This window comes from Aeromonas sp. Y318-3 (assembly GCF_027706185.1).
GTDB lineage: Bacteria > Pseudomonadota > Gammaproteobacteria > Enterobacterales > Aeromonadaceae > Aeromonas > Aeromonas veronii.
Genome location: NZ_JAPDCN010000016.1, coordinates 1 through 56392, shown reverse-complemented (window position 1 = coordinate 56392; position 56392 = coordinate 1). Strand labels below are relative to the sequence as shown.

55 protein-coding genes (1 of these 55 cut by a window edge) are annotated in these 56392 nt (G+C 59.2%); 34 read left to right on the top strand and 21 right to left on the bottom strand.

The window, feature by feature from the left end:
• From relA to eno, 4 genes are all read left to right on the top strand, one after another.
• A protein-coding gene (gene relA, locus OKB77_RS19085) for a GTP diphosphokinase (RefSeq protein WP_005335588.1) crosses the window boundary here: on the top strand, positions 1-1992 show its 3' portion. It extends 222 nt beyond the left edge of the window; only the last 1992 of its 2214 coding nucleotides appear in the window; the start codon falls outside the window, past its left edge; it ends in the stop codon at positions 1990-1992.
• 178 nt (positions 1993-2170) lie between these two features.
• Positions 2171-2968, top strand: coding sequence for a nucleoside triphosphate pyrophosphohydrolase (mazG, locus tag OKB77_RS19080; RefSeq protein WP_270818152.1), 798 nt, complete (start codon positions 2171-2173; stop codon positions 2966-2968).
• 141 nt (positions 2969-3109) lie between these two features.
• Positions 3110-4747: a glutamine hydrolyzing CTP synthase gene (pyrG, locus tag OKB77_RS19075; RefSeq protein ID WP_005335584.1), complete on the top strand. Its 1638-nt coding sequence runs from the start codon at positions 3110-3112 to the stop codon at positions 4745-4747.
• Positions 4748-4836: 89 nt separating this feature from the next.
• Positions 4837-6138: a phosphopyruvate hydratase gene (eno, locus tag OKB77_RS19070; RefSeq protein WP_005335583.1), complete on the top strand. Its 1302-nt coding sequence runs from the start codon at positions 4837-4839 to the stop codon at positions 6136-6138.
• 124 nt (positions 6139-6262) lie between these two features.
• Here the strand turns inward: eno and OKB77_RS19065 are convergent, their stop codons facing one another.
• The 4 genes from OKB77_RS19065 to OKB77_RS19050 form a co-directional block, all read right to left on the bottom strand.
• Positions 6263-6748 carry a GNAT family N-acetyltransferase gene (locus OKB77_RS19065; RefSeq protein ID WP_270818151.1) on the bottom strand — a complete coding sequence of 162 codons (486 nt, stop codon included), beginning with the start codon at positions 6746-6748 and terminating at the stop codon, positions 6263-6265.
• Positions 6749-7021: 273 nt separating this feature from the next.
• Positions 7022-7516 (bottom strand): hypothetical protein, encoded by a 495-nt coding sequence (locus tag OKB77_RS19060; RefSeq protein ID WP_159144319.1) that lies wholly within the window; start codon positions 7514-7516, stop codon positions 7022-7024.
• Between the two features lie 165 nt (positions 7517-7681).
• The gene (locus tag OKB77_RS19055) at positions 7682-8143 is read right to left on the bottom strand and encodes a hypothetical protein (RefSeq protein WP_270818150.1); all 462 of its coding nucleotides are present in this window, start codon (positions 8141-8143) and stop codon (positions 7682-7684) included.
• 220 nt (positions 8144-8363) lie between these two features.
• Positions 8364-9221, bottom strand: a complete 858-nt coding sequence (locus OKB77_RS19050; protein ID WP_270818149.1) for a DUF2806 domain-containing protein — start codon at positions 9219-9221, stop codon at positions 8364-8366.
• 593 nt (positions 9222-9814) lie between these two features.
• On the opposite strand from OKB77_RS19050, the gene OKB77_RS19045 reads away from it, so the two are divergent.
• The gene (locus OKB77_RS19045; protein ID WP_270818148.1) at positions 9815-10990 is read left to right on the top strand and encodes a retropepsin-like aspartic protease; all 1176 of its coding nucleotides are present in this window, start codon (positions 9815-9817) and stop codon (positions 10988-10990) included.
• A gap of 40 nt (positions 10991-11030) precedes the next feature.
• On the opposite strand, the gene OKB77_RS19040 is transcribed toward OKB77_RS19045, so the two are convergent.
• Entirely contained in the window at positions 11031-11627 is a 597-nt protein-coding gene (locus OKB77_RS19040; RefSeq protein WP_263085537.1) for an MliC family protein, read from the bottom strand.
• 188 nt (positions 11628-11815) lie between these two features.
• Entirely contained in the window at positions 11816-12181 is a 366-nt protein-coding gene (locus OKB77_RS19035; protein ID WP_270818147.1) for a DUF2061 domain-containing protein, read from the bottom strand.
• 191 nt (positions 12182-12372) lie between these two features.
• Between OKB77_RS19035 and OKB77_RS19030 the strand changes: the two genes are divergently transcribed.
• Positions 12373-12579, top strand: a complete 207-nt coding sequence (locus OKB77_RS19030) for a hypothetical protein (protein WP_042656489.1) — start codon at positions 12373-12375, stop codon at positions 12577-12579.
• Positions 12580-12682: 103 nt separating this feature from the next.
• Here OKB77_RS19030 and OKB77_RS19025 read toward each other — a convergent pair whose 3' ends face one another.
• From OKB77_RS19025 to OKB77_RS19015, 3 genes are read right to left on the bottom strand one after another with little or no spacing between them, the layout of a single operon-like run.
• Entirely contained in the window at positions 12683-13537 is an 855-nt protein-coding gene (locus OKB77_RS19025) for a 23S rRNA (adenine(2030)-N(6))-methyltransferase RlmJ (protein ID WP_270818146.1), read from the bottom strand.
• Complete coding sequence (locus OKB77_RS19020; RefSeq protein WP_270818145.1) at positions 13531-13992, bottom strand: DUF2390 domain-containing protein; 462 nt, start codon at positions 13990-13992, stop codon at positions 13531-13533. Before OKB77_RS19020 ends, OKB77_RS19025 begins: the two co-directional genes overlap by 7 nt.
• Entirely contained in the window at positions 13985-15895 is a 1911-nt protein-coding gene (locus tag OKB77_RS19015) for an ABC transporter ATP-binding protein (protein WP_270818144.1), read from the bottom strand. Before OKB77_RS19015 ends, OKB77_RS19020 begins: the two co-directional genes overlap by 8 nt.
• Before the next feature lie 154 nt (positions 15896-16049).
• Here OKB77_RS19015 and OKB77_RS19010 point away from each other — a divergent pair, with 154 nt between their 5' ends.
• A complete protein-coding gene (locus OKB77_RS19010; RefSeq protein WP_040068349.1) occupies positions 16050-16463 on the top strand; it encodes a CBS domain-containing protein in 414 nt (137 codons plus the stop codon).
• 117 nt (positions 16464-16580) lie between these two features.
• On the opposite strand, the gene OKB77_RS19005 is transcribed toward OKB77_RS19010, so the two are convergent.
• From OKB77_RS19005 to OKB77_RS18995, 3 genes are all read right to left on the bottom strand, one after another.
• Positions 16581-18242, bottom strand: coding sequence for a hypothetical protein (locus tag OKB77_RS19005; protein ID WP_270818143.1), 1662 nt, complete (start codon positions 18240-18242; stop codon positions 16581-16583).
• 168 nt (positions 18243-18410) lie between these two features.
• A complete protein-coding gene (locus tag OKB77_RS19000; protein WP_245098368.1) occupies positions 18411-18878 on the bottom strand; it encodes a hypothetical protein in 468 nt (155 codons plus the stop codon).
• A 54-nt stretch (positions 18879-18932) separates the two neighbouring features.
• Positions 18933-20309, bottom strand: a complete 1377-nt coding sequence (locus OKB77_RS18995; protein WP_270818142.1) for an aminotransferase-like domain-containing protein — start codon at positions 20307-20309, stop codon at positions 18933-18935.
• 116 nt (positions 20310-20425) lie between these two features.
• Here OKB77_RS18995 and OKB77_RS18990 point away from each other — a divergent pair, with 116 nt between their 5' ends.
• The 8 genes from OKB77_RS18990 (at position 20426) to OKB77_RS18955 (ending at position 28505) form a co-directional block, all read left to right on the top strand.
• Positions 20426-21022: a LysE family translocator gene (locus OKB77_RS18990; RefSeq protein WP_042052350.1), complete on the top strand. Its 597-nt coding sequence runs from the start codon at positions 20426-20428 to the stop codon at positions 21020-21022.
• A 125-nt stretch (positions 21023-21147) separates the two neighbouring features.
• Positions 21148-21738, top strand: coding sequence for a LysE family translocator (locus tag OKB77_RS18985; RefSeq protein WP_064335516.1), 591 nt, complete (start codon positions 21148-21150; stop codon positions 21736-21738).
• Positions 21739-21864: 126 nt separating this feature from the next.
• Positions 21865-22563 carry an aspartate/glutamate racemase family protein gene (locus OKB77_RS18980; RefSeq protein ID WP_270818141.1) on the top strand — a complete coding sequence of 233 codons (699 nt, stop codon included), beginning with the start codon at positions 21865-21867 and terminating at the stop codon, positions 22561-22563.
• A 130-nt stretch (positions 22564-22693) separates the two neighbouring features.
• Positions 22694-23800: a 1-acyl-sn-glycerol-3-phosphate acyltransferase gene (locus OKB77_RS18975; protein WP_042084524.1), complete on the top strand. Its 1107-nt coding sequence runs from the start codon at positions 22694-22696 to the stop codon at positions 23798-23800.
• Positions 23801-24114: 314 nt separating this feature from the next.
• Positions 24115-24585: a YhcH/YjgK/YiaL family protein gene (locus OKB77_RS18970; protein ID WP_270818140.1), complete on the top strand. Its 471-nt coding sequence runs from the start codon at positions 24115-24117 to the stop codon at positions 24583-24585.
• 221 nt (positions 24586-24806) lie between these two features.
• Positions 24807-26006: an acetate kinase gene (locus OKB77_RS18965; protein WP_245098362.1), complete on the top strand. Its 1200-nt coding sequence runs from the start codon at positions 24807-24809 to the stop codon at positions 26004-26006.
• 143 nt (positions 26007-26149) lie between these two features.
• On the top strand, positions 26150-27391 hold the full coding sequence (locus tag OKB77_RS18960) for a mechanosensitive ion channel family protein (RefSeq protein ID WP_108613604.1): 1242 nt from the start codon (positions 26150-26152) through the stop codon (positions 27389-27391).
• 187 nt (positions 27392-27578) lie between these two features.
• Positions 27579-28505 carry a L,D-transpeptidase family protein gene (locus tag OKB77_RS18955; protein WP_005354531.1) on the top strand — a complete coding sequence of 309 codons (927 nt, stop codon included), beginning with the start codon at positions 27579-27581 and terminating at the stop codon, positions 28503-28505.
• Between the two features lie 69 nt (positions 28506-28574).
• On the opposite strand, the gene OKB77_RS18950 is transcribed toward OKB77_RS18955, so the two are convergent.
• Positions 28575-29468 carry a VirK/YbjX family protein gene (locus OKB77_RS18950; RefSeq protein ID WP_019446170.1) on the bottom strand — a complete coding sequence of 298 codons (894 nt, stop codon included), beginning with the start codon at positions 29466-29468 and terminating at the stop codon, positions 28575-28577.
• 326 nt (positions 29469-29794) lie between these two features.
• On the opposite strand from OKB77_RS18950, the gene putP reads away from it, so the two are divergent.
• The 10 genes from putP (at position 29795) to rpoS (ending at position 38258) form a co-directional block, all read left to right on the top strand.
• Positions 29795-31312, top strand: a complete 1518-nt coding sequence (putP, locus tag OKB77_RS18945) for a sodium/proline symporter PutP (RefSeq protein ID WP_005354514.1) — start codon at positions 29795-29797, stop codon at positions 31310-31312.
• Between the two features lie 208 nt (positions 31313-31520).
• Positions 31521-31838 carry a cell division protein FtsB gene (gene ftsB / locus OKB77_RS18940; protein WP_005335520.1) on the top strand — a complete coding sequence of 106 codons (318 nt, stop codon included), beginning with the start codon at positions 31521-31523 and terminating at the stop codon, positions 31836-31838.
• Positions 31831-32523, top strand: a complete 693-nt coding sequence (gene ispD, locus OKB77_RS18935) for a 2-C-methyl-D-erythritol 4-phosphate cytidylyltransferase (RefSeq protein ID WP_270818138.1) — start codon at positions 31831-31833, stop codon at positions 32521-32523. Before ftsB ends, ispD begins: the two co-directional genes overlap by 8 nt.
• Before the next feature lie 146 nt (positions 32524-32669).
• The gene (gene ispF / locus OKB77_RS18930; protein ID WP_123172414.1) at positions 32670-33146 is read left to right on the top strand and encodes a 2-C-methyl-D-erythritol 2,4-cyclodiphosphate synthase; all 477 of its coding nucleotides are present in this window, start codon (positions 32670-32672) and stop codon (positions 33144-33146) included.
• Positions 33146-34204: a tRNA pseudouridine(13) synthase TruD gene (gene truD, locus OKB77_RS18925; RefSeq protein ID WP_123172415.1), complete on the top strand. Its 1059-nt coding sequence runs from the start codon at positions 33146-33148 to the stop codon at positions 34202-34204. The genes ispF and truD overlap by 1 nt, the downstream gene beginning before the upstream one ends.
• On the top strand, positions 34185-34946 hold the full coding sequence (gene surE / locus OKB77_RS18920; RefSeq protein WP_040068372.1) for a 5'/3'-nucleotidase SurE: 762 nt from the start codon (positions 34185-34187) through the stop codon (positions 34944-34946). The genes truD and surE overlap by 20 nt, the downstream gene beginning before the upstream one ends.
• Before the next feature lie 7 nt (positions 34947-34953).
• Positions 34954-35571, top strand: coding sequence for a protein-L-isoaspartate(D-aspartate) O-methyltransferase (locus OKB77_RS18915; RefSeq protein WP_033138377.1), 618 nt, complete (start codon positions 34954-34956; stop codon positions 35569-35571).
• Positions 35568-36149: a YqaA family protein gene (locus OKB77_RS18910; protein WP_005354505.1), complete on the top strand. Its 582-nt coding sequence runs from the start codon at positions 35568-35570 to the stop codon at positions 36147-36149. Before OKB77_RS18915 ends, OKB77_RS18910 begins: the two co-directional genes overlap by 4 nt.
• Before the next feature lie 9 nt (positions 36150-36158).
• Positions 36159-37229 carry a LysM peptidoglycan-binding domain-containing protein gene (locus tag OKB77_RS18905; protein ID WP_042081491.1) on the top strand — a complete coding sequence of 357 codons (1071 nt, stop codon included), beginning with the start codon at positions 36159-36161 and terminating at the stop codon, positions 37227-37229.
• 45 nt (positions 37230-37274) lie between these two features.
• Positions 37275-38258 carry an RNA polymerase sigma factor RpoS gene (rpoS, locus tag OKB77_RS18900; RefSeq protein ID WP_005362773.1) on the top strand — a complete coding sequence of 328 codons (984 nt, stop codon included), beginning with the start codon at positions 37275-37277 and terminating at the stop codon, positions 38256-38258.
• Positions 38259-38357: 99 nt separating this feature from the next.
• On the opposite strand, the gene OKB77_RS18895 is transcribed toward rpoS, so the two are convergent.
• The gene (locus OKB77_RS18895; protein ID WP_064341391.1) at positions 38358-39395 is read right to left on the bottom strand and encodes an alkene reductase; all 1038 of its coding nucleotides are present in this window, start codon (positions 39393-39395) and stop codon (positions 38358-38360) included.
• 199 nt (positions 39396-39594) lie between these two features.
• Here OKB77_RS18895 and OKB77_RS18890 point away from each other — a divergent pair, with 199 nt between their 5' ends.
• Entirely contained in the window at positions 39595-40161 is a 567-nt protein-coding gene (locus OKB77_RS18890) for a TetR/AcrR family transcriptional regulator (RefSeq protein ID WP_005335495.1), read from the top strand.
• 62 nt (positions 40162-40223) lie between these two features.
• Here OKB77_RS18890 and OKB77_RS18885 read toward each other — a convergent pair whose 3' ends face one another.
• Positions 40224-40568 carry an endonuclease domain-containing protein gene (locus OKB77_RS18885; RefSeq protein ID WP_064341393.1) on the bottom strand — a complete coding sequence of 115 codons (345 nt, stop codon included), beginning with the start codon at positions 40566-40568 and terminating at the stop codon, positions 40224-40226.
• 491 nt (positions 40569-41059) lie between these two features.
• Complete coding sequence (locus OKB77_RS18880; protein WP_123172417.1) at positions 41060-42013, bottom strand: LysR family transcriptional regulator; 954 nt, start codon at positions 42011-42013, stop codon at positions 41060-41062.
• Between the two features lie 156 nt (positions 42014-42169).
• Here OKB77_RS18880 and aguA point away from each other — a divergent pair, with 156 nt between their 5' ends.
• The 5 genes from aguA (at position 42170) to OKB77_RS18855 (ending at position 48711) form a co-directional block, all read left to right on the top strand.
• Positions 42170-43267, top strand: coding sequence for an agmatine deiminase (gene aguA, locus OKB77_RS18875; RefSeq protein ID WP_199416432.1), 1098 nt, complete (start codon positions 42170-42172; stop codon positions 43265-43267).
• A gap of 125 nt (positions 43268-43392) precedes the next feature.
• Positions 43393-45096, top strand: coding sequence for an amidase (locus OKB77_RS18870; RefSeq protein WP_064341395.1), 1704 nt, complete (start codon positions 43393-43395; stop codon positions 45094-45096).
• Between the two features lie 524 nt (positions 45097-45620).
• Positions 45621-46064, top strand: coding sequence for a hypothetical protein (locus OKB77_RS18865; protein WP_164461680.1), 444 nt, complete (start codon positions 45621-45623; stop codon positions 46062-46064).
• A 395-nt stretch (positions 46065-46459) separates the two neighbouring features.
• Positions 46460-47224 carry a CphA family subclass B2 metallo-beta-lactamase gene (cphA, locus tag OKB77_RS18860; RefSeq protein ID WP_081253301.1) on the top strand — a complete coding sequence of 255 codons (765 nt, stop codon included), beginning with the start codon at positions 46460-46462 and terminating at the stop codon, positions 47222-47224.
• Between the two features lie 215 nt (positions 47225-47439).
• Positions 47440-48711: a hypothetical protein gene (locus OKB77_RS18855; RefSeq protein WP_064341398.1), complete on the top strand. Its 1272-nt coding sequence runs from the start codon at positions 47440-47442 to the stop codon at positions 48709-48711.
• 84 nt (positions 48712-48795) lie between these two features.
• Here the strand turns inward: OKB77_RS18855 and OKB77_RS18850 are convergent, their stop codons facing one another.
• The 3 genes from OKB77_RS18850 to OKB77_RS18840 all read right to left on the bottom strand — a co-directional run bounded on the left by OKB77_RS18850 (position 48796) and on the right by OKB77_RS18840 (position 52231).
• Entirely contained in the window at positions 48796-50043 is a 1248-nt protein-coding gene (locus tag OKB77_RS18850) for a DEAD/DEAH box helicase (protein ID WP_199416863.1), read from the bottom strand.
• 97 nt (positions 50044-50140) lie between these two features.
• Entirely contained in the window at positions 50141-51640 is a 1500-nt protein-coding gene (locus tag OKB77_RS18845; RefSeq protein ID WP_234784151.1) for a GGDEF domain-containing protein, read from the bottom strand.
• A gap of 126 nt (positions 51641-51766) precedes the next feature.
• Positions 51767-52231, bottom strand: coding sequence for a hypothetical protein (locus OKB77_RS18840; RefSeq protein ID WP_199416864.1), 465 nt, complete (start codon positions 52229-52231; stop codon positions 51767-51769).
• A gap of 198 nt (positions 52232-52429) precedes the next feature.
• Between OKB77_RS18840 and OKB77_RS18835 the strand changes: the two genes are divergently transcribed.
• The gene (locus tag OKB77_RS18835) at positions 52430-53338 is read left to right on the top strand and encodes an SAM hydrolase/SAM-dependent halogenase family protein (RefSeq protein WP_199416865.1); all 909 of its coding nucleotides are present in this window, start codon (positions 52430-52432) and stop codon (positions 53336-53338) included.
• Between the two features lie 80 nt (positions 53339-53418).
• Here OKB77_RS18835 and OKB77_RS18830 read toward each other — a convergent pair whose 3' ends face one another.
• On the bottom strand, positions 53419-53979 hold the full coding sequence (locus tag OKB77_RS18830; RefSeq protein WP_005343397.1) for a gamma carbonic anhydrase family protein: 561 nt from the start codon (positions 53977-53979) through the stop codon (positions 53419-53421).
• A 203-nt stretch (positions 53980-54182) separates the two neighbouring features.
• On the opposite strand from OKB77_RS18830, the gene OKB77_RS18825 reads away from it, so the two are divergent.
• Both OKB77_RS18825 and OKB77_RS18820 read left to right on the top strand, forming a co-directional pair.
• A complete protein-coding gene (locus OKB77_RS18825; RefSeq protein WP_123172425.1) occupies positions 54183-54824 on the top strand; it encodes a ribonuclease T2 family protein in 642 nt (213 codons plus the stop codon).
• A gap of 117 nt (positions 54825-54941) precedes the next feature.
• Positions 54942-55988, top strand: a complete 1047-nt coding sequence (locus OKB77_RS18820; protein ID WP_199416866.1) for an NAD(P)H-dependent flavin oxidoreductase — start codon at positions 54942-54944, stop codon at positions 55986-55988.
• Positions 55989-56210: 222 nt separating this feature from the next.
• Here the strand turns inward: OKB77_RS18820 and OKB77_RS18815 are convergent.
• The coding region (locus OKB77_RS18815) for a hypothetical protein (RefSeq protein WP_270818136.1) at positions 56211-56392 on the bottom strand (182 nt) is incomplete at its 5' end.

Below are 56392 nucleotides of genomic sequence, written 5' to 3'. Positions count from 1 at the left end.
GCCATCATCTACCCCTTCGTCGAAGCCGGTCTCATCAGCCAGGAGCGGATGGACGAGGACTTTGGCTCCAAGATCGCCAAGCTGGTGGAAGGGGTGCTGGAGATGGAGGCCATCCGCTCTCTGCAAACCCTCCATCGCAGCGAAACCTCGCCGGAGCAGGTCGACAACGTGCGTCGCATGTTGCTCGCCATGGTCGAGGATGTGCGCGCCGTGGTGATCAAGCTGGCGGAGCGGATCGCCTGCCTGCGGGAAGCGAAGACGGCAGATGAAGAGACCCGGGTGCTGATGGCCCAGGAGATCACCAACATCTATGCACCGCTCGCCAACCGTCTGGGCATCGGCCAGCTCAAGTGGGAGCTGGAAGATCTCGCCTTTCGTTACCTGCACCCGGATACCTACAAACAGATCGCCAAGCAGCTCGACGAGAAGCGGCTCGACCGCGAGCGCTACATCCGCGAGTTTGTGCAATCCCTGCGTAATGGGTTGAAAGAGGCGGGAGTTGACGCCGAGGTGTACGGTCGGCCGAAACACATCTACAGCATCTGGCGCAAGATGCAGAAGAAGCACCTCGAATTCAACGAGTTGTTCGATGTGCGCGCGGTGCGGGTAGTGACCAAGCGGCTGCAGGATTGCTATGCGGCGCTCGGTATCGTCCATACCCAGTTCCACCACATTCCTCGCGAGTTTGACGACTATGTCGCCAACCCCAAACCGAACGGCTATCAGTCGATCCACACCGTAGTGGTGGGGCCGGAGGGCAAGACCGTCGAGATCCAGATCCGTACCGACCAGATGCACCAGGATGCCGAGCTCGGCGTCGCGGCGCACTGGCGCTACAAGGAAGGGGCGCAGGCTGGCGGCAAGGCCAACACCTTCGAAGACAAGATCGAGTGGCTGCGCAAGCTGCTCGCCTGGCAGGAAGACCTCTCCGAGAGCGGCTCCCTGCTGGAAGATCTGCGCAGTCAGGTGTTCGAGGACAGAGTCTACGTCTTCACCCCGAAAGGGGATGTCATCGACCTGCCGGCAGGCGCCACCCCGCTCGATTTTGCCTATCACGTCCATAGCATGATCGGCCACCGCTGCATCGGCGCCAAGATTGATGGCCGCATCGTGCCGTTCACCTACGCGCTGCAGACCGGCGATCAGGTGGAGGTGATCACCCAGAAAGAGCCGAACCCGAGCCGCGACTGGATGAACCCCAACGCCGGCTTCCTGCGCTCCAGCCGGGCGCGGGCCAAGGTGGCGACCTGGTTCAGAAAACTGGATCGGGACAAAAATATCGTGGCCGGTCGCGAGCTGTTCGAGAAGGAGCTGGATCGCCACAACCTCAGCATGTCCAAGATCGACAAGGGCAACATGCTGCGCCGCTTCAATCTGGAGAGCACCGACGATCTGCTGGCCGGTATCGGCAGCGGCGATATCCGCATCAACCAGGTGCTCAACTATCTCGACACCTGCTACAACAAGCCGACGGCGGAAGAGGAAGATCGCCGCCTGTTGGAGAAGCTGGAGCAGAAGGCCAATGCGCCGATGCGCCACAAGCCCAAGGATCACATAGTGGTGGAAGGGGTCGGCAACCTGATGACCCATATTGCCCGCTGCTGCCAACCCATTCCGGGGGACTCCATTCAGGGCTTTATCACCATGGGGCGCGGGGTGTCCATTCACCGGGAAGATTGCGAGCAGCTCAAGGAGCTGTCACGCCGCAACCCCGAGCGGCTGATCGATGCGGTGTGGGGGGAGAACTACTCCGGCGGCTACGGCCTCACCATCAGGATCATCTCCAACGATCGCTCCGGCTTGCTGCGTGATATCACGACCGTGCTGGCCAACGAGAAGATCAATGTGATGGGGGTGCGCTCACGCTCCAACGTGCGCGAGCAGACCGCCGAGATCGACATGGAGCTGGAGATTTACAACATCAACGCCTTCAACCGGGCGTTGGCCAAGCTCAGTCAGCTCAATGACGTAATTAGCGCCAAGCGGCTTTGATAGCGAACCGACCGGCCCCAGTGGCCGGTCTGCATTTACGACCCTTTTTGAACAAATCGAAAGCGAATATCCCATGTCCCAACGTTATGACCTCTCCCAACTGCTCGACATGAGATTGCTCGACTGCGCGGCCTGATGTCGCTTCATCCCCATTTAACGAATCGAAAGTGAGTAGCCCATGTCCCAACGTTACGATCTGCCCCAACTGCTCGATATCATGGCTCGTTTGCGTGATCCGCAAAACGGCTGCCCCTGGGATCTGAAACAGAACTTCCAGACTATAGTGCCGCACACCCTGGAAGAGGCCTACGAGGTGGCCGATGCCATCGAGACCGAGGATTGGCAGGGGCTGAAAGGGGAGTTGGGGGATTTGCTGTTTCAGGTGGTGTTTTACGCCCAGCTGGGTAAAGAGCGGGGCTTGTTCGACTTCGCCGATATCGTGGAGACGGTGAGTGAAAAACTCATTCGCCGTCACCCCCACGTTTTTTCCGATGCAGATCTCTCCAGCGAGCAGGCGGTAAAAGCGAACTGGGAGGCGGAAAAGGCCAAAGAGCGGGCGGCCCTCGACAAAGAGAGCGTGCTGGACGATATCCCGCTCTCGCTGCCTGCCTTGACCCGAGCCGCCAAAATTCAGAAACGCTGCGCCACCGTGGGTTTTGACTGGAAGACGTTGGGGCCTGTGGTGGACAAGATCCACGAAGAGATCGACGAGGTGATGGAAGAGGCATTGATGGCCGATGTGGACGAGGCGAGGGTGAGCGACGAGCTCGGTGACCTGCTGTTTGCCACCGTCAATCTGGTGCGTCATCTGGGCAAGGATCCGGAGCAGGTGCTGCGAGGCGCCAACGCCAAGTTCGAACGTCGTTTTCGTCAGGTTGAGCAGATAATCGCCGCAGAAGGGTTGAAAATGACCGATTGCACCCTCGAAAAGCTCGATGCCGCCTGGGATAAGGCGAAGGAAACCGAGCAAAGTTGATTTGGCGCAAGATGGGGGGGCGGTGAGCCTGATAGATTTTTGCTCATTGTTTGGGAGAGGGGTTTTTGGTATACTGTTTCCCCGTCCTGCTTCATCCCCGAAGCACCCCTTAAAATTCCCTAAACTTCTTTCAGGTTCAGCATGACGACCAAATATATTTTTGTTACTGGTGGCGTTGTTTCATCCCTCGGCAAAGGCATTGCCGCAGCTTCTCTGGCAGCCATTCTGGAAGCCCGTGGTCTGGATGTGACCATCATGAAACTGGACCCGTACATCAACGTGGATCCGGGCACCATGAGCCCGACCCAGCATGGTGAAGTGTTCGTAACCGAGGACGGGGCCGAAACCGATCTGGATTTGGGCCACTACGAGCGTTTCATCCGCACCAAGATGACCCGTCGCAACAACTTTACCACCGGCCGTATCTACGCCGACGTACTGCGTAAAGAGCGTCGTGGTGACTATCTGGGCGCCACCATTCAGGTTATCCCGCACATCACCAACGCCATCAAGGAGCGGGTGATTGCCGGTGCCGAAGGCCATCAGGTTGCCATCGTCGAAGTGGGCGGTACCGTAGGTGACATCGAGTCCCTGCCGTTCCTCGAAGCCATTCGTCAGCTGGCTGCCGAAGTTGGCCGCAACAATGCCATGTTCATGCACCTGACGCTGGTTCCTTACCTGGCCGCAGCCGGTGAAGTGAAGACCAAGCCGACCCAGCACTCCGTTAAAGAGCTGCTCTCCATCGGTATCCAGCCGGATGTGCTGATCTGCCGCTCCGACCGTGCCATTCCGGCCAACGAGCGTGCCAAGATCGCCCTGTTCTGCAACGTGCCCGAGCGCGCCGTCATCTCCATGAAAGACGTCGACTCCATCTACAAGATCCCGGCACTGCTGAAATCCCAGAATCTGGACTCCTACTTCACCGAGCGTTTCGGTCTGGAGTGCAAAGAAGCTGACTTGTCCGAGTGGGAACAGGTTATCTACGAAGAGGCCAACCCGACTGGTGAAGTGACCATCGGTATGGTCGGCAAGTACGTCTCCCTGCCGGACGCTTACAAGTCCGTCAACGAGGCGCTCAAGCACGGTGGTCTCAAGACCCGTCACTCCGTCAACATCAAGTACATCGACTCTCAGGATATCGAGACCCGTGGCGCCGAGCTGCTGGAAGGTCTGGACGCGATCCTGGTGCCGGGTGGCTTCGGTGAGCGTGGTGTGGAAGGCAAAATTCTGGCTGCCCAGTATGCCCGCGAGAACAAGATCCCCTACCTGGGTATCTGCCTCGGCATGCAGGTTGCCATGATCGAATTCGCTCGCAACGTAGCGGGCATGGAAGGGGCTCACTCCTCCGAATTCAAGAAAGATTGCGCGTATCCGGTCGTCGGCCTCATCACCGAATGGGTGGATGAAGAAGGTAACGTCGAGACCCGTACCGAGAAGTCCGATTTGGGCGGTACCATGCGTCTGGGTTCCCAGCTCTGCCACCTGGTCGAAGATTCCAAAGTGCGTCAGATGTACGGCAGCCCGACCATTTACGAGCGTCACCGTCACCGTTACGAAGTCAATAACAAGCTGCTGCCGCAGATTGAAGCGGCAGGTCTGAAAGTGACCGGTCTCTCCGCCGACAAGAAGTTGGTGGAAATCATCGAGATCCCGGATCACCCCTGGTTCGTGGCTGCGCAGTTCCACCCGGAGTTCACCTCTACTCCTCGTGATGGCCACGCTCTGTTCGCCGGTTTTGTGAAGGCGGCAGGCGAGTATCAGAAGCGTAATTTGAAGTAATTGAAAATAAATGCGGTTGGGGCACTGTGCCACAGCCGCTTTTTTTGGCATATTTTTGTTGTTTTTTTACGAAACCTGAGGAAATACACATGTCCAAGATCGTTAAAGTGATCGGTCGTGAAATCATCGACTCCCGTGGTAACCCGACCGTTGAGGCCGAAGTTCACCTGGAAGGTGGTTTTGTTGGTATGGCAGCCGCTCCGTCTGGCGCGTCCACCGGTTCCCGCGAAGCGCTGGAACTGCGTGACGGCGACAAGAGCCGTTTCCTGGGTAAAGGCGTGCTGAAAGCCATCGAAGCCGTAAACGGCCCGATCGCTCAAGCTCTGCTGGGTAAAGATGCCAAGGACCAGGCCACCGTTGACCAGATCATGATCGACCTCGACGGTACCGAGAACAAATCCAAGTTCGGCGCCAACGCCATCCTGGCTGTTTCCCTGGCTAACGCCAAAGCTGCCGCTGCTGCCAAAGGCATGCCGCTGTACGCCCACATCGCCGAGCTGAACGGCACCCCGGGTGTTTACTCCATGCCGCTGCCGATGATGAACATCATCAACGGTGGTGAGCACGCCGACAACAACGTCGACATCCAGGAGTTCATGATCCAGCCGGTTGGCGCCAAGACCCTGAAAGAAGCCGTTCGCATGGGCGCAGAAGTGTTCCACAACCTGGCCAAAGTGCTGAAGTCCAAGGGCTACAACACTGCAGTTGGTGACGAAGGTGGTTTCGCTCCGAACCTGAAATCCAACGCCGAAGCGCTGGAAGTTATCGCTGAAGCCGTTGCCGCTGCCGGTTACAAACTGGGCACCGACATCACCCTGGCTATGGACTGCGCAGCTTCCGAGTTCTACGACGCAGAGAAGAAAGAGTACAACCTGAAAGGCGAAGGTCGTGTCTTCACCTCCAACGGTTTCTCCGACTTCCTGGCTGACCTGACCACCAAGTTCCCGATCGTCTCCATCGAAGATGGCCTGGACGAATCTGACTGGGAAGGTTTCGCCTACCAGACTGCTGAACTGGGCAAGAAAATCCAGATCGTGGGTGACGACCTGTTCGTAACCAATACCAAGATCCTGAAGCGCGGTATCGACAACGGCATCGCCAACTCCATCCTGATCAAGTTCAACCAGATCGGTTCCCTGACCGAAACTCTGGCTGCCATCAAGATGGCCAAAGACGCTGGCTACACTGCCGTCATCTCCCACCGCTCCGGTGAGACCGAAGACGCGACCATCGCCGACCTGGCTGTTGGTACCGCTGCAGGCCAGATCAAGACCGGTTCCATGAGCCGTTCTGACCGTGTTGCCAAGTACAACCAGCTGATCCGTATCGAAGAAGCTCTGGGTGCCAAAGCTCCTTTCCGCGGTCTGAAAGAAGTTAAAAACCAGGCTTAATTTGCTGGTTTGCCAGCTTCGGCTGGAATGAAAAAAAACCGGAACCCAAGGGTTCCGGTTTTTTTATGCCTGAGCCTTGCCACAACGCTCTGAGAGGCGAGGGTGTTGTGCCTCTGGTCTCGGGTCAGATAAAGGGGAGCATGCGCTGATAGCGCCCTGCATGCACCTTGAAGCCCAGCTTTTCAAACAGGGCGATAGAGCGGACGTTATCTGCATCGATATCTGCGGTGAGGTGGGTGACTCCCAACGTGCTGGCGTGGGCGAACAGCAATCCCAGCGCTTCCGACATAAACCCTCTGCGCCAATAGGCCGCATTGAGCAGGCAACCTACCTCGCAGTAGCGGCCCGCCTCGCTGAAACTGTGCAGGCCGCAGGTGCCGATCACCTTGTTGCCCTCCCGCTCGACAATCGCCCACTCCAGCGACTCCCCCATTTGCTCCAGCCGCACCACGCTCGCCATCAACTGCGCCACCATGGCGGGAGAGGTAAAACAGGGATCAGAGGCAAACTCCATGGTCAGCGGATTGCCATAAATCTCGAACAGATCGGCAGCATCCTGCGGGCCAATGGTGCGCAGTACAATCCGTGTGCCGGTTAAGTCGGGCTTCATAAATCTCCTTGGGGAGTGTTACGCCAGCAGAGATACAGGTAAAAAATGAGACAGCGTGAAAGTCGGTCTCTGAAGGCAACTGGCACTATCACGAAATATTTCTATCGCGAGCGTCCGATTACGCTTCGCTAATCGAACCTACGGGCTGACGCGCCTTGGATCGCGCCAAAGCGTTTGATATAAACCCCGCAAGGGGATCTTCCGATTACTGGTGATGTATTGGCGGGGATATTCGCGATTGTCCGAATACGCTGCGCTATTCGAACCTACGGGCTAGCCTTCCTCTTTAATACAAGCACCATTAGTTGACAATAATATCTTATCAATCAGTTTTTCAATATCTCCAGTATAACCTGATGATGCAATTGTTATCTCTCTGTGATCGTCTGTCGCTACCAAGCATTCAACATATGCTTTCCCAGTATTTATTCTTATTGCGCGTAATCTGATGGGAGCTGTTGCTGCACATAGCTCTTGACTTACATTTTTCCCTATCTTTTTTAGAAGACGTTCATTTTTATTCCAGACGACCTTATATTTACTTCTCGGAATTGAGTAGACAAATATTGTAGAGAACATAGCCATCACCAGAAAAGTAAGCACTAGTATCAGCCAACCCCAGATGCCAAAAATTGGTTTCGAAGAGGTTAGTTCGCCAGCGATCAGTAGCAATGAAAATATTGTACAAGCAATGCTGACTACTGCGCCAAGCCAGCTTATTATGGTTGAGTTACTTTCGTACAATATGGTTTCTTGTGGTGGCATCATATGTTTGTTTCCGATCTTTTTTATAGCAAAATAAAATCAAAATGATTAGGGAGTGTACTGCCAGAATCATTAAATACTTAGCCAGCACTTCAAAAGTGCCGCATCAAGGCGGCTAATCTCAATCCAGCAAGAGGAGCTTCCGAACCTTGCTTATTTCGTGGTGGGTTATTTGCGTTTTTCCGAATGCGCTTTGTTATTCATTAGCTCTGTATCTATTTTGTTTGAAAAATCGGAGAAATTACCCAAGTCAAATGGGGCATAAATTTTCTTGCGACCGTTGGTGCGAATAACCAGGCAATTTACTATTAGTAACATTTCCATGCTCACGCTGACCATCTCTGCATATGGTATGGATACTTTCCGAAAGAAGCGGTTTCTACCTACAACACCCTCACTTCTTACTTCGACAGAAAACAATCTGGAGGCTTGAGCCATTGCGAACAATACAACGAAGGATGCTAGCAGGATTTTTAAATATTGGTAAAAGAGCCAAGAGCCCAACTCCATGTCGAGTTGGGTTTTGTATGTACTGAGTGCAACAAACCCGGAAAAAATCAATGTGATAAATATAAAGAACCGCTTGCTCATGGAGAGTAATGGTGGTTTCCAATTTAATGAATATTTCATGGTGTATTCCAGTTGGATGAAAATAACGTCCGCTTAATCAGTGAATGGCAGAGGATCTACACCTTGTCAGGAAAGCTTGCTATAGACATAGTGGATTGTCCAAATTTTTTGGGGCCGATTTATTCGCAATTGTCCGAATACGCTTCGCTATTCGAACCTACGGGCTAAAACAACGCATAGTGAATGTGCCATGCGTTGCGAATCCCTCTTGAACAGTTTGTTAGGTTATAGGGCTTGAGGTGACAATACCAGTTTCAAACCATTTCTTTATTACGTAATCGTAAAATGCATCGTTTGGTTTTGAACCACAAACATTTACAAGTTCATGACCAGTCTGAGTTAAAAGAGCAGATCCTAAACTAATTTGATTGTCTTTCTGCTGGTTAAAATAAAGGTCGGTAGGCTTACCATAGTAATGAAATCGTTCGTATTGACCGAGCCTTCTTCTAACATAACCCGCTGTTGGCTCAAACGAAATTAATCCTATTGCATCAAGGTGTGTTAGGTTAGAAAAGTTCACTCCAGCATCATTATAAATATCATCATTTACGTCAAATATCATCGGGATGCAGTTACCATGAAACCAGACAAATTGGCAGAAATCTGTGAACATTTTTGCATCCTTCTTATCCATCGATGCTACAAAATCAACAGTTCGTTTGGAGAAAGTTCCAGGTTGATTAGCCTCGTTGGACAACAACTTAGACCATAGTGACTGCATTTCCAAGTCAGATACATTTTCACATTTAGAGAAAAAATGAGCTACCCAATCTTCGTCTAGAGCATCGGTATTGGAGTCATCGGGAAGCTCTTTAATAGCTTGTGCGGTTATTTTTTCTATATTTTGTTGCTTTTTAGATTCTTGAACTAACACTCTCTGCATTGCTCTTTGTTCTATTTCTGACAGTTCTAACTGAGCTAAAAGCTTTATCTTATCAGCTTCGGCATTGGCTTTAGCCAGCTTTTTGATTTTTCTCGGCTCATATAGAACTCCAACTGCATTAGATATTTTCTCAATCAAAACCGTTGCTGGCTTAGAGATATCACCTAAATTAACCACAGAATTACCTTCACTCAATGTTTAACTCCTCTTTTAACCTAGCAGTGATTAGATGGAAGGCGGTACTAATCCGTTATCAGGGCATTCCATATAACTCCGTAACACCTCCATCGTCGCCAAATCACGCTTGCGTGAACAGGTCAGAAATAAAGATGAGGCCGTTGCCATGTTGGGTGGGTCATTGTGGGCTGCGTTCACTTATCCATTCCATCCGGCATGGCTACCGCCCCTGAATTTCAGCCTCCAGTCTGCTGCGTTTCACCAACGGGATGGGGTTGGCATGGCTCATGGGAGACTCCGACGAGGCAAGTGTTGCCAAATGGCAATATTAACCATGGCGCTGTGGAGAGAAAGCTCAATATTTATATTTTCTGTGCAAGATCAATAAATTAATCAAATGTCACCCGCGATTGATGACGCGCCGACATAGCGTGAACAGCCATTCTTGATCTATCACCATAGAATATTCATGGTTATATCTGGCTTGAACCAGCATAAAACTCTTTGTTATTGTCCGCCTCCCCTGCTGAAACAGCTTATTTATCTATAAATCAACAAGATAGCATTATGCGGTGGCGTCGCGGGGGCATCTGCTATCGGGAAGGAGAGTTATGAAGTCGCAGTTCAAAGTGGCGCTGGCCATGTTGGCCCTGTTCGTCGTCCAAGGCTGCACAGCCCCGGATTCATCCACCAAGCGCAATGCACCCGGCCCAGTGCTGACAGTGCATTACGAAAGTGCCCCCCTGATCCCCGTCACCATCGCCGGTGAGCAGTACCAGTTTTTGCTGGATACCGGGGCCAGTATCACCTTTATCGATCGTCGTCTGGCCAGCCGCTTCAAGACGCTGACCTTAAGCGAATTGCCCAGGGCCTATCAGGCTGATTTTGCCAGTGTGAACAGCGTTTCGAGCCAACTGGGCAGCGAGCAGCTTGGCTTTGTTGAGCCGCAGCCCTTCTCGGTGGGGTCGGTCACCATTGATGACAGCGATTTGTGGGCAACCGTTGATTTCGATCTTTTCTCCCAGTCTCTCGGCAGCCGTATCGATGGCATCCTCGGGATCGACACCATCCGCCGTTTCAACTGGGTGTTTGATCGCGACAAGCATCAGCTAACTGCTTTGCTGACGGCACCATCGGCTGCCATGTTCGAGCGTTGCATCGGCTATGAAGATAGCTACAACCGTTCCCCGGCAATGTATCTGACCCACGGCGAGAGCAGCGTGCGCATGTATCTGGATACCGGGGCCGATCAGAGCTATGCCGACCATGCCTTTATCGACTTTATGGCCAGTCAGAAGGCGATCTCTGGCGAAGATGCGATGCCACGCAAAGGGGTGGACGCCAGCGGTATGGTGGAGGGGCATGAACATATCCTCACCGGCCTGCACTTTGATGAGCGCCAGCTCGGTGAGCTGCGCGTGTCGGAAAACAGCAATGAGCAGTATGGTCTGGGGCTGGATTTTGTTAACCGCTTCAATCGCTTTGCGATCATGCCCGGGCGGATGATGCTCTGCTACGACGCCGACAGCCTGGCGCGCAAAGTGCCGCCAATCCTGCGCAATATCGGGGTGCGCTTTGATGGCGAGCATCTGCAGGTCTACTACAGCGACGAACGGGATCTTGCCCCCTATGGTCTGGCCAACGGCGACATTCTGGAACAGATCAACGGGGTGGCTTATCGTCCCCTCGATATCGACAAGGTGCGTGAGCTGCTCAGCACCGGCAAGCCGGGGTCGCTCAAGTTGCGGATTGTGCGTGAAGGAAAACCGCTGGATATCGCCATCTAGTCAAGTTGGGGGGCGGCAAGACGAGCCGCCCCCATGAGCCTCAGCCCTTGGTCGGATTTTCCATGCAGGTGAGGGTTGGCTGGCCGTAACGCTCCAGCGTGGCGTCGTCCCCCTTGGTGAAGAAGGTGAGGTTTTGCCCTTCATAGCGGGCGCCGCTGGCGCTGGGGGCTTCATAGGCGAGCACTTGTTGCTGCTTGTCGCCCTCGCTCAGGTTGATCACCGCGGCGGGCAGCTTGGCATCGTTATAGAAGTAGGTGGAGAGAGTGACGCTCTTGCCGCACTGGTAGTTGACCGGTGCCGGCACCATCAGCTGGCCGCCGCTGATCTGCAGTTCGGTGATCCGCAGCAGGTAGTTATCCTCCACACACTGGCGCAGATCCTGCCCCTTCCAGCAGTCGTTGCGACCTTTGATCCAGCCGCGCTGCATGGCGCGCTCTGTCTTGAGCTGCTCGGGAGAGAGCGCTGCAATCGCCTTGGGGTAGAGGGCCGCCAGTTCGTTATCAAGGGCGGCCAGTCCGGCATCCTTGCAGATCAGGGTTTCGACCGACCCGGATGCTTTGGTGCAGTCAAAGGAAGGGGTTGCGGCGCTAGCCAGCAGAGGGGCAAACAGCAGGGCGGCAAGCAAGGTCTTGTTCATCGATAGATTTCAGCAATGAGGAGAGCATATCTGCCTACTACAGCACACTCTACAGGGCAATGCAGCAGGGGAGCCGAGCGCATTTTGCTCTGCTGAATGGCTGCCAAGCGGAAAAACCCGACACTCCTGGCCGGAATGTCGGGTTTTTTGTGGCCGCGATAAAGGGGGGAGGCGGGTTGCCCGGTCGATCAGGCCAGCGCCAGTTGCTGACTGCGGGCGCGCCACAGCCGCTCGTGGAAGAAGAACACCACGGTGTTGATGGCCGGTTCGATCATCGCCATCACGCCGCCGGTGAGCAGCTCGCCGCTCAGCAGGAAGGCAACCCCGAAGGCCACCGAGAAGTGGACCACCGCGAAGCTGCTGGTCTTGGCCTGCAGGCTGTGATTTGGTCTGAGCTTGTGCCAGCCAAGGTCATGAAAGTAGAAGGCGACCGTGTTGACGGCGGGCTCGATCAGGGCGATCAGGCTGGCGGTCAGCAGTTCACCGGTCAGCAGGTAGGCCACGGTAAAGGCGACACTGAAGTGCAGGATGGCAAAGCTGATGGTCTTTTTCATGATGGCGGCTCCCTCTGTTGATGATGAGAGTATCCACCGAAACGAGATTAAATGAAAACCATTCTCATCTATTGCCAAAATAGAGAGAACCTATCAACGGGCGAGTTGCCGGTGCGGTTCAGCGGTTGCCAATCGCAACCAAGGCGATAAAGTACAGGTTCTTCACACTTGCCCATGAAAAAGGATCTTTCATGAATATCAATGCCACCCTGCTTGGCCAGTTCATTGCGTTGCTGATGGTCATCGTCGGCGTCATCGCCTGGCGACTGGCGCGCCGCAAGAGCGAGCATCCGGCGCTGGTCACCCTTATCTGCTCTCTGCTCTGCCTGTTTCCGCCCTTTGGCCTGCTGGCCCTGTTGCTGGTTGCGCTGAAACAGGATCTGCCCGCCCGTTCATAGGGCGCGCTGGTTCAGGCTGCCGCATACACCGGCTGCACCAATAGAAAAAGCCCCGTGATGGGGCTTTTGCGTTTCAACTCGGTGGTCGCCTTGGGGCGGGGGATTAACCCTCGGCCTTGTTGAGCCACTCCACCTTGTACTGGGCGCCGGCGCCCTGCGCCAGCTTGGCACACAGCGGTTTGAGGAAGGCTTCGATCTGCTCGTCCAGCATCCAGGGCGGGCTGATGATCAGCATGCCTGAGCCGTTCATGCCCCAATCGGTGGTCTGACCGGCCACTTCCAGCTCGGCGACCAGGACGTTGCCGAAGTTCTCGCGCTTGATGGCGCGCAGCATGTCGCGGGATTTGTCCGCCTCCTGCCCGAGGATGGGATACCAGAGGGCGTAGATGCCGGTCGCCCAGCGTTTCTGCGCCTTTTTCAGGGTATCGACCACGGCGAAGTAATCTTCTTTGAGCTCATAGGGCGGGTCGATTAGCACCAGCCCGCGGCGCGGGGTGGGCGGCAGCAGGGCGATCAGCCCCTCGAAGCCATCACGGTGGTGTACGGCCACGCGGGGGTCATAGCCCATGTTGGCGCGTAGATCTTCGACCTCGTTGTTGTGCAGCTCCATCAGCGCCAGCTTGTCCTGCTCGCGGGTGAGGCGGCGGGAGAGCTCCGGCGAGCCGGGGTAGTAGTGCAGCTGGCCATCGCTGTTCATCTCCTCGATAACGCCGAGATAGGGGGCCATGGCAGACCACTGGGCCCGCTCGTCCCACAGGCGGCCGATGCCGTCGGCATACTCGGCCTTCTTCTGGGACCAGTCGCCGCGCAGGTCGTAGAGACCGCCACCGGCATGGGTGTCCAGCACGATGAAGGGTTTCTCCTTCTTCTTGAGGGACTCGATGATCAGGGCCTGAACGGCGTGTTTCAGCACGTCGGCATGGTTGCCGGCGTGAAAGGCGTGGCGGTAGCTCAGCATATTAGATCTCTGAGGGGGCCCTGCTGGGCACCCAGTAACGATAGATAGTTCAACAAATTGCGGCTGTTGCCGCGAAACAGGGAGAGGCTGCGCAGGGTCTGCAACAGGACGCCCTGTTGCAGCCGCTCCAGCTCCAGCTCGTGGGCCAGCATCGACTGATACTGCTGCTCGCCGAGTCGCATCTTGGCGCTCTGGCGCAGGGCGCGCCACGGGGTCAGCACCGCTTCGGTCTGCGCCAGCGCCGGTTGCAGGTCGGTGAGATCGACCACGATGCCGAGTTGATCGAGCCGGTGCAGCAGCAGCGCGAGATTGACGTTGCCCCCCTGCTCCTGCACGGTGAGCCAATCCTGGCTGCGCTCACCGTAGACCTTGCCGCTCCAGTGCCAGAAGCCGATCGGCGTCGGCAATTCGTGGACCGCGACCCGCTCGCTGGCCATCAGCTGTTCGTCACGCAAAGAAGGCTTGCTCCATGGTTTCCAGCTCTTCGGAGAGGCTCATCCACTCCAGCTCCACCTCTTCCAGCTGCTCCTTGAGGGGGCCCTGGGATTTGAGCAGCTCGGAGAGCTTGGTTTTAGCGCTCTCTTCATAGATGGCGGGGTCGGCCAGTTGGCTCTCGATGTCGGCCAGCTTGCCTTGCAGCTTCTCCATGCTCGCTTCGAGTTTCTCGAGCTTCTGGCGCAGGGGGCGGGTCTGCTGGCGAAACTCCGCCTCGCGCCGCTTCTGATCCTTGCGCGCCACTGCCGAGTTGGCAGAGGCGGGGCCATCGGCCGGTTTGGCGTTGGCCTCTTTCTCCTGCTCGCCGAGCCACTTGTGGTAGTCGTCCAGATCGCCGTCGAACGGTTCGACCCGGCCACCGTGCACCAGATAGAAGTCATCTGTGGTGGTACGCAGCAGGTGACGGTCGTGGGAGACCACCACCATGGCCCCTTCGAAGCCTTGCAGCGCCATGGTGAGGGCGTGGCGCATCTCCAGATCCAGGTGGTTGGTCGGTTCATCCAGCAGCAGGAGGTTGGGCTTTTGCCAGGTGATCAGCGCCAGCACCAGCCGCGCTTTTTCACCGCCGGAGAAGGGGGCCACCTTGTCGAGCGCCTTGTCACCGTGAAAACCGAAGCTGCCCAGATAGTTGCGCAGCTCCTGCTCGGTCTTGTCCGGCGCGAGGCGGGCCAGATGATCGAGTGGGGAATCGTCGAGACGCAGGGTCTCCAGCTGATGCTGGGCGAAGTAGCCGATGCTCACCCCGGCACTCACTTCGAGCTTGCCGGAGAGCGGCGGGTTGGAGCCCGACAGCATCTTGATAAAGGTGGACTTACCGGCGCCGTTGCGACCGAGCAGACCGATGCGCGAACCCGGTACCAGATTGAGTTTGATCTTCTCCAGGATCACCTTGTCGCCGTAACCGGCAGAGAGGTTCTCCATGGCGATGAGCGGGGTCGGCAGGGCCGACGGCTCGCGAAACTCGAAGCTGAACTCGGAGTCGGCGTGGGCGGGCAGGATCTTCTCCATCCGCTCCATCGCTTTCAGGCGGCTCTGGGCCTGGCGGGCCTTGGAGGCCTTGTAGCGGAAGCGATCCACATACGCCTGCATGTGGGACATCTCCCGCTGCTGCTTCTCGTACATCGACTGCTGCTGGGCCAGATGTTCGGCGCGCTGCAGTTCGAAGTCGGAGTAGCCGCCGGTGTATTCGTTGAGCTTGCCGTTCTCGATATGGATGATGCGGCTGATGACCGAATCGAGGAAATCACGGTCGTGAGAGATGAGCACCAACGTGCCCTGATAGCCCTTGAGCCACTTCTCCAGCCAGATCACCGCATCGAGATCCAGGTGGTTGGTCGGTTCATCGAGCAGCAGCAGATCGGAGCGGCAGAGCAGCGCCTGAGCGAGGTTGAGGCGCATGCGCCAGCCACCGGAGAAGCTGCGCACCGGCGAGCTCAGCTGCTCGTCGCTGAAACCGAGGCCGTGCAGCAGCTCGGCGGCGCGGGCGCGAATGCTGTAGGCGCCGATGGTATCGAGGCGACCGTGCAGCTCGGCCACCAGCAGACCATTGTCATCCTGTTCGGCCTGCACCAGCTGGGCTTCCAGCGAGCGGAACTCCTTGTCGCCGTCGATCACGTACTCGAGCGCGGAGCAGTCGAGCGCCGGAGTCTCCTGCGCCACGCCTGCAATCTGCCAGCCAGCGGGCAGGCTGAAGGTGCCGCTGTCGATGGCCAGCTCGCCCCGTACCAGTGCAAAAAAGGTGGACTTGCCACAGCCGTTTTTACCCACCAGACCCACTTTGTGGCCGGGGTGAATGGTGGCGGAGGCGTTGTCCAGCAGCTTGCGGCCGCCGCGGATCAGTTCGATTTGACTGGCAACTATCATGGGTGGGATCTGCTTGCTCAAAATGGAGGAGAAAAACTGGCGCGGATCTTACGTGAAATGACGCTGATTTGCACTGTAGCGAAGGGCTGGCCACTGGCTGGCGCTGCAAAAACATGCCATAACAGAGAAACCAGTTTGGTTACGGGAGGTTAGCATGCATATCAGGGATATTATGACGACCCGGGTCGCCACCGTTTCAATGGATGATCGACTCCGAGTCATCAGGGATATCTTCGAGCAGGCACACTTTCGCCACCTGCTGGTGCTGGAAGAGGAGGAGCTGGTAGGGGTCATCTCGGATCGGGATCTGTTCCGCGCCATCAGCCCCTATCTAGACTCCGAAGCCGAGATGAGCCGCGATACCGAAACCCTCAACAAGCGGGCCCACCAGATCATGAGTCGTCAGCTCGTCACCATCGCTCCCCATCTCACCGTGCGCGACGGCGTCAAGCTGATGCTGGAGAAGGGGGTCTCCTGCCTGCCAGTGCTGGAGAATGGCGCCCTGGTCGGCATCATCAGCTGGAAGGATTTTCTCAAGGCGGCGCTGGAGAGTGACGCGCTGGTTTGAGCCCAACGCTTATCGCCACTAGCTGACAGAGAACCAATATAGAGAGAGGGGAGCCAAGGCTCCCCTCTCTCTATATTGGCTTTGCCGACAATGCCGGTTTGCACGCCGCTTGCATCATCATGGCTCGGGCTGCCCTGCGACAAGGCAGGAGGGGCCGCTGCCGGAGAGGTGCGGCTGAAGATGGGTGCGGATCTCCTGCAGGGTGCGCTGGTACTGCTGGGCATGCTGATCGAGAAACGCGGGGCTGTGCTTGAGGCGCCGCTCCAAGGTATCGACCAGCAGCGCCACCCTGGGTGCGGCCATACCCGCAGGCCAGCAGTGTTGCAGCAGCTCCAGCAGTTGCCAGGCATCGCCCGGCAGGGCGGGGAACTCCTCCAGCAGCTGCAAGCCCGCTTGCAGGGCTGTCTGATATTGGCTGGCCTGCATCGCCTTGTGGCGCAGCTGGCGCAGTTCGCTCAGCCGTTGTTCTCTCGCCGTCAGACGCTGGCCCAGCTCGGCCACCAGATGGTGGAACAGCTGGCGGGTGAGCGGGTGGGGCGCAACCCTGACGCGGTATTGGGTCAGCTGGGTCAGGTAGCGCTGGGCGTGGTGGGGCAAACCGCAGAACTGGCTGACCGCAAAGCCGAGCAGCAGGGTGAGGTGGTTGTCGCTCCCCTCATCTGGCTGGTGGTGGGCAATCAGGATCAGCGCCTCGTCAAATCGGTAATCCAGCCCCAGCATCAACGCCTGCAGCAGCTCATATTCGTGGGGTTGCAGGTGGACGGTGCGCTTGAGGTGCTCCCACTCCTGTTGCAGGGAGCGGATCCGGTTGCTGGAAGGGGCGTGCCACAGCACCGCCAGACTGGCATTGAGCATGAAGCTGTCGATGGCGAGCCGGACGCGCTGCTCACTGAAATGGCGCAGGGTCAGGCTGTTGGCCTGCTCCAGTACCTTCTCCTCATCTTGCAGCACCAGCCCGAGCAACATCGCCAGCTGATGCCAGCGCGGCTGATGGGGGCGGATCAGCAGCAGCTCTCCCATGGTCTCCCACGCCGCCAGCCAGTGATGCTGGTGCAGCTGGCTGGCGAGTTGCAGCTCCAGCCGGGTAGCCATCGAGACGCTGGCTTGATGGCGCTGCAAGTCGGTCCGGGCACTCTGCAATTTGCCGAGCCCCAGCATGGCGTAGAAGAGCCCGGCCCTTGGCCAGCTCGCCTGATACTCGTTGGCACAGAGGGCATAGTGCTGGGCGGCAGTGATCCGCTCGGCTGATTGCAGCAGCAGATAGCCCTTGAGCCGATCCAGCCAGGGGGTCAGCGAGCGATTCTCCCGTTGAAACAGCAAGTCTTCACAGAGGGCGGTAGCCAGTTGCCACTCCCGCAGCAGAATGGGGGCGGCCAGCGTGCGGGTCAGGTTGCTTAACTTCACCAGCTGGCCGAGTACCGCGGTGAGCTGCTGGGTCATGAAGGGAAGAGTCAGATAGAGGGAGAAGTAGAGATCCGAGGGGAGAAACTCCTGCTCGCTCTGATCGGCATCGAGCAGCAGCAATACGCAACCGGGTTGCAGCAGGCCGAGATAGTGCGCTTCGTGCAGCAGCCGGGCTCCGTCAAGATCCTGCTGCTTGTCCTGCTGACAGATGATGGCGTCGAAGGCGTGCTGTTGCAGCAGGGCCAGCAGGCCGCTGCGCTCGTGGTTTGGATGGCTGTGGTAGTGGATCCGGTCGGCGGGCACTCCCTGTTCGGTCAGTTCCCGGGTGATGGCGCTACGGAGCAGGGGATCCTCTTCGAGCAGCAGTATCGTCATGCAGGTACTTCCTGTGAGCAAACCATTAGGTTGATTATGGTAGACCCAAGAGGAACATAGGCACAGCACTCGCTGAGTGAAAAGCTGACAGTAGCCAGCAGGGTGCTGGAGGGCGCACTATGGGCTGTTATTTCAATCGGTTATGTAATCGCTCAGGCCCGCGACCTGCTATTGCCGAGGGCGGACCTGCGTCCCGAAGGGGCAGTCGCTCTGGCGGATCAGCCGCGCCCCCTTGCCCTGTTCCCCCAGCCAGCTCAATTCCAGCTTGCCGAGGCGGCCCAGATGGCGCAGCTCGAACTCGTAGCGCTGGCAGAGGTTGTCCTGGGGCAGGCTCGCCATCCCTGCAGGCAGTCGGTATTGATAGCGCAGGAGTGGCCCATCCTCCAGCGTGCTGGCCACCGGCACCAGCCCCTCTGGGGTGGGCTGCGGCGCCCCGAGTGCGCGGCGCAAACTGAGCGGCGCATCGATCGCCTTTTGATAGTGCAGGCCGTTCATGGCCGCCAGCTCCTCTTCCAGTCGTTGCAACTCCCCTTCCAGTCCATTGAGAGCGGCCCCCAGCTGCTGGTGGGTCGTTGACGAGGCGCAGCCACCCAGCAACAGGGTGGCAAGCAGCAGGGCGGCTCTGATGGGGGGCACGGTATCTCCTTGGCAATGACGATGAAGCGTGAAGGTCAGGTCGGCTGGCCCTGACTATAGCAGGGGATTGCTGGGGGGCGTCCCCTGCAGCAGTAGGGCCAGACGGGCCAGCCCCTCGCCGACCCGGGCGTCGGTGGCGGGTTGGCTCAGGCTCAGGCGCACCCCTTGCGGAGCGGCAAACTGACCGGCGGCGAAGTGTTCCCCGCTCGCCACACCAACGTCAAGGGCGTCGGCGGCGGCAGCAAACTGTTGGCTACGCCAGGGCTCAGGCAGCGGCAGCCAGGCGTGCATGCTGCCCGGCTGCCAGAGGGCGGCAGGCAGCAGGTGGCGTAGCAGTTCGCCACGGCGTTTGAGGATCTCCCGCTGCTGCTCGACCAGCGGCATGATCTGGCGCTGACTGACCATTTTACAGGCCAGTTCGATCAGCAGCGGGCTCACCATCCAGCTCGACAGCCGCATGGTCTGGGCGAAGGCGCTGCGCAGGGCGGGGGGCGTCAGCACGAAGCCGACCCGCAGGCCGCCGCATGCGATCTTGGCCAGACTGCCCAGATAGATGACCCGCTCCGGCGCCAGATTGACCAGGGGGATCACCGGTTGCTGGGGCAGCAGGCCGTTGACGTCATCCTCGATGATCAGCAGATCGTGGCGACGGGCGATGGCGACGATGGCCTCCCGCCGCGCCAGACTCATGATGGCGGTGGTGGGGTTTTGCAGGGTCGGGGTGAGGTAGAGCAGCTTGGCCCGGCGGGTGCGGCAGGCGGCGTCCAGCGCCTCGGGCAGCAGCCCCTCCTCGTCCATCGCGAGCCCCACCACCTGATTCTTCAGTTGGCGAGCGTTACCCAGCATACCGGGGTAGCTTAGCCCCTCGCACAGGATGGTCTCCCCCACGCAGCCGGTCGCCAGCAGCGCCAGCATGATGCCGTGCTGGGCGCCGTGGCTGAACAGCAGGCGATCCTCACTGCAGGCCACCCCTTGCTCCGCCAGCCAGTCGACAAATTGCTGGCGCTGATCCGGTCGTCCCGCCTCCTTGTCGTAGCCGAGCAGGGCGTTGAGATCCCCGTCCGCCACTTCCCCCAACATGGGGCGAATGATGGCCGCCCGATCCAGCTGCACCGGCAGGTTTTGCCACAGCTCGATGCGGTGCCCCTCCTCCTGGCGGATCACCCACTCATTGGCGGGATCCGTGTTCGCTCCCTTGACCCAAGTGCCGTGACCCACCCGGGCGGCCAGCAGGCCGCGCCGCTCCGCCTCGCTGTAGGCGCGGGTGACGGTGCCTACGGTGACACCCAGACGATCCGCCAGGGAGCGGTGGGTAGGCAATCGGGTCTGCGTTGGCAGCTCGCCATTCGCGATCCCCTGTTCGATCGCTTTGACCAGCTTGAGGTAGAGGGGGCCATCGAAGGCCGCAAGGTCGGGTGTCCAGATTGTCATGGTGACAATAAATCCATTGATCCAAATTTGTTGTCAATATAGCGTGAATTTCAACCTGATAACAACCAAATAGCACACATTGTATCGATACAATGTGGCAAGCAAGGAGTCACAATATGACGATGGAGTGGTATGTCACCCTGTTCGGTTTTGCCGTACTCACCTGCGGTACGCCGGGGCCCAACAACCTGATGCTGACGGCCTCCGGCGCCAACTTCGGGGTGCGTCGCACTCTGCCACATCTGCTCGGGGTGGGGCTGGGGCAGCCGGTGTTGCAACTGGTTCTGGCGCTGGGGCTTTATCCGCTGTTCGAACGCTGGCCCCTGCTACGGCTCGGTTTGCAGATCTTCGGCAGCCTCTATCTGCTGTGGCTGGCGTGGCGTATCGCGGTGGCCGGGGCGCCGGGGGATCCTGCCCGGAGCGCCCGTCCGCTAACCATGCTGGAGGGGCTGGGCTTTCAGTTCCTCAATCCCAAGGCGTGGATGATGGGGATCTCCGCCATCAGTCTGTTCAGCCTGCCCGGCGCCAGTTACTGGTCGAGTCAGCTGGCGGTGATGGTCATGTTTGCGCTGGTGGCCCTGCCGGTCTGCTTTGTCTGGGTACTGTTCGGCCATCAGCTGAGCAACTGGATCAGCTCGGATCGGGGCTGGCGGCGGCTCAACGGCTCCCTCGGTCTGCTGACGGCGCTCTGCGTGGTGATGCTCTGGTATTGAGCCGTGCTGCGCTGATGGGGGAGGTGGCCGAGAAAGAGGCATTTCTGACTTGTCGCCGCGGGGTTAGCTCTGCATATTAGAAGGCTTTCCCCATAACGGGCGCGTTGCATCGACAAGAGGTTGAGATGGATCTGAACTGGTTACTGCCCCTGGCGGGGTTTGCCCTGGTTACCTGCGGCACGCCTGGGCCCAACAATATGTTGCTCACCAGCGCCGGGGCGGCGCAGGGTTTTCGCCGCACGATTCCCCTGCTGGTGGGGGTAGTGGGGGGGATCAATCTGATGATCCTCGCTACCGCGCTGGGGCTTGGTGTGGTGTTCGAGAAGGTGCCGCTGCTGCACGATGGCCTCAAGCTTATCGGCTCGGCCTATCTGCTCTGGCTGGCGTGGAAGGTGGCGACGGCCAGTGGCCCGGCCGAGGGAAACCGGCCGCTTATTCCCGCTCATCAGGGGGCCATGCTGCAACTGCTCAATCCCAAGGCATGGATGATGGCGCTCTCCGCCATCAGCGGTTTCACCCTGGCGGGGGAGGCTTACTGGCCCTCTGCGCTCTGGGTGTTGGTGACCTTCTTTATTACCGGCCTCTATACCGGGGCGTTCTGGGTGCTTTTTGGTGCCCAGGTGCGGCAAATCATTCGCACCGCCCGGGGCTGGCGGCGTTTCAATCTTGGCATGGGGCTGGCGACGGCCGCCTGTGTCGGGATGATCTGGATTTAGTCCGGGGTTGACCCGGGCCTTTACCGGCTGTCTTGTTGGCCCTGCGGGGCCTTTTTTATCTCGTCCGCATGGCCTTGCCTGCAAGGTGGCGTGGTTCTGCCCTCCCTTGGGATGAAAGGAGTTCATATGAAATGTATCGGTCTGCTGGGTGGCATGAGCTGGGAGTCCACCGTCAGTTACTATCAGGCGCTCAATCGCGGGGTGCGGGCGCAGCTTGGCGGTTTGCACTCGGCGCGGGTGCTGCTCAATAGCGTCGACTTTGCCGGTATCGAGCGGTTGCAGCATGCCGGTGACTGGCCCGCCACTGCCCGCCTGCTGGCGGCGGAGGCGCGCAAGTTGCAGAATGGCGGCGCCGATTTCTTGCTGATCGGCACCAACACCATGCACAAGGTGGCCCCCGAGATTGAGGCGGCCATCGATATCCCGCTGCTCCATATTGCCGATGCCACCGCGGCCAAATTGCGGGCGGACGGGATAACCCGAGTCGGCCTGCTCGGCACCCGCTTCACCATGGAGCAGGATTTTTACAAGGGGCGCTTGCAGGAGCGCTTCGGGTTGGCGGTGCTGGTACCCGATGAGGCCGGGCGGGAGCGGGTACACAGGATCATCTATGACGAGCTCTGTCTGGGGGAGATCCGTGCATCGTCGCGGGCCGAGTATCTGGCCATTATCGAGGAACTGGCGGCCGCGGGTGCCGAGGCGGTGATCCTCGGCTGTACCGAGATTGCCCTGCTGGTGGGCGATGCCCGGGCGGCAGTGCCGCTCTACGACACCACTGCCATCCATGCCGAAGCGGCGGTCGCGCTGGCACTGGCATCCGATTAATAAACTGGTCAGATCTCACTATTCATGCTTGTCTCATACCCCTTGCCATAAAAGCGTGTAAAATTGCGCCCTGAATTTTCCCCGGCCAACGCGGGTTGGCTGCGGTTTCCTAGCATGCAAGGCTGACATTGTGACTGAAGTAGATAGATTCGCGGATATTCGCCCCTACCGCGATGAAGAAGTGCCGGCAGCCATCGAACGGCTGATCCAGGATGATGAATTTATCGGCGCCATCGCCAAGTATCGTTTCGGTTCCCTGATGAGCTGGCTGGGTTGGGCCATCCGCCCGATGATCCGCCTGTTCCTGCGCCGCAAATGGTCAAAAGTGACCACAGTGCATCAGGTCCAGATGGGGGTTACCCGGTATATGTCCCGCATGATCGCCACCTCCACCAAGGGGGTGACCTTCTCCGGGATCGAGCATCTTAAGAAAGAGCAGGGCTATCTGTTTGTCTCCAACCACAGAGACATCGCCATGGACCCGGCGTTCGTTAACTGGGGGCTACACACCCACGGTTTCGATACCGTGCGCATCGCCATCGGTGACAACCTGCTGCGCAAACCCTGCGCTACCGAGCTGATGAAGCTCAACAAGAGCTTTATCGTCAAACGCTCCGCCAAGGGGCCGCGGGAGATGATGAAGGCGCTCGGCGAGCTGTCTGCCTATATTGGCAACTCGGTTCACGAAGGTCACTCCATCTGGATTGCCCAGAAGGAAGGGCGCGCCAAGAATGGCGATGACAAGACAGATCCGGCCATCCTCAAGATGTTCTACGTCGACGGCAAGAAGCAGAAGATCGACTTCGTCGACTACATGCGCAGCCTCAATATCGTGCCGGTCAGCATCAGCTACGAGCTGGACCCTACCGACAAGGCGAAGGCGCGCGAGCTCTACGAGAAGTCGGTCAACGGCAGCTACGAGAAGGGCGAGTTCGAGGATATCGAGAGTATCGTCGCCGGTATCGTCGGCATGAAGGGGCGGGTACATGTCTCCTTCGGCGCGCCGATCACCGAGGGCTTCAGCGATCCGGACGAACTGGCCGCGCTGATCGACAAGGCGATCTGGAGTAGCTACCACCTCTTCCCCAGCAACTATCTGGCGGCAGATGTCTCCGGCAAGGCCAATACCATCGAGCAGGCGGCCTTCCTGACCCGTCAGTCAGAGGTGCCGGAAGAGCACAAGGCGATCTGGCGTGCCATGTACGCCAAACCGGTGGAAAATGCCCAAAAGGCTTGAATGAAACCGGTTGTTAAACGGTTTTGCGAAAAAAATGGGCGCTGATGCGCCCGTTTTTGCGTCTGGTCAAAGTCGAGGGGGAAAGGGTGGTGAATAATATGGTTTCAGCTGGTACGATCACTATGAAAATGGGATTATGTCTCTTGGCAAGGTGCTGACGAGTGTGTAACAGTGCCCATATAGCTGAACATGAGCAAAAGCTCTAAACCGGTTTGCACGGATTGCAGACGGTATTATTGAAGGACCTGTCACAGGTCCTTTTTCATTGGCTGGCAAAGATGCCGCCCAGATATACCTAACAGGAAAGAGACGCCATGATCACCGGTAGCCTGAACACCCTGCAGCGGACGCCGCTGCCCGCCCCGCTGGCCCGCATCATGGCCGAGGTGGTGAAGAGCGTGGCGCACTGGGGTGACGCTCCGCTCGGCAAGACCGAGATCGATGGCCTCAACCTGTTCTGTCTGGTGAGCGAGGATCTGACCGAGCCAGCCGCGGATCGCCGTGGCGAATTCCATCAGCAGTATCTCGATATCCAGTTGCTGCTGCGCGGTGAAGAGTGGATAGGTGTGGGCCCCCACGACTACGTGAGCGACGGCGCCGATCATCCCCATCCCGACCTCTGGTTTGTCGATGACGAGCAGACCAGCTACCTGGCGCTGCAACCGGGTGATTTCGCCATCTTCTTGCCGGGCGAGCTGCACCGCCCGCTCTGTACCTTCAACCAGCCCGCCAAGGTGAAGAAGCTGGTGGTCAAGGTACACAAGGATCTGCTGGCTATCGCCTGAGCATTCCCATTGAGGCGAGCCCTGCGCAGCTGATGCGTTGAGACTCGCAAGCATTGAAACGAGTGATACGCACCACAAGTTGCGATGACTCTTTCAAGAGCAAGAATTGAAAAATTGGACGCACCCTCCTGCGACCATAAGCCCCCGGCAGGGGAATCCCATCCTCTTTTGGATGACACGACACTGTCGGCATAAAGCCGAAGCACAGGAAGATGTAGAAAATGAGCAAGTTGGTATTGATCCTTAACTGCGGTAGCTCTTCCCTGAAATTTGCCGTAATGGACGCCGAAACAGGTGAGGACATGCTGTCCGGCCTGGCCGAATGCTTCAATCTGGATGATGCACGTATCAAATGGAAACTCCACGGGGTCAAGGGCGAAGCCATGCTGGGAGCGGGTGCCGCTCACCAGGAGGCCCTCGACTATATCGTGGGTCACATCCTGCCGCAGGATCCGACTCTTGCCGAGCAACTGGTGGCCATCGGTCACCGAATCGTACACGGTGGCGAGCAGTTCTCCCGCTCCGTGCGTATCGATGACGGCGTGATCGCCGGTATCGAAGCCGCCATTCCGTTCGCCCCGCTGCACAACCCGGCCCACCTCATCGGTATTCGCGCCGCGCTGAAAGTGTTCCCGCAGCTGTCCGAGAAGAACGTGGCCGTCTTCGACACCGCGTTCCACCAGACCCTGCCGCAAGAGGCCTACCTCTATGCGCTGCCGCACAAGCTCTACCGCGAACACGGCATCCGTCGTTACGGTGCCCACGGTACTTCTCACCGCTACATCGCGGAAGAAGCCGCAAAAGAGCTAGGCAAGCCGTTGAATGAACTGAACATCATCAACTGCCACCTGGGTAACGGTGCCTCTGTCTGCGCCATCAAGAACGGCGAATCCGTTGACACCTCCATGGGTCTGACTCCGCTGGAAGGTCTGGCGATGGGTACCCGCTCCGGTGATATCGATCCGGCCGTGGTCTTCTTCATGCACGACCAGCTCGGTTACAGCGTGGAGCAGATCAACCACACCCTGACCCGTGAGTCCGGTCTGCTGGGGATGACCGAAGCGAGCAGCGACTGCCGCTACGTCACCACCAACTACGCCACCGACGCCGGTGCCAAGCGTGCGCTGGATGTCTTCACCTACCGTGTGGCCAAGTATGTCGGCGCCTACGCCGCTGCGATGGACGGTCGTCTGGACGCCGTGGTCTTTACCGGCGGTATCGGTGAGAACGCCGCCATGGTGCGCGAGATGGTGCTGAACCGTCTCGCCCTGTTCGGCTTCAAGGTGGACAAAGAGGCCAACAACGCCGCAGTACTGGGTGGCGAAGGTCGCATCACCACCGCCGACAGCCGTTGCGCCATGGTGATCCCGACCAACGAAGAGCTGGTCATCGCTCGCGATGCCCTGAGCCTGGTCTGCTAAGTCAGCCTCGCTTTGAAACAACGCCCGGCCTGTGCCGGGCGTTGTCATTTCTGGCGTTCACCGATTTGACATGGGGGAGGGGAGCGGTACCCTGACCACCACTGTTTTTGCAGCCAGCGGGCTGCCCGGTTCGGGAGAGAGCAATGAAAGAGGCGTTTTTTAACTGGTTGTCTGGCCTTGGGGTGGAAGTGACCAACCTGATGGCGCTGGTGATCGCGCTGGGTTTTATCGTCATCACCTCGTTGCTACTGCACATGGCGCTGCACCGGGTGTTGCTGGTCCGGCTGGTGGGGATCCTCGGCAAGGCCAAGCAGGTATGGCTGCCGCCCCAGCTGCAACAGCGCCTCTTCAACCGGCTCGCCTTCGTGCTGCAGGGGGCCGTGCTGCTCGGTCAGGCGGAGATCTGGCTGCCCCGCCAATCGGACAGCCTCAAGCTTATCGAGATGGTAGCCCAGCTCTGGATTTTGCTGTTCCTGCTGCTGGCCTTCTTTGCCCTGCTCGACTGCCTGTTGTCGGTGAGCCGTTACACCCGCCTTGGCCGGGACTTGCCCCTGCGCGGCATCTTCCAGGGGGCCAAGCTGGTAGGCAGCATTCTGGTGGGCATCCTGATGATCGCCCTGCTGCTCGGCAAGTCGCCGCTGTTCCTGTTCAGCGGTCTGGGTGCCATGACCGCAGTGCTGATGCTGGTGTTCAAGGACCCCATCCTCGGGCTGGTGGCGGGGATCCAGCTCTCCGCCAACCGGATGCTGAGCGTCGGTGACTGGCTGCAGATGGACAAGTACGGCGCCGATGGCGAGGTGACCGACATCGGGCTTACCACGGTCAAGGTATCGAACTGGGACAAGACCATCACCACCATTCCCACCTATGCCCTGATCTCCGACTCTTTCAAGAACTGGCAGGGGATGACCGAGTCCGGTGGCCGCCGCATCAAGCGCAGCGTCAATATCGACATGACCAGCGTGCGTTTTCTGACGGCCGATGAGCAGTTGCAGCTCAAGCAGGCGCAGCTGCTGGCTCCCTATCTGAGCCGCAAGGAGCAGGAGCTGAGTGCCTACAATCAGCAGCTGAGCGATGCCCTGAGCTGTCCCATCAACGGTCGTCACCTCACCAACCTCGGCACCCTGCGTGCCTATCTGGATGCCTACCTGCGTGCCCACCCCGGCATTCGCAAGGACATGACCCTGATGGTGCGCCAGCTGGCACCTACGTCAGACGGTTTGCCGCTGGAAATTTACTGCTTTACCGCGACTACCGCATGGGCCGATTACGAAGGGATCCAGGCCGATATTTTCGACCATATCTTCGCCATCATTGAGCAATTTCATCTGCGGTTGCATCAATCTCCCACAGGTTACGACATGCGTGCCTGGCAACGGGGATAAACAGGGAAACCGGGCGGGTCGGGGACGCGGAAAAAACCGCATATTAATCATCGACCCGTCGCCACTTGTCAGTTGAAATTTGCCGTGCAGAGGAGAAAAATGGCGGCCTTCTCTTCGCGCCCCTGATCCCCTCTTGATCAGCTGCCAGCCCAGAGACGTCACTTCAAGTCATCATCATGGGAAAGTTATGAAGCTCCTTCGCAATAGTGTGGCAACACTCTGCTACAGCCTGCTGCTGACCGCTGCGCCGGTTTTCGCTGTTGAATATGCTCTGCCTGCGGCCAACAGCCGTCTGGTAGGGGAAAATCTGGAATACGTGGTTCCGGCCGAAGAGAACGGCCAGCCGCTGGAGGCCATTGCGGCCAAATTCCAGCTGGGGCTCACCAACATGACCGAAGCCAACCCCGATGCGGATCCCCTGCTGGTACAGACCGGCGAGAAGCTGGTGATCCCCCAGCAACTGATCCTGCCGGATGCACCCCGTGAAGGGATCGTGCTGAACGTGGCCGAGATGCGCCTCTACTACTACCCCAAGGGTAAAAAAGTGGTGGAAGTGCTGCCCATCGGTATCGGCCAGCTCGGCACCGACACCCCGGAAAACTGGGTGACCAGCGTGCAGCGCAAGAAAGCGGGCCCGACCTGGACCCCGACCGCCAAGATGCATGCCGAATATGCCGCCCGTGGCGAGAGCCTGCCTGCGGTATGGCCGGCCGGCCCGGACAACCCCATGGGTCTGTTTGCCCTCTACATCGGCAAGATGTACGCCATCCACGGCACCAACGCCAACTTCGGTATCGGCCTGCGGGTGAGCCACGGTTGCGTGCGTCTGCGCAACGACGACATCGCCTACCTGTTCAAGCAGGTACCGGTCGGTACTCGCGTCCAGTTCGTCAACCAGCCGATCAAGGCCTCTCTCGAGCCCAACGGCGTCCGCTATCTGGAAGTGCATCAGCCGCTGTCGCGCAGCGAAGAGGAGTTCAACTCCAAGCTGCCGGCACCGCTGCCGATGACCCCGGCGGTGACCCGCTTCATTGCCCACGCCGACAGCGATTCCCAACTGGTGAAGCAGGCGCTGGAGCAGCGCAACGGCATGCCGATGGCGATCAACCGCTAACGGCAAATCCCCGTCATGACAAAGGGCGAACAGCATGCTGTTCGCCCTTTTTGTTTCTGCTGCGCTGATTCAGCTTCGCAGCAGATTTGCCTGCAGCTCGCTGCCGAGCTGATCGAGCAGCTGATAGCGCGCCTTGTAGCTGGCCCGCTTGCGGGAGGGGATCTCCTCCAGCGTCTTGCGGGGCACCTCCAGCGGCAGGCTCATCCAGAGTTCATCCTGCACGCAGCCCTGATGCTCCTGCCATAAGCCATCGAGGTCGAACTTGACCCGATCGGCAGTGCGCTTGCTGCTCTGATAGACGTGGCTTTGGGTGCGGATCCCGAGCAGGCTCTTGCACGCCAGCCCCCGGGCCAGCTCGGCGGCCATATAGACCAGCAGGGACATGGGGCGCAGCCCGCCGCACGCCTTGGTGACCAGCTTGATCTCCTCGCTCTGCCCCTTGCCGCCCTGCAGCGAGCAGATCTCGAGGGTCGGGTTCGGCGCGGGGCGCAGATTGAGGGCCATGTAATAGAGGGCCGCGTCACCCAGCTTGAGGGTCAGGCTCATCTCTCCCTCTTTGCCCATGTGGGTTTGGTAATCCAGTTGCAGGGTCAGCGGTGCCGTCAGCTTGTCGCTCTGCCACTGGGCCAGCAGCAGGCCGCGCCCGCTGTAGATTGCCAGTTGTTGCGCCTTGGGCAGCTGACGTGCCAGCTGCTGGTAGTGGCCGCTGATAAGCCCGGCTCGCAGGCGCTTGCGGAGCCCCTTGTGGCGATAGGGGTGGATCGGCTTTTCCAGAATATCGGGGAAGCGGCTGATCGCCTGCGCCAGCAGCGGTTGCTCCTGCTGCTGGCGATAGAGGGCGCGGGCGCCGGGATTGAGCCAGAGACGCCCCACATACTTGGCCCGTCGGATGAGATGACCCGACTCCTCCACCGGGTGAAGGCGGCGGGCGAGGGTTCGCAGGTGTGACAGATGAGATGACATGGTGCCGACCTCTGACTGGTGTGATGAGACAGGGCGGGGAGTGTAGGAGCGGGGCGCTGGCTTGTAAAAAAATGGATAGTAACAAAATGTGAAAACATAACGCTCAATAGCCGCCGTTGCGGCGATATGGCTGCCACGGCCACGGCAGGAAATCTGGCGCCATCCTCTTGATGCGGCAGATGATTTGATGCGTAAAGGTTTTTATTGTGTTTTGTGTTTGTTAAAAGTGGTTGAGCTGGCGCGAACGGCTGATTAAGCTAGGCCGGTTTTTTAGGGATGAGCCCGTCACCAGAGCGGGCAGAAAATGACACAAAACGGAGTTTTGCATGACAGCTAGCACACCCATGTTAATCACCTTCCTGGTGTATATCCTCGGAATGGTGTTGATCGGCTTCGTCGCCTATCGCGCCACCCGCAACTTTGATGACTACATTCTGGGCGGCCGCCGGATGGGGAGCTGGGTTACAGCTCTCTCCGCCGGCGCCTCCGACATGAGCGGCTGGCTGCTGATGGGCCTGCCCGGCGCTGTCTTCGTCAGCGGCATTTCCGAGAGCTGGATCGCCATCGGTCTGGTGATCGGTGCCTACCTCAACTGGCGCTGGGTAGCGGGTCGCCTGCGGGTACATACCGAGAAGAACCGCAATGCCCTGACCCTGCCGGACTATTTCACCTATCGCTTTGAAGATCACAGCAAGGTACTGCGCATCCTCTCGGCGCTGGTGATCCTGCTCTTCTTCACCATCTATTGCGCCTCCGGCGTGGTGGCCGGTGCCCGTCTGTTCGAGAGCACCTTCGGCATGGATTACAACACCGCCCTCTGGGTCGGTGCCGCCGCCACTATCACCTACACCTTCTTCGGCGGCTTCCTCGCGGTGAGCTGGACCGATACGGTACAGGCGACCCTGATGATCTTCGCCCTGATCCTGACCCCGGTCTTCGTCATCATCGCCGTCGGCGGGGTGGACAGCGCCATGATCGAAGTGGCCGCCAAGAGCGCCACCAACCTCGACATGTTCAAGAATCTGGATGTGATCGCCATTGTCTCGCTGATGGCTTGGGGCCTTGGTTACTTCGGTCAGCCCCACATTCTGGCCCGCTTCATGGCGGCGGACTCCCACCACTCCATGGCCAATGCCCGCCGTATCAGCATGACCTGGATGGTGTTCTGCCTCGCAGGCGCGGTGGCCATCGGCTTCTTCGGGCTGGCCTACTTCGCCCGCTTCCCGGAAGTGGCGGCTGGAGTGACCGGCAACCCGGAGCGGGTCTTTATCGAGCTCTCCAAGATCCTGTTCAACCCCTGGATCGCCGGTGTGCTGCTCTCCGCCATTCTGGCGGCGGTGATGAGCACTCTAAGTTGTCAATTACTGGTCTGCTCCAGCGCCATCACCGAGGATCTCTACAAACCCTTCCTGCGCAAGAACGCCTCCCAGCGTGAGCTGGTGTGGGTGGGTCGCCTGATGGTGCTGCTGATCGCGGTGATTGCCATCGCCGTCGCCATGAATCCGGAAAACCGGGTGCTGGGGCTGGTGAGCTACGCCTGGGCCGGTTTCGGTGCCGCCTTTGGCCCCGTGGTGCTGCTCTCGGTGCTGTGGCCGCGGATGACCCGCAACGGCGCGCTGGCGGGCATGCTGGTCGGTGCCATCACCGTCATCGTCTGGAAGCAATTCGGCTGGCTGGGGCTGTATGAGATCATTCCGGGCTTCCTGTTTGCGCTGCTGGCCATCGTAGTGGGCAGTCTGCTGGGCGAAGCGCCCTCTAAAGCGATGCTGGAGCGTTTCCGCGATGCCGAGGAGGAGTACAACACTCCGGCCGAGAGCGCGGGAGAGCCGGTCGCGGTGAACTGATCCCCCTTACCGCTTTCTGATTGAGAGCCCCGCCCCCGGACAAGGAGCGCCCTGGTTGGCCATCCTTGCACCGGTTTGGCGGGGCTTTGTGCTATCTGATTCACTCTTGGGCACTTTTTTATGTTCGGCCGGTGGCTCCCGGGTGCTCGCTTTCTTTTGTCTTGGCACCGAATATGGGACACTAGGCCGCCTGAAGGAGACCTAGTGCATGCGGCTATTCACCCTGATCCTTATCCTCCTGCTGGGGGGACTGCAATATGACCTCTGGCTGGGGAAGAACGGGCTATCCGATTATCAGAACCTGTCGGAGGCCATCTCGCAGCAACAGCGGGACAACCAGACTCTCAAGGATCGTAACGACCTCATTTACCGCGAGATAGATGATCTCACCTCTGGCCTCGAGGCCATCGAGGAGTTGTCGCGCAACGATCTGGGTTACATCAAGCAGGGGGAGACCTTCTACCGGATCATCCCCAAAGAGAAAGACAAAGAGACAGCGCCGGACGATGAGCCCTACGATGACTGATGCCAGCCGAGTATCCGGCCTGACGGCGATCGTCCCTGCCGCCGGTATCGGCAGCCGGATGGGGGCCAATTGCCCCAAGCAGTACCTGCAACTGGCGGGTAAAACCATTCTCGAACATACCCTGGAGCGGCTGCTCTCCCACCCGGCCATCGCCCAGGTGATCGTGGCGCTTGCGCCCCATGACCGCTGGTTCGAGGCCCTGCCCGTGGCGGCCGACCCGCGAATTGTGCGGGTAGAGGGAGGCGCCGAGCGCGCCTTTTCCGTCCTCAATGGTCTCCATGTGGCGCAAGGGGAGTGGGTGCTGGTGCACGATGCGGCCCGTCCCTGCCTGACTCACGGCGATCTCGATGCGCTGATTGTCGCGGCCATGGGCTGTGGCGGCGCCATTCTCGGCAGTCGGGTGCGCGATACCATGAAACGCTCCGATGGGGAGGGCAATATCATCGCCACCGTCGAGCGCGAGCAGCTCTGGCATGCCCTGACGCCGCAGATGTTCCCGACCCGTACCCTGAAGCGGGCGCTGGAAGAGGGGCTGCTGCTGGGCGCCACCATCACCGACGAGGCCTCCGCCATGGAGCGGGCCGGATTCACGGTGCGGATGGTAGAGGGGCGCGCCGACAATATCAAAGTGACCCGGCCGGAAGATTTGTCGCTGGCGGGGCTGTTTTTAAGCCAGCAGGCATAAGCCCCTCAGTCAGAACAGACCGTTCAGAGCTGAGTGTCTCGAACAAACAGGCCCGAACAAGGAGTTAGCATGATCCGGATTGGACATGGTGTGGACGTACACAAAATTGATGGGGTTGGTTTCAGCATGTTGGGAGGTTGCCGCTGATGATGCGCATTGGTCATGGTTTTGATGTTCATAAATTTGGTGGTGTTGGCCCCTGCATGCTGGGTGGCGTGCCGGTTCCCTACGAGCAGGGGCTGGTTGCCCACTCTGACGGCGATGTGGTGCTGCACGCGGTGAGCGATGCCCTGCTGGGGGCCATCGGTGCCGGTGACATCGGTCGCCACTTCCCCGATACCGCTGCCAAGTTCAAGGGGATCGACAGTCGCATCCTGCTGCGGGATGTCTTTGCCCGGGTACAGAAGGCGGGGTATGCCATCGGCAACTTGGATGTGACCATCATCGCCCAAGCCCCCAAAATGGCGCCCCATATCGACGCCATATGCGCTGTGCTGGCCGCCGATCTGCAATGTGATTTGAACCGGGTGAACGTCAAGGCGACCACCACCGAACAGCTTGGGTTTACGGGGCGCAAGGAAGGGATCGCCACCGAAGCCGTCGTCCTACTGGTGAAACAATAATGCTGGAACAACTTGCCTATCTGCACGGGGCGCCCACCGCCCGCGGTATCCTCAAGGCCGAGGCCGCCGATTTCGTGGTCAATGAAGATCTCGGGTTTGAGCCTTGCGGGGAAGGGGAGCACATCTTCGTCCGGGTGCGCAAAACCGGCGAGAACACCGCCTGGGTGGCGGGTCTGCTGGCCGATGCTGCCGGGGTCAACCGCAATGCGGTGACTTGGGCGGGCCTGAAGGATCGCCACGCGGTGACCGAGCAGTGGTTCGGCATTCACCTGCCGGGCAAGGCCGAACCGGACTTGTCGGTTATCGAGAGCGACAGCATCCAGATCCTGCAAGCCAGGCGTCACAACCGCAAATTGCGGGTTGGCTACCTCAAGGGCAACCACTTCACCCTGCGTCTCACCGGTCTGGAACAGGCCGACGGGCTGGAGGCGCGCCTGCAAGCTATCGCTGGGCAGGGCGTACCCAACTACTATGGCGAGCAGCGTTTCGGCCGTGAAGGCAACAACCTGGAAGCGGCCAAGGCGATGTTTGCCGGCAAGCGGATCAAGGATCGCAACAAGCGTTCCCTCTACCTCTCTGCCGCCCGCAGCATGCTGTTCAACGCCATTGTCAGCGCCCGTATCGAGCAGGGGCTGGCTCATCAGCTGCTGGCCGGTGATTGCGTGATGCTCAAGGGCAGCAACTCCATCTTCAGCGAAGAGAGCGTGACCCCCGAGCTGGAAGCGCGTCTTGCCTCCGGCGACGTGCAGCTTACCGCGCCCCAGTGGGGCCGTGGCCGTTTGGCCAGTCAGGGCGCCGCTGCCGAGTTCGAACAGGGCGTGCTGGCCCCTTACAGCGATTGGTGTGACGGGCTGGAGAAGGCTGGGTTGGATCAGGACCGCCGCCCCCTGCTGCTCAAGCCGGAGCAGATGAGCTGGCAGCTGGACGGCGAGGCGCTGACCCTCTCCTTCTTCCTGCCGGCGGGCGCGTTTGCCACCAGCGTGGTGCGCGAGTTAATGCAGGCCGAAGAGGCCGATCACGGTTTCAGGAATCAGACCGATGCGAATTCTGGTCAGTAATGATGATGGTGTGCATGCCGAGGGGATTCGTGCCCTCAGCGAGGCGCTGCGCGCCTGCGGCGAGGTCATTGTGGTGGCGCCGGATCGTAACCGCAGCGGCGCGAGTCACTCCCTGACGCTGGAAGTACCGCTGCGGGTTACCCGCATTGCAGAAAACGGCTTTAATGGGTGCGAGAGCTATGCGGTGAAGGGCACGCCGACCGACTGCGTGCATCTGGCGGTCAACGAGCTGGTGCGCCCTGAACCCGACATGGTGGTGGCCGGCATCAACCACGGCGCTAACCTGGGGGATGATGTCATCTATTCGGGCACAGTCGCCGCGGCCACCGAGGGGCGCCATCTTGGCTACCCCTCCATCGCCATCTCGCTGGTGGGCAAGACCCACTTCGCCACGGCGGCCCACTATGCGGCCCTGCTGGTGAAGGGGCTGATGAAACACCCCCTGCCTGCCGATCAGATCCTCAACGTCAACGTGCCGGACTTGCCCCTCGAGCAGATCAAGGGGATCAAGACCACCCGCCTTGGCAATCGCCACCGGGCGGAGTCGGTGATCTGCACCGAGGATCCCCGTGGCCAGCCCATCTACTGGATCGGCCCCCCCGGTAGCCAGCAGGATGCCGGTGACGGTACCGATTTTGCTGCCATCGAGCAGGGCTATGTCTCGATTACCCCCCTGACCATCGATATGACTGCCTACGACAGTCTCGCCGGTCTGGGGGCCTGGTTAGATCTGCAGGGATGAGGGTGGTGTGATAGTACAGCGCCTGTTAAATCAGCTCATTGCGCAGGATATTCGCGATTTTCGCGTGCTGGCGACCATCGCGAAAGTGCCGCGCCAGCTGTTCGTGGACGAGGCCATGGCGCACAAGGCGTGGGACAACACCGCCCTGCCCATTGGCCACGGCCAGACCATTTCGCAGCCCTATATGGTGGCGCGAATGACCGAGTTGCTGATGCAAAATGATCCGGCCCATGTGCTGGAGATTGGCACTGGCTCGGGCTACCAGACGGCGATCCTCGCCCATCTGGTGGAGCATGTGTATACCGTGGAACGGATCAAGTCGCTGCAGTTCCAGGCCAGACGCCGACTGCGCCAGCTCGATTTGCACAATGTCTCGGCCAAGCACGGCAACGGCTGGCTGGGGTGGCCCAACAAGGGGCCTTATGATGCCATTCTGGTGACGGCCGCGGCGAGCGAGATCCCGACGGCACTGACCGATCAGCTGGCCGAAGGGGGCCGACTGGTGTTGCCCGTGGGTGACAGCCAGCAGACCCTGCAGCTGATCGAACGATCCGGATCCCAGCTGACCAGCCGTATTCTGGAGCCGGTACGTTTTGTTCCCCTGATTGACGGAGATGTTGAGTGAAGTTGTTTTCCCGTTTGTACGTTCTGGTGATGCAGTGGGCTCGCCACAAGCATGCCCCCTGGTATCTCTCCATCACCGCTTTCATCGAGTCGGTATTCTGGCCGATCCCGGTGGACGTGATGCTGGCACCGATGGCGCTCGCCAAGCCCCACAAGGCGTGGCACTACGCTACGCTGGCTACCGTCTTCTCTGTGCTGGGCGCCCTGTTTGGCTATGCCCTTGGCTATGCCCTGTGGGATCCGGTCGTGCTGCCACTGGTGGAGTCTGTGGGCTATCAGGACAAGATCGAGATTGCTCGCAACTGGTTTGAGCAGTGGGGGATCTGGGTCATTTTCATTGCCAGCTTCACCCCTATCCCCTACAAGGTGTTTACCGTGACGGCAGGGTTGTTGCAAATGGCTCTGCTGCCCTTCATCATCACCTCCCTCATCGGTCGTGGCATGCGCTTTTTCCTGGTTGCGGGCCTGATGCGTTGGGGTGGCGAGAAGATGGAACGCAAACTGATGCACTACGTAGATGTGCTCGGTTGGCTCTGTATTGGTCTGGCCGTGGTGGCCTATTTCTGGTTTAGTCGTTAAGGATCCATTATGCGTTCGCGTATTTGGCAAGGAAGCAGTGTCGTGGTGTTGTCATGGCTGCTGCTTGCCTGCTCCTCCAGTAAAAATGCAGCTCCGGTAGATGGTGTTGATGAGGGGCAGTTTGTCTCGACCATTCCGGCTCGCCAAAGCGGTGCCCAGGTCAGCGCCCCCATTCAGGGCGGCAGCTATGTGGTGAAGCGGGGCGATACCCTCTACTCCATCGCCTTCAACTCCGGCAACGACGTGCCGTCGCTGGCCAGCCTCAACAATATCAGCCCGCCCTACAACATCTATCCGGGGCAGCGACTGCGGCTCGATGGTTCCAGCGCCAGTGTTGGCAGCAGCCGCAGTGCCGGTACCTATGAGGTGCGCCGCGGCGATACCCTGAGCAGCATCGGCCGCCAGTTCGGCATGACGCCGCAGGCGCTGGCCCAGAGCAACAACCTGAGTGCCCCCTATGCGCTGCAACCGGGTCAGGTGCTCAATGTCCAGACCGCAGGCGGCGGTTCGACCCAGATGGTGGCTGCGACTCGTCCGGCAACCGTAACGCCGGTGGCCGTGAGCCGTCCGAGCAGCGGTCCGCGTCCGTTGGCCGAGCCGAGTGGATCTGGTCAGACCACGCCGTTCATCTCTCAGAAATCCGTTGCTCCGGCAGCACCGAAGGAATACGCTCAGTCCAAAGAACAAAAAATAAACAACTCCCAGTCGAGACTTGCTTGGCACTGGCCCGCAAAAGGCCGGATTGTCGAGGGGTTCTCTGTTGCAGAACAGGGTAACAAGGGGATCGACATAGCCGGCCAGAAGGGGCAACCCGTCTACGCCGCCAGCAGCGGTAAAGTGGTATACGCTGGCAGTGCTTTAAGGGGGTACGGCAAGCTGATTATCCTCAAGCATGATGATGACTATCTCTCCGCTTACGCACACAACGACGAGTTGCGGGTGAAGGAAGGGGACAGCGTCAAGGGGGGCTCGGTCATTGCCAACATGGGTAGCACGGACGCGCCGGATGTGCGATTGCATTTCGAGATCCGGTACAGAGGCAAGTCGATCAATCCGATGAGCTATTTGCCAAAGCGTTAACCCCAGAGAGACCGTCTTACTCTGGTAACGTCAGGGAGACACGCCATGAGCCAAGAACAACTGGTAATGCAGGATGCAGAGTTAGAGTTTGACGCTGAACCCGAATCTCATGAAGTAGAAGAGTTGCAGGAGGTAGCCGCCGAGGCGGAAGATATTATCTCCGATGAGTTGCTGGCACCTGAGCTGAACAAGGTGATGGATGCCACGCAGCTCTATCTGGGGGAGATAGGTTTCTCCCCGCTGCTCACTGCCGAAGAGGAAGTCTACTACGCCCGTCGTGCCTTGCGGGGTGACAAAGCCGCCCGCAAGCGCATGATCGAGTCCAACCTGCGACTGGTGGTGAAAATCGCCCGCCGTTACAACAACCGTGGCCTGGTGCTGCTGGATCTCATCGAAGAGGGCAACCTCGGTCTTATCCGCGCGGTCGAGAAGTTTGACCCCGAGCGCGGCTTCCGTTTCTCTACCTATGCGACCTGGTGGATCCGCCAGACCATCGAGCGGGCCATCATGAACCAGACCCGCACCATCCGTCTGCCCATTCACGTGGTCAAAGAGTTAAACGTTTACCTGCGCACCGCGCGCGAACTCTCTCACCGTCTCGATCACGAGCCGACCGCCGAGGATATCGCCTTCGCGCTGGATCGTTCGGTGGACGATGTGAATCGCATGCTCAAGCTCAACGAGAAGATCACCTCGGTGGACACCCCCATTGGTGGCGATCGCGACAAGGCGCTGCTGGATGTGCTCTCCGACGAGCGCGGCATGGGGCCTGAGCTGGAGTCACAGGAAGATGATATGCGCAGCAGCATTGTGCACTGGCTGGAGGAACTCAACCCCAAGCAGCGGGAAGTGCTGGCCCGTCGTTTCGGTCTGCTGGGCTACGAGCCCGCTACCCTCGAGGATGTGGGGGCCGAGATTGGCCTGACCCGCGAGCGGGTACGCCAGATCCAGGTGGAGGGGCTGCGCCGTCTGCGGGAGATCCTGCTGAGTCAGGGGCTTTCCATCGAGGCGCTATTTCGTACCAATTAAGCATCCGCACCAACGGAATGCGGCATCAGCCAGATAGCACGAGGGGAGCAACAGCTCCCCTCGTTTTTTATTGCCTGTCGTCTGGCGATGGCTTCGTGGTTATACCAGCTCAGCCAGCATGGTGTCGGCGTAGGGCACCAGCGCTTCGCCATTTTTCACTTTGGCGAGATAGTCCGGGTTGGCGATAAGCGGACGACCGATAGCCACCAGATCGAAGCGGTTGGCCTCGATGGCTGCTGCGGCGCGCTCGGCGTCGTAGTTGCCCACTCCGACCAGATTGCCCTTGTAGTGGGCGCGCAGATAGTCGGAGGCGCGGCCACCCAGATAATCGAAGGTGAGGTTGTCATCGAAGATGCCGAGGTGGATATAGGCCAGCGGGCGATCGTTGAGCTTGCCCAGCAGGTAGTCGAACACGGCGCGATCTTCCGGGCTGCCCGCCAGATGGACATAGGCACCCGGTGAGAGGCGAATACCTACCCGATCACCACCGATACGGGCGCTGATGGCATCGACCACTTCCAGCGCGAAGCGGCTCATCTTTTCCGGGCTGCCACCGTAGTTGTCGGTGCGCAGGTTGGTGGAGTGGTGCAGGAACTGGTCGATCAGGTAGCCATTGGCGCCGTGGATCTCCACCCCGTCAAAGCCCGCCTCGATGGCGTTGGCACCGGCTTGGGCGTAATCCAGCACCAGCTGGGCGATTTCCGCCTCGGTCAAGGCGCGCGGCACCTGATAGGTGAGCTCGCGCATGCGGGGCACGGTGCCCTCGTGCGCCACGGCAGAGGGGGCCAACACTTCAGCCTGATGGAAGAAGGGGTGGGAGAGGCGACCGACGTGCCACAGCTGGGCGAAGATCTTGCCGCCCTTGGCGTGCACGGCGCTGGTGACTTTCTTCCAGCCATCGATCTGCGCCTGGGTGAAGAGGCCCGGGGTATTGGGGTAGCCCTGCGCATCGGGGCGGATGATGACGGCCTCGGAAACAATCAGGCCGATGTCGGCGCGGCGGCCGTAATAGGCAGCCATCTGCTCGGTCGGCACCAGACCTGGGCCTGCCATGCAGCGGGTGAGCGGGGCCATCATGAAACGGTTGGCCAGGGTCAGAGTGTCATTGAGTCGATACGGCTGAAACAGGGTATTCATGATAGGTTGTCCTGAACGGGTTATTCTTGAACGTGCATTCAAGACGTTTTTTGCGTCGGGCGCAAGCTTTTTTTGAATGCGCGTTCAAGAAGGTTGGCCCGAGCGGGCGGCTGGGGTAAACTTGCCGCCCTTTCCAGCCACTCTTTATCGGCGGGCCCTGTTGCCCCTTGCCGGTGAACCATTTCCCACGGGAGGAACCATGCGCATAGCCGAGTTTGATCGCGACGAGGTACTGCGAAATGCCATGGAAGCGTTTCGCGCCAAGGGATATGCCAAGACCACCATGCAGGAGCTGGTGGCTGCCACCGGCCTGCACCCGGGCAGTATTTACGGCGCCTTTGGCAACAAGCGCGGCCTGCTGCTGGCGGCGGTGGATCACTATGTCGAGGGTAAACGCACCCTGCGCCGCTCCCTGCTCGACAACCCGAGCCCGCTGGCGGGCCTTGCGGCCTATCTCGACCGGATTGTAGGGGAGGCGCTCTGCGGCTCCTGTCTGGTGACTCGCACCATGATGGAGCTGAGCGAGCAGGATGAGGAGCTGACCCAGCGGGTCAAGGGGATCTATGGCGAGCTGGAGCAGGATCTGGCCGAGTTGCTGACGCAGGCGCAGGCCAAGGGTGAACTGGCTCCGGATAGCAATATCCACACCCTCACTGCCCTGCTGCTGATCAACCTGCAAGGGCTGGTCACCTTCGCCCAGTGCCGCCCCGATCGCCCCCTGCTCGACGACGTAGTCGCCCAGCTGATGCGGGCCCTGCGGGCGTAAAAATAGTCAGTGGATTGGGTGTCCCCTTCTCCGTTTTTGCTTTTTGAATTGAGGAGAAGGGGTCAATCGGATTGGTGTAATGAGAGCAGGATAAAATCCAGCGCGGAGTTGAGCCTGCCCAGTACATCGTTATTCCACACTCGTATCACCCGAAATCCCTGCTGATTGAGATAGGCTGTCCGAGCCTCATCATGCATCTGGTTCGCTAGTGTTCCATGTTGCGAACCATCCACTTCGATGATCAATCCCTGTTCAAGGCAGATGAAGTCCACCACATAGGGGCCGATGGGCATTTGGCGGCGAAATTTCAGCCCCGCCAGACGGCGATTGCGCAACTGTTGCCACAGTTTCTGCTCTGCCTGTGTGGCATCTCGTCTCAGTCGCTTGGCAACACGGTTGCTCTCCATTACTTGCTCCCACTCTGTATCGCCTTATAGATATAGCCAGCTTCCCATCTGTTTACCGGTTGGGTATTGCGTCCCCTCACCCTAGCCCTCTCCCAATGGGAGAGGGAAAAGATCGAGTTGTGGTTGGGATTGGGCTGATCATCACTGTGTTCATTGCCGGATTCGAGCAGGGGAAGCTGGATTGGGTGATAGCAGATGGCGATAACTTTTCGAATGTATTGGGAGTCGCCTAGCTGGCAGACTGGCTGAATGGTTGTCAGCGATGCTGCAAGTGGTAGCGTAACTGCTCCCTTCTCCCCTTGCGGGAGAAGGGTTGGGGATGAGGGGGAAGGCGCCGCCCTCACCCTAACCCTCTCCCAGAGGGAGAGGGAATTGATCGAGGTTCGGTTTGGGCATCATGGTCGGCCAACAAGCTCCTTCATCAAATCCTTGAGCCACACCTGCGCCGGTTGTTGCGTATGCGCCGATGGGGTATGCCAGACGCTGCGGCCTCACCTCGGCCCCACCAGCTCTTTCATCAAATCTTTCAGCCATACCAGCGCCGGTTGCTGCGCGTGCACGGGGTGCCAGACGCAGTTTAAGTGGTAATCCGGCACGTCTTCGGGCAGCGGCAGGCTTTTCAGCGGCCAGTGGGTGGCGAGCAGCTCGGCCACCATGCTGGGCAGCACCAAGAGGTGATCGCTCTGACTGACGATGGCGGCGGCGGACATATAGCTCTGACTGTTGACCGAGATGGTGCGGCTAAAGCCCTGACTCTTCAGATAGCGGTCGAGGCTTGCCTCCGAGGTACCAAGCGGCGAGTGGAACACATGGGGCATGGCGATGAGCTGCGGCAAGGTGATGCGCTCTTGCCACTGGGAAGGGTCATCCTCGGCGCCGGCGCGGGCCGATTTGGCAATCGGCAGATCGGCGCGTACCAGCCCGGCCAGCGGCTCGGTGAGCCAGGTCTCTTTGCCCAGATACCCCGGCACCTGCATGTACTCGTCAAAGCCCAGCACCAGATCGATCTCGCCGCTCGCCAGCTCGGCTTCGGGCAGGGTGTCGCGCAGGATGCGGATCTCGATGGTGACCCCGGGCGCCAGCCGCCTGAGCCGCTGAATAAGCGGCGGGATCAGCACACACTCCACGTAATCTGTGGTGCAGAGCACGAAGCGCCGCTTCGACTGGCTCGGCTCGAACTCCTCTTCCTCGGTGAGCTGCTGCTCCAGCAGCCGCAGCGCCTGCTGCACTCCGAGATGCAACCGCTGGGCGCGCGGGGTCGGCAGCATCCCCTGCGGGGTGCGCACCAGGAGCGGGTCGCCGAGAAAGGTGCGCAGCCGGTTAAGGGAGTGGCTCATGGCGGGCTGGCTGATAAAGAGCGCTTCGGCGGCGCGGGTGACGCTGCCCTGCGTCATCAGGGCGTCAAACGCGAGCAGCAGATTGAGGTCGAGCTGGTGCAGTTTCATGGGGGGATTATTCGCCGTGTTTATGGGACAATCCATCCTATTCATTTGATGGATGGGGGCGCAACGTCTTACTCTGCGACCCACTGTTATTTTTCCAAGGTTCCCGCGCCGCATCGGGCGTAAACGGGGGCCTTAATCCATGCAAGGAGCCTTGCGATGAGCATCAAGACCATTAACTCCACGCCGGCCGCCGACGGCTTCACCATGCCCGCCGAGTGGGCGCACCAGCAGGCCGTCTGGATGATCTGGCCGTTTCGCCCGGACAACTGGCGCGTAGCCGGTCGTTTCGCGCAAGAGACCTTCGCCAAGGTGGCCGATGCCATCGGCGGTGCCACCCCGGTCTTTATGGGGGTGCCAGCCCGGTTTATGGAGCAGGCCCGCGCCATCATGCCCGCCCACGTCACTCTGGTCGAAATGAACAGCGATGACTGCTGGGCCCGCGATACCGGCCCGACCATTGTGACCAACGCGGCCGGCGAGTGCCGTGGGGTGGATTGGGGCTTCAACGCCTGGGGCGGTCACAAGGGCGGTCTCTACTACCCGTGGAATCAGGATGAAGAGGTCGCTGCCCAGATGCTGGCCCAGCACGGCATGGCTCGTTACGATGCGCCGCTGATTCTGGAAGGGGGCTCCATCCACGTCGATGGTGAAGGCACCTGCCTGACCACCGCCGAGTGCCTGCTCAACGAAAACCGCAACCCGCACCTGACCAAAGAGCAGATCGAAGCGCACCTGCGCGACTATCTGGGCGTCACCAGCTTTATCTGGCTGGACGAAGGCGTCTACATGGATGAAACCGACGGCCACATCGACAACATGTGCTGCTTCGTGCGTCCGGGTGAAGTGGCCCTGCACTGGACTGACGACCAGAACGATCCCCAGTACGCCCGCTCCGTGGCCGCCCTCAAGGTGCTGGAAGCGGCGGTCGATGCCAAGGGTCGCAAGCTGAAAGTGTGGAAGCTGCCCCAGCCGGGCCCGCTGTTCTGCACTGAAGAGGAGTCTGCCGGTGTCGAGAGCGGCAGCGGTGTGCCGCGCGAGGCAGAAGGCCGTCTGGCCGGTTCCTACGTGAACTTCCTCATCACCAACGATCGCATCGTCTATCCGCTGCTGGATGCCGCCACCGATGGCGAAGCCCAGCGCATTCTGGAAGAGATCTTCCCGGAGCACACAGTGATCGGCGTACCGGCCCGCGAGATCCTGCTGGGCGGTGGCAATATTCACTGCATTACTCAGCAGATCCCTTCCGGCAAATAAGAACCGGTTCCTGCTGGTATTCAAAACCCCACGCCGTGGGGTTTTATCTCTTGATGGTGTGATGGTCGCAGGCGCTGATGCGGCGATCATCATGACAAACAGTCACCCTTTTACAGGAGATCAAAATGATCGAAGTGACCGAGGTTTCCATTGCCGAGCTGCGTGCCGCGCTCGAATCAGGCCGCACCACAGCGGTCGAACTGGTCAAGGCCTATCTGGCCCGGATCGAGGCCTACAATGGCCCCGAGACTGCCACCAAACTCAATGCCGTGGTGGTCGCCAATCCCGATGCGCTGAAAGAAGCCGAGGCTTCTGATGCCCGCCGTGCCCGTGGCGAGACTCTGGGCCCGCTCGACGGCATCCCCTATACCGCCAAAGACAGCTATCTGGTCAAGGGGCTGACCGCTGCCTCCGGCAGCCCGGCCTTCAAGGATTTGGTGGCCCAGCGCGATGCCTTTACCGTGGAACGCCTGCGCGCCGCCGGTGCCATCTGCCTTGGCAAAACCAATATGCCGCCGATGGCCAATGGCGGCATGCAGCGCGGCGTCTATGGCCGTGCCGAGAGCCCCTACAACGCCGACTATCTGACTGCGCCGTTTGCCTCCGGCTCCTCCAACGGCGCCGGTACCGCCACCGCCGCCAGCTTCTCCGCCTTTGGTCTGGCGGAAGAGACCTGGTCGAGCGGCCGTGGCCCTGCTTCCAACAACGGTCTGTGCGCCTACACCCCGTCCCGTGGCGTGATTTCGGTGCGCGGCAACTGGCCGCTGACTCCGACCATGGATGTGGTGGTGCCTTATGCCCGCACCATGGCCGATCTGCTGGAAGTGCTCGACGTAGTGGTCGCCGACGATACCGACACCCGTGGCGATCTGTGGCGCCTGCAGCCCTGGGTGCAGCTGCCCAAGGCCTCCGAAGTGCGTCCGGCTTCCTATCTGGAGCTGGCTGCCAAGCCCGATGCCCTCAAGGGCAAGCGCCTCGGCGTGCCGCGCATGTTTATCAACAAGGATGAACTGGCTGGCACCAGCGAAAACCCCGGTATCGGCGGCCCGACCGGTCAGCGCATCCATACCCGCGAGACCGTGATCTCGCTGTGGGAGCAGGCTCGTCAGGCGCTGGAAGCCGCTGGCGCCGAAGTCATCGAAGTGGACTTCCCGCTGGTCTCCAACTGCGAAGGGGACCGACCCGGCGCGCCGACCGTGTTCAATCGCGGCATCGTGAGCCCGGAGTTTCTCAACGACGAGCTGTGGGAGCTCTCCGGCTGGGCGTTTGACGACTTCCTGCGCGCCAACGGCGATCCCAAGTTGAACAAGCTGGCCGATGTCGATGGGCCGAAGATCTTCCCCCACGATCCGGGCACATTGCCGAACCGCGAGGGCGATCTGGCGGCGGGCATGGACGAGTACGTCAATATGGCCAAGCGTGGCCTGAAATCCTGGGACGAGATCGTCACAGTGCCGGATGGCCTGCGCGGTCTGGAGAAGACCCGCAAGCTGGACCTGGAGGACTGGATGGACGGGCTCAAGCTCGACGCCGTGCTGTTCCCCACCGTCGCCGACGTCGCCCCGGCTGATGCGGATGTGAATCCGGCCTCTGCCGATATCGCCTGGAGCAACGGCATCTGGGTTGCCAACGGCAACCTCGCCATTCGCCACCTCGGCGTGCCGACTGTCACCGTCCCCATGGGCATCATGGCCGATATCGGTATGCCGGTGGGCCTGACCTTCGCCGGTCGCGCCTATGACGACAACAACCTGCTGCGCTTTGCCTCGGCCTTCGAGTCTACCGGCAGCAAGCGTATGGTGCCGCCACGCACGCCGCCGTTGGCCTGATAGAGTTAGTGTCCTGTCCGCTAGGAATAGTGATAAAGAGGGAGGCATCATGCCTCCCTCTTTTTTCGTCCAGTTTTATGACTTCGGCCATCCCCCCCGGATATTCTGGTCCGCGCCCATCTCGCTATTTGTCGCATGCGGAGTTTGCCTATCTTTGAACACATTGCATCTCACCCACGGGCTTAACATCGTCGAGGTGGCGCCATTGGGAGCCATGTTTTCACAATTTTAGTTGTGCCGGACGAGTCAGTGAGCACAACAAGCTCCAGTGTGTTGCCTCGGTCTTGCAGTTCATCATCCGCAAGCGCAAGGTGCTGATGAGCACACCACTCAGCGGACTATATATTTACTATATCTCAAACCTTTTAAATTATAATAAATGAAATTTTATTTTTTTTACGAATGCTATTATCTTTTGGTCGTTAAATTATTTCCATGCCACTATATGTCTTGTTTTTAAGTTGTATGGATTTTATTTTTCTTGTAAAATAGCAAGCCTAGTTCGATAAAGGGATAGGTGTGAAATGCATAGGTTGTTATTGTCTTTATTTTTGTTTTCGTTTGCATCTAGCATAGTTTATGCGAAAGATAATATGTACCATGGTGCGCTTGCTTATCAAGCTGCAAGATGCATTTCATATATGGAGCTTGCGGGTAAGCAAGGGGATGTTGAATATATTGACCTATTCAACTTGTTTTATAAAAACATGAATAAATACATAGATTCAATTGAGGTTGGTACGCAATCTTATAGAGTTAACAAAAAACTTAAAGTGCCACTTTATTGGCATATTTATGTAAGTGAAAATAAATTCCCAAGGGATGTGCTTGTTGGTCGGATTCTCGAGTGGACAACAGGAATTGAATCTGAAAGGGTTGGGAGTGAGTTTTCTAAAAATGAAAAAGTCATTCCTGAGAGTGCGGGTGAATTAGCCTATAAGAATGCCAATTGTGCATTACTCCATTGATGGTAATAAATATCTATTTAAGTGTTATATTCGAGTCATAATATATATTGAAACCCTTGTGAAAGGGAAGTGGCCGAGAGGCCGCTGATATCTGGAGTTTCCTGCAGGTCTTCGGAGGTAACCGGGACGATTACGCTGCGCTAATCGTCCCTACATCAAGGCGGTGATTGCGTGTTTTGAGCCTTACCTCTCTCCATTTTTCGCACTGCCAACTACCATTTTTGCCGTGGCTCGTCGCCGATTCCCCCTGATTTTTTCTGAATTCCACCTGACTTCACTCAGACTTCACACAACCTCATTTTCCCCTCACAAATCCCCCGTATCTTCTGCTCACTGCTTAAAAGGCCCGGCTTGCCACAGGGGTGGCGAGGGGGCGGTTGGTTCGAGGGAGCAAGATGATGAAAGGTTGGATGAAGTGCGGCTTGGCCGGGGCCGTGGTGCTGATGGCGAGTTTCTGGGGCGGCAGCGTGCGGGCGGCGGGGATCGAGCTCAAGCAGGTGAGTGGCCCTGTCTATGTGGTGGAGGACAACTACTACGTCAAAGAGAACTCCATGGTCTATTTCGGGGCCAAGGGGGTGACGGTGGTGGGGGCGACCTGGACGCCGGATACCGCCCGCGAGCTGCACAAGCTGATCAAACGGGTCAGCAGCAAGCCGGTGCTGGAGGTGATCAACACCAACTACCACACCGATCGGGCGGGTGGTAACGCCTACTGGAAGTCCATTGGCGCCAAGGTGGTCTCGACCCGCCAGACCCGGGATCTGATGAAGAGCGACTGGGCCGAGATTGTCGCCTTTACCCGCAAGGGGCTGCCGGAGTACCCGGATCTGCCGCTGGTGCTGCCCAACGTGGTGCACGATGGCGACTTCACGCTGCAAGAGGGCAAGGTGCGCGCCTTCTACGCGGGCCCGGCCCACACGCCAGACGGCATCTTTGTCTACTTCCCCGACGAGCAGGTGCTCTATGGCAACTGCATCCTCAAGGAGAAGCTGGGCAACCTGAGCTTTGCCAATGTGAAGGCCTATCCGCAGACCATCGAGCGGCTCAAGGCGATGAAGCTGCCAATCAAGACGGTGATCGGCGGTCACGACTCGCCGCTGCACGGCCCCGAGCTGATTGATCACTATGAAGAGTTGATCAAGGCGGCGCCGCAGTCATAGCTGCTGCGTGGCAGAGAGCCTGCAAGCCGTGCCATCGCTGCAATCAGCAGCCATAACGGCACACCACAAAACGCCCGCTTTCAGGAAATAAGCGGGCCTTTTGCATTGGCGGCCTTTTTGGTGGCTGTGAGTGCGATGGATTAAGGCTGTTCAATGCGGGTGGGCTTTCATAAGATGGCCCTCTCTCTTTTCCCTGAAAGCCGTCAATTTTCGTTATGCAATACGCCTCTCTCGCGCGCCTCAAGCAGGCCTTTATCACCGGGATGTGGGCCTCGCTGGTCAGCATCGTTATCGGCTTCGCCTTCAAGGTGTGGCTGGCGCAGTGGGTCGCCAAGGGGGAGCTGGCGCTGTTCAACAGCGTGGTGGATTTGATCTCCCTCTCCTTTATCCTGATGACAGGTTTTCGCTCCTCCATGGTGGTGAGCTATTCCCAGACCAAGAACGATCGGGACATCATCAATATCTTTCGCTACTTCCTTATCGGCATCGTGCTGCTCACCTGGGGGGCGGTGATCCCCTATATCAAGCACGGGCTCCATATCCGGGTGGAGTATCTGCAACTGGTAGGGGTCATTTTCGGGCTGGGGCTCAAGGTCTACTTCACCAATCTGGTGGCCATGTACCGGATGTATCAGCTCTCCAACCGGGTCACCTGGCTGGAGCCGCTGGCCAACGGTCTGCTGTTTATGGCCTGCTACTTTGGGCTGGGGATGGATGCGCTCCCTTCGCTCTTCTACGGGCTGACCTTCTCGTCACTCGCCATCGCCGGTTATATGTATGTTTCGCGCCGTCGGGCCATCGCCACCAAGCCGCTGGCCAAGGTAGCGTTCGGCCCCGAGATGGTGAGCTATGTGAAGAAGAGCTTTACCGCCTCCCTGGAGGCGGGGGCCAGCATCCTGATGATCTACATCACTGTGCTGCTCACCATCCGCCACTTCAGCATCGACGAGCTGGGGGATTTTCAGGTGGTGGTTCGCCCCATCTTCACCTATATGACCACCCTGTTTGTCTTCCCCATCTACCGCTTCGTGCTGCCGGAGCTGGCGGTCAATCTGCGCAATGGCGATCACCGCCAGATAAGGTTGATCCGCCGCTGGATCTTCCGGCTCTCCGCCATTGTCAGTCTGGCCTTCTTTGGCTTGATGCTGCTGGCGGGCAAGCCGCTGGTGCTGCTGTTCTTCCCCGCCGACTACGTGGGGGCGGTGCCCGTGCTGTTCCACTTCTCCATCTTCTTTATCTTTATGATGCTCAACGGCTATCAGCTCGCCTATATCAAGGCTCACGGTCACTTTACCCGGAGTTTGTTGATCCGGCTGGCGGGCATAGTGGCGCTGATTGCGGCCTACTATCTGGTGGCCGAATTCACCGCCAACGTGGTGGCAATTATTGTGGCGCTGGGCCTCGGTTATATGGTGATGTTTATCCTCTCGACCCTGGCGGAGCGGCAGATCTTGCGATCCCTGCCACTGGTGCTGGCGACCCGCTAGGGCTCTACTCGCCAAGAGCAGGCTCCTGTCAGATAACAAAAAAACGCCCGTGCGGGCGTTTTTTATTGGCGGTGCAGGGGCGGCTTAACGCTTGCCTTTGCCACCCTTGTTGCCAGCGAGCGCCTGCTTTCTGGCGCGCTGCTTCTGGGCCGCCTTGCTGTTGCGGCGCGGCTCGGGCTCGAAGCGGGTGAGATCCGGCTCAAAGCCCGGAAACCACTGCTGGGGCAAGCGGGTGTCGAGCACAGATTCCACCTTCTCCAGCAGCGGTGCATCTTCCGGGCTGCACAGGGTAATGGCGAGCCCCTTGTTGCCAGCGCGGCCGGTGCGACCGATACGGTGGACGTAATCCTCCGCCACAAACGGGAACTCGAGGTTAATCACATAGTTGAGATCGCTGATATCGAGGCCGCGAGCCGCCACGTCGGTGGCGACCAGTGCCTGGAGGGTGCCGGCGCGAAACTCCAGCAGCACTTTTTCTCGCGCGCTTTGCGACAGATCGCCGTGGAAGGCCAGCGCATTGATGCCCGTCTTGCCAAGCTGCTGGGCCAGTTTGTCAGCCCCTTGGCGGGTGCGGCTGAAGATAAGCGCCGGTGCCCACCCTTTCACTTTGAGCATGTGTTCGACCAGCGCCAGCTTGCGATCGCTATCCACCGTGTAGACCCGCTGCTCCACCTCGGCCGCCGTGGTGTTGCGCGGTGCCACTTCAATCAGCTCGGGGTCGCGTAGCAGCACCTTGCAGAGGGCAAACAGGTTGTCGTCGCAGGTGGCGGAGAAGAGCAGTGTCTGGCGATCCGCCGGGATCTGTTTGAGCAGCGCGGTGATCTCGTCCATAAAGCCCATGTCGAGCATGCGATCCGCCTCGTCAAACACCAGATGGCGCAGGCTATCCAGGCTCAATGCCCCCTGACGCAGATGGTCGAGCAGGCGGCCCGGGGTGGCGATAAGCAGATCCACCCCGGCTTGAAGCGCCTCGACCTGCGCCGCGATACTCACTCCGCCGTAGACTTGCGTGCTGGTGAGACCGGTGCCCTGGCCGTAGCGCGCCACGCTCTCGGCGACCTGCACCGCCAGCTCGCGGGTCGGCACCAGCACCAGCGCGCGGATCGGGCGGGGCTCTGCTTGTGGCTGTTGTAGCAACTGCTCCAGCAGCGGCAGCACAAAGGCGGCGGTCTTGCCGGTGCCGGTCTGGGCGCCTGCCATCAGATCCCGCCCTGCCAGAATGACGGGGATGGCGCGAGCCTGAATGGGGGTCGGTGCGGCATAGCCGAGCTCGGTCAGGGTCTGCTGCAAGCGGGGGGAGAGGGCCAGTTCGGCAAAGGAGGCTGTGGACATAGGGGCACCAGTCGGGGTTATCGCGGCCTGCGGCCACGATGCAATGAGTGATCGTGGCCGCGATGGTAACAGAAGCAGGGGGAGCGGCAGAAGGCGGCTATGCCTCTGCGTCGTCCGGCAACGGGCGGATCAGCCGGATCTTTTTGCCCTCGTAGCAGGCGATGTTGTGCTTGCCGTGCTGTTTGACGTGGTAGAGCAGCTCATCGGCCAGATGCACCGCCTCGGTGACGGTGAGGTAGTCGCGAATGCGGATCACCCCGGCGGAGAAGGTGATGGGGGTGGGCAGCTCGGGGATCCCCAATGGTCGATCCAGCAGGCGACCAGCGGAGTGGATCATCATCTCGTCATCCTCCATCCCCTTGAACAGCACGATAAACTCCTCGCCGCCCCAACGGATGGCGCTGTCCACCTTGCGGATATTGCTTCTGAGGTGGCGGGCAAAGGCGACCAGTGCCAGATCCCCGACGCTATGGCCATAGGTGTCGTTGATCGACTTGAAGTTGTCGATATCGAGGATCATCAGATAGTCGTGCTCATGGAGCAGACTCTGGCAGAGCACATCTCTGCGTGGCAGCCGGGTCAGGTGGTCGGTGTGCGCCAGGGTGCGCAGCCGCAGGTAGATCTGCTTCCAGGCCACCATGCCCATCAACAGCACGATGAGATAGACCTTGAAGGCCGCACTTTGCAGGGCCAGCTTGACGAAATCAAACCAGCTGTAGGACCACTTCAGATAGAGATCATCCCCCGCCTTGGTGCGCATAAAGGGTTTGCTCAGGCAGAGATGCCTCGGGCGGCAGGGCTCGGCGGCTTCAAACGATATGTTGGTGCGGGTCGGGTTGATGGTGTCGAAGGGTCGCAGCACATCGTTAAATGCTTCATCGACGGCGATGTCGATACCGAGCAGCCCGTATTTGTAACCGCCGCGCCCCGACTGATGAATGAAGGGGAAGTACATCACTATGGTGTTGCGCATGCTGAAGCTGTCGATCTCGATATCGGAGACAAAGGCTTCATCGGCGCTGCACAAAGGGCGGCCGGGGGCAAAGCTGGCGCAACCGAAGTAGTGATACCAGGCGGGCAGGGTCATCAGATCCACCTTGATCGGCGCCAGTCTGGTGGGCAGCACATTGTTGTCGGCCACCATGCCGATCAGCCGGTAGTCATTCCAGATGGTGTAGATATTGATCACCTCCGGATAGGAGAGGGCATAGCGGAAGGTGTTGAGGATATTGGCGGCCGGGTATCGCAGCGGAATATCGGCAAAGCGGTATTTGCTTTTGAGGTCATACCCGTAGAGATAGTCGCTGCCGACGCTATTCGGGGGCGGTGGCTGATCGAGCAGATGGTGCTGTGCCAGATAGCTGGTGATGTTCTCCACCTTGAGGATCTTGGCTCGCTGGTAGAAGACCTCGAACACGTTCTTCTGTCTGGCTGTGATGAGATCCATGTCGTGCTGGATAGTGAGATAGGTGTAGTAGAAGACAGTGCCCAGCCCGGTCAGGGCGAGCAGGGCTAATCCGGCCACTTTGACGATGAACTGGCGAGCACACGCCGATGGCCAGCGCAAGGCTGGGAGGTTACCTGAAAATAAGGTCATAGGTGTCTGGTTAGAGTACCGATAGGGGCGCGGGCGCCATACGGGCAAAGTATACGCGAAGGAAATCCCGACAGGATCCACCGACAAACCTTGCCAGAAGCTGAAGCCCTCACCACTTATTTATCCCTACTCCACGATCAGCACGCTCTCGCTGGCCAGATGGTGCAGCCACTCCCTGACGATCAGCAGCACGGCGGCAAAGTGCTCGTCGCGGGGCAGCAAGCTGGCGGCGAGGGGATCCCCTTCCGCCATCGCGGCCAGCTGGCCAAAGGCTTGCTCCACCAGATCCCGGTCGAGCTGGTTGTCCCCCAGCACTTCGGCCAGCGACGGCTGGCTGCGCAGGGTCAGCTGCAAGCCGGACGGGATCTGCGGGGCGATGCGCATCAGCTCATCTTCCACCACCATGATGGCCCGCTCCAGTTCGAGCGGGGTGGGTGGCGCATTGCGAAACGGTCCGGGCTGGATGGCGTGGGTGCCAAAGGCCAGCGGGTAGTGTGACGGGGCCGCATCTGGCTGGCTCAGCCAGAGCTGACTGCTCTGTTCACCAATCTCCAGCAGCAGGGTCATCATCTCCGGTACGGGTTGTGTCATGGTGCTGAGCTCCTGTATTGTAAACGTTTTCCCATTCTGCCTTTGATACCCCCGCTATCGCCGTTTGGCGAGCACAATTTCTGCGAGTCGTCCCTCACTTTGTTGCAAACCCCTTGCAAAAAAATCCATTGGTGGCAGTCTGGATGTCTAAATGGCTGTCGCCGTTTCGTTATCCTCAGATGATTCAGGAGTTCAGATATGGATATTCGTACCGCTCCCCGCGCCATCGCGCTCGCCCTCATGCTGGCAAGCGGCATCGCCGCCGCCAACGAAGCGCTGGTGATCCAGACCGATTTCGGCCTCAAAGATGGCGCCGTGTCGGCCATGAAGGGGGTTGCCTTCGGGGTGGATCGCACCCTGCCGCTCTATGACCTGACCCACGAGATCCCGGCTTACAACATTTGGGAAGCCTCCTACCGCCTCTACCAGACCCTGCAGTATTGGCCCAAGGGCACCGTGTTTGTCAGCGTGGTTGATCCCGGTGTCGGCACCGAGCGCAAGTCAGTGGTCCTCAAGACCAAGAGCGGCCAATACATCGTGACTCCGGACAACGGCACCCTGACCCTTGTGGCCGAACACTTCGGCATCGAGGCGGTACGCCAGATCGATGAGAAGCTCAACCGCCTCAAGGGCTCCGAGAAGTCCTACACCTTCCATGGCCGCGATGTGTACGCCTATACCGGCGCACGGCTCGCCTCCGGCGCCATCAGCTACGAGCAGGTCGGCCCGCTGCTGCCCGCCGAAGTGGTGAAGATCCCCTATCAGCCTGCGGTAGCCGAGAAAGATGGCACCCTCAAGGGCACCATCCCGATCCTCGATGTGCAGTACGGCAACGTCTGGACCAATATCGATGATGTCCTGCTGACCAAGGCGGGGATCAACAAGGGGGATAACGCCTGCATCAAGATCCGCGAAGGGGATGTGGTGAAATATGACGGCAAGGTCCCTTACGTCAGCAGTTTCGGTGACGTGCCGGAAGGTCAGCCGCTGGTCTACCTCAACAGTCTGCTGCAGGTGTCAGTGGCGTTGAACATGGACAGCTTCGCCGCCAAGCATCAGGTGCAATCCGGCGCCAACTGGCATATCAGCCTGAAGAAGTGCTCCTGACCCGTACATATATAAGTAGAAATAGAAACAGCAACGGGCGCCTCGGCGCCCGTTTTGTTCTCTGGTAATAAAGAAAGGGATCAGAACTCGTTGGAGAGCGCCTTGTACCCTTTGACCAGGTCGATATTGGTATGGGCCACGTCCTCGGAGAACTCGGCGGCATCTACCGAAACCCGCGGGATATGGGTCAGATCGCTCTGCTGGTTGATGCGGGTGGTGGAGGGGACGTAGAACTCCGGCGGCAGATCGCAGCCATCGATCACCGAGTTGTGACGCACCACGGCACCGTCACCGATATGGCAGTTGAACAGCACGCTGTTGAAGCCGATAAAGACCCGGTTTCCCACTTCGCACGGTCCGTGGACGATGGAGCGGTGGGCGATGGAGGTGTACTCGCCGATGGTGACGGCGGCGCCGGATTTGGAGTGGATCACCACGCCATCCTGAATATTGGAGTTGGCGCCGATGACGATGGGTTCCATCTCGCCGTTGGCATCCACTTCGTCGGCGCGGATCACCGCATAGGGGCCGACAAAGACATTCTCTTTGATGATCACCTTGCCGCAGATGATGGCGGTCTTGTCGATATAGGCGGATTCGTCGATGACAGGCAGATGGCCGGAGGGATTCTTGCGGATCATGTTACATCCTGTGGTTGCCAAGAGGGATTATCTGGTGGTGGACGAGGAGCCTACCGGTCGGTCAGCTTACCCCTGCTCGCCCTCTGGTGAAACCCCTGACTGGTCTGACCCTTGTCGTATGCCGTTTCGGCATGGCTGTTTCCGGTCGCCAGAATATGGGAGCATGGCTGTTATCCCGAGTCGCGTTAGATGGACATATAAAGATGAAGAAGATGATTGCCCTGTTGGTGGGTGGTTTATTGCTCTCCTCGGCCGTGCAGGCCAAAGGGGAGGCGGGGGAGTTTGACTATTACGCCATGGCGCTCTCCTGGTCGCCCGAGCATTGCGCCGTCAAACCGGCCGATCGGGACCAGTGTTCCCGCAAGCTGGGCTTTGTGCTGCACGGTCTTTGGCCCCAGTACGATCGCGGTTACCCCAGCAACTGCACTCGCGAACGGCTCGATCCCGATATGGAGAGCGAGTTTGCCGACCTCTACCCCAGCCGTTTCCTCTATCGCCATGAGTGGGAGAAGCACGGTACCTGCTCCGGCTTGAGCCAGCACGCCTTCCATCAGCTGGCAAGCGATCTGCGCCAGAAGGTGAAGATCCCGGCGGCTTATCAATCCCCGGAAGAGCCTCTGCGCAAAACCAGTTTCCAGCTCAAGGCCGATCTGGCGAGCGCCAACCAGTGGCTGGCTCCCGACAACATCACGGTGGCTTGCGCCGATGGTGGCCGCTTCCTGCGGGAGATCTACATCTGCGTCAATAAAGAGGGGACGGATGCGGTCACCTGCTCCGCCGAGATGCAAAAGCGTGAGCGTCGCTCCTGTGGTCAGCCGGATTTCCTGCTGCGCAGCGTGCGTTAAGCCTCCACTCTTTGCGGGCCTGATGTGTAACCACGGTTATCAGAAAGGAGTCTGACAGATGGATGGCAACAACCGGTTTGGCCCGCAAGAGCGGGCAATGCTGCTCGGGGTGAACGGATGAGCCTGTTTGCCGAGCTGGGGATGCGTTATCCCATTATTCAGGCACCGATGGCCGGTGTGCAGGGCAGCTATCTGGCGCTGGCCGTGACCCGTGCGGGCGGCTTGGGCTCCTTGCCTGCCGCCATGCTCACATCAGCGGAACTGCGCAGCGAACTGGGGCGTCTTGCCCAAAGCGGCCTTGGGCCATTTAACATCAACTTCTTCTGCCATCGGCAACGGGAACCGGATCCCGTTGAACTGGCCCGCTGGCAGCAGCGCCTGGTTCCCTACTACGCCGAGTTCGGCATACTTCCCCCAACCGTTACGACGGCGCCAAGTCGTGCCCCTTTCAATGGGGAACATGCCGCCATGGTGGCTGAGTTCAGACCGGCGGTGGTCAGCTTTCACTTCGGTTTGCCCGCTCCCGAGCTGCTTGCCCGGGTGAAAGCAGCGGGGGCCAAGGTCTTGGCCAGCGCCACCACGGTGGCGGAGGCTGTATGGCTCGCTCAACACGGCGCCGATGCCATCATCGCTCAGGGATTGGAGGCGGGCGGTCATCGCGGTCATTTCCTCTCCGATGATCTCGCCTTGCAGCAGAGCACCCTGACCCTGCTGGCACAAATTCTCGCGGTGACCGATCTGCCGGTGATTGCCGCTGGCGGTATCGTCGATGGCAAGGGGATCGCCAACGCGTTGGCAATGGGGGCGAGAGCCGTGCAGATGGGCACCGCCTTTCTCTGCTGCCATGAAGCGACCACCTCGGCGTTGCATCGCGCCGCCATCCATTCACCAGAGGGCCAGCAGACGGCACTGACCAATCTGTTCAGTGGCCGTCCGGCGCGGGGGATCGTCAACCGTCTTATGAAAGAGCTGGGCCCGCTCTCGGATCTTGCCCCTCACTTCCCCTATGCCAGTGGCGCACTGGCACCGCTGCGCGTCGCCGCCGAGAAGGCGGGGGACAGTGGCTTCTCTCCGCTCTGGGCTGGGCAGGATGTATCGGGTTGCAGGGATCTTCCTGCCAGCGAGCTGATGGCGTGCTGGGTCAAAGAGGCTGGATTGGGATAAGCGCTTCTATATATGCCTCATACGCCTTCTTATATAGAAGATGTCGAGGGCGCTGCGCGTTAGACGCGACAGTGCGGCAATGGTGGATGAGTGCCAGGCCAGTACCCTTGTAAGGCATTTATCCGGTGTAAAACGTTCTCACTTCACCCTTGGTTGTGGATAAGTCTGTATAAAGGCTGTGTGTTGATATGAATAACCAAGAAGTTGCACTTTTTTGCAATTTTATTGCGGTAAAGCCTTGCCAATGTGAGCTGGATCGCTATAATGCGCCACATCGACAGGGCAAGCGGCAACGCAAACAACCTCGTCGGTAACCTCGAAAAGCCCTTGAAAATAAGGCTTGACTCGAGAAGGCGGTTGAGTAGAATTCCACTCCCGCAGCAACACACTGTTGCGTCGCTCTT

Excerpts from the sequence above, each read along its gene's own strand:
- OKB77_RS18880 (WP_123172417.1), bottom strand. The coding sequence starts at position 42,013 with ATGAAACTGCACCAGCTCGACCTCAATCTGCTGCTCGCGTTTGACGCC.
- OKB77_RS18855 (WP_064341398.1), top strand. The coding sequence starts at position 47,440 with ATGCAATACGCCTCTCTCGCGCGCCTCAAGCAGGCCTTTATCACCGGG.
- OKB77_RS18965 (WP_245098362.1), top strand. The coding sequence starts at position 24,807 with ATGAGCAAGTTGGTATTGATCCTTAACTGCGGTAGCTCTTCCCTGAAA.
- OKB77_RS18955 (WP_005354531.1), top strand. The coding sequence starts at position 27,579 with ATGAAGCTCCTTCGCAATAGTGTGGCAACACTCTGCTACAGCCTGCTG.
- truD (WP_123172415.1), top strand. The coding sequence starts at position 33,146 with ATGCTGGAACAACTTGCCTATCTGCACGGGGCGCCCACCGCCCGCGGT.
- mazG (WP_270818152.1), top strand. The coding sequence starts at position 2,171 with ATGTCCCAACGTTACGATCTGCCCCAACTGCTCGATATCATGGCTCGT.
- OKB77_RS18890 (WP_005335495.1), top strand. The coding sequence starts at position 39,595 with ATGCGCATAGCCGAGTTTGATCGCGACGAGGTACTGCGAAATGCCATG.
- OKB77_RS18845 (WP_234784151.1), bottom strand. The coding sequence starts at position 51,640 with ATGACCTTATTTTCAGGTAACCTCCCAGCCTTGCGCTGGCCATCGGCG.
- OKB77_RS19015 (WP_270818144.1), bottom strand. The coding sequence starts at position 15,895 with ATGATAGTTGCCAGTCAAATCGAACTGATCCGCGGCGGCCGCAAGCTG.
- rpoS (WP_005362773.1), top strand. The coding sequence starts at position 37,275 with ATGAGCCAAGAACAACTGGTAATGCAGGATGCAGAGTTAGAGTTTGAC.
- OKB77_RS18865 (WP_164461680.1), top strand. The coding sequence starts at position 45,621 with ATGCATAGGTTGTTATTGTCTTTATTTTTGTTTTCGTTTGCATCTAGC.
- OKB77_RS19005 (WP_270818143.1), bottom strand. The coding sequence starts at position 18,242 with ATGACGATACTGCTGCTCGAAGAGGATCCCCTGCTCCGTAGCGCCATC.
- eno (WP_005335583.1), top strand. The coding sequence starts at position 4,837 with ATGTCCAAGATCGTTAAAGTGATCGGTCGTGAAATCATCGACTCCCGT.
- pyrG (WP_005335584.1), top strand. The coding sequence starts at position 3,110 with ATGACGACCAAATATATTTTTGTTACTGGTGGCGTTGTTTCATCCCTC.
- putP (WP_005354514.1), top strand. The coding sequence starts at position 29,795 with ATGACAGCTAGCACACCCATGTTAATCACCTTCCTGGTGTATATCCTC.
- OKB77_RS18905 (WP_042081491.1), top strand. The coding sequence starts at position 36,159 with ATGCGTTCGCGTATTTGGCAAGGAAGCAGTGTCGTGGTGTTGTCATGG.
- OKB77_RS18820 (WP_199416866.1), top strand. The coding sequence starts at position 54,942 with ATGAGCCTGTTTGCCGAGCTGGGGATGCGTTATCCCATTATTCAGGCA.
- OKB77_RS19045 (WP_270818148.1), top strand. The coding sequence starts at position 9,815 with ATGAAGTCGCAGTTCAAAGTGGCGCTGGCCATGTTGGCCCTGTTCGTC.
- surE (WP_040068372.1), top strand. The coding sequence starts at position 34,185 with ATGCGAATTCTGGTCAGTAATGATGATGGTGTGCATGCCGAGGGGATT.
- OKB77_RS18950 (WP_019446170.1), bottom strand. The coding sequence starts at position 29,468 with ATGTCATCTCATCTGTCACACCTGCGAACCCTCGCCCGCCGCCTTCAC.
- OKB77_RS19055 (WP_270818150.1), bottom strand. The coding sequence starts at position 8,143 with ATGAAATATTCATTAAATTGGAAACCACCATTACTCTCCATGAGCAAG.
- OKB77_RS18960 (WP_108613604.1), top strand. The coding sequence starts at position 26,150 with ATGAAAGAGGCGTTTTTTAACTGGTTGTCTGGCCTTGGGGTGGAAGTG.
- cphA (WP_081253301.1), top strand. The coding sequence starts at position 46,460 with ATGATGAAAGGTTGGATGAAGTGCGGCTTGGCCGGGGCCGTGGTGCTG.
- OKB77_RS18840 (WP_199416864.1), bottom strand. The coding sequence starts at position 52,231 with ATGACACAACCCGTACCGGAGATGATGACCCTGCTGCTGGAGATTGGT.
- OKB77_RS19025 (WP_270818146.1), bottom strand. The coding sequence starts at position 13,537 with ATGCTGAGCTACCGCCACGCCTTTCACGCCGGCAACCATGCCGACGTG.
- OKB77_RS18980 (WP_270818141.1), top strand. The coding sequence starts at position 21,865 with ATGAAATGTATCGGTCTGCTGGGTGGCATGAGCTGGGAGTCCACCGTC.
- ispD (WP_270818138.1), top strand. The coding sequence starts at position 31,831 with ATGACTGATGCCAGCCGAGTATCCGGCCTGACGGCGATCGTCCCTGCC.
- ispF (WP_123172414.1), top strand. The coding sequence starts at position 32,670 with ATGATGCGCATTGGTCATGGTTTTGATGTTCATAAATTTGGTGGTGTT.
- OKB77_RS19040 (WP_263085537.1), bottom strand. The coding sequence starts at position 11,627 with ATGAACAAGACCTTGCTTGCCGCCCTGCTGTTTGCCCCTCTGCTGGCT.
- OKB77_RS18970 (WP_270818140.1), top strand. The coding sequence starts at position 24,115 with ATGATCACCGGTAGCCTGAACACCCTGCAGCGGACGCCGCTGCCCGCC.
- OKB77_RS18870 (WP_064341395.1), top strand. The coding sequence starts at position 43,393 with ATGATCGAAGTGACCGAGGTTTCCATTGCCGAGCTGCGTGCCGCGCTC.
- aguA (WP_199416432.1), top strand. The coding sequence starts at position 42,170 with ATGAGCATCAAGACCATTAACTCCACGCCGGCCGCCGACGGCTTCACC.
- OKB77_RS18825 (WP_123172425.1), top strand. The coding sequence starts at position 54,183 with ATGAAGAAGATGATTGCCCTGTTGGTGGGTGGTTTATTGCTCTCCTCG.
- OKB77_RS18985 (WP_064335516.1), top strand. The coding sequence starts at position 21,148 with ATGGATCTGAACTGGTTACTGCCCCTGGCGGGGTTTGCCCTGGTTACC.
- OKB77_RS19030 (WP_042656489.1), top strand. The coding sequence starts at position 12,373 with ATGAATATCAATGCCACCCTGCTTGGCCAGTTCATTGCGTTGCTGATG.
- OKB77_RS19060 (WP_159144319.1), bottom strand. The coding sequence starts at position 7,516 with ATGATGCCACCACAAGAAACCATATTGTACGAAAGTAACTCAACCATA.
- OKB77_RS18885 (WP_064341393.1), bottom strand. The coding sequence starts at position 40,568 with ATGGAGAGCAACCGTGTTGCCAAGCGACTGAGACGAGATGCCACACAG.
- OKB77_RS18850 (WP_199416863.1), bottom strand. The coding sequence starts at position 50,043 with ATGTCCACAGCCTCCTTTGCCGAACTGGCCCTCTCCCCCCGCTTGCAG.
- OKB77_RS18835 (WP_199416865.1), top strand. The coding sequence starts at position 52,430 with ATGGATATTCGTACCGCTCCCCGCGCCATCGCGCTCGCCCTCATGCTG.
- OKB77_RS19010 (WP_040068349.1), top strand. The coding sequence starts at position 16,050 with ATGCATATCAGGGATATTATGACGACCCGGGTCGCCACCGTTTCAATG.
- OKB77_RS18895 (WP_064341391.1), bottom strand. The coding sequence starts at position 39,395 with ATGAATACCCTGTTTCAGCCGTATCGACTCAATGACACTCTGACCCTG.
- OKB77_RS18995 (WP_270818142.1), bottom strand. The coding sequence starts at position 20,309 with ATGACAATCTGGACACCCGACCTTGCGGCCTTCGATGGCCCCCTCTAC.
- OKB77_RS19065 (WP_270818151.1), bottom strand. The coding sequence starts at position 6,748 with ATGAAGCCCGACTTAACCGGCACACGGATTGTACTGCGCACCATTGGC.
- OKB77_RS18830 (WP_005343397.1), bottom strand. The coding sequence starts at position 53,979 with ATGATCCGCAAGAATCCCTCCGGCCATCTGCCTGTCATCGACGAATCC.
- ftsB (WP_005335520.1), top strand. The coding sequence starts at position 31,521 with ATGCGGCTATTCACCCTGATCCTTATCCTCCTGCTGGGGGGACTGCAA.
- OKB77_RS19035 (WP_270818147.1), bottom strand. The coding sequence starts at position 12,181 with ATGAAAAAGACCATCAGCTTTGCCATCCTGCACTTCAGTGTCGCCTTT.
- OKB77_RS18990 (WP_042052350.1), top strand. The coding sequence starts at position 20,426 with ATGACGATGGAGTGGTATGTCACCCTGTTCGGTTTTGCCGTACTCACC.